Annotated in this window: 42 protein-coding genes and 1 pseudogene (1 of these 43 running past the window's edge); 18 read left to right on the top strand and 25 right to left on the bottom strand. The window is 59.8% G+C overall.

Annotated elements, in window-relative coordinates:
• Together FYJ85_RS17965 and FYJ85_RS17960 are read left to right on the top strand one after the other, a co-directional pair.
• Positions 1–677: the 3' portion of a 1-phosphofructokinase family hexose kinase gene (locus tag FYJ85_RS17965; RefSeq protein ID WP_154419952.1), read on the top strand. 253 nt of this gene lie to the left of the window's left edge; the window shows 677 of its 930 coding nt (coding positions 254–930); its start codon lies off the left edge, out of view; the stop codon is at positions 675–677.
• Between the two features lie 9 nt (positions 678–686).
• Entirely contained in the window at positions 687–1,838 is a 1,152-nt protein-coding gene (locus FYJ85_RS17960; RefSeq protein WP_154419950.1) for a sialidase family protein, read from the top strand.
• Between the two features lie 6 nt (positions 1,839–1,844).
• Here the strand turns inward: FYJ85_RS17960 and FYJ85_RS17955 are convergent, their stop codons facing one another.
• Positions 1,845–2,330, bottom strand: coding sequence for a hypothetical protein (locus tag FYJ85_RS17955; protein ID WP_106051457.1), 486 nt, complete (start codon positions 2,328–2,330; stop codon positions 1,845–1,847).
• Between the two features lie 302 nt (positions 2,331–2,632).
• Between FYJ85_RS17955 and FYJ85_RS17950 the strand changes: the two genes are divergently transcribed.
• On the top strand, positions 2,633–4,735 hold the full coding sequence (locus tag FYJ85_RS17950; protein WP_154419948.1) for an alpha-galactosidase: 2,103 nt from the start codon (positions 2,633–2,635) through the stop codon (positions 4,733–4,735).
• Between the two features lie 40 nt (positions 4,736–4,775).
• Here the strand turns inward: FYJ85_RS17950 and FYJ85_RS17945 are convergent, their stop codons facing one another.
• Positions 4,776–5,489: a YoaK family protein gene (locus FYJ85_RS17945; protein WP_158703632.1), complete on the bottom strand. Its 714-nt coding sequence runs from the start codon at positions 5,487–5,489 to the stop codon at positions 4,776–4,778.
• A 219-nt stretch (positions 5,490–5,708) separates the two neighbouring features.
• Between FYJ85_RS17945 and FYJ85_RS17940 the strand changes: the two genes are divergently transcribed.
• Complete coding sequence (locus tag FYJ85_RS17940; RefSeq protein ID WP_177994410.1) at positions 5,709–6,548, top strand: penicillin-binding transpeptidase domain-containing protein; 840 nt, start codon at positions 5,709–5,711, stop codon at positions 6,546–6,548.
• 94 nt (positions 6,549–6,642) lie between these two features.
• On the opposite strand, the gene FYJ85_RS17935 is transcribed toward FYJ85_RS17940, so the two are convergent.
• Positions 6,643–7,680 (bottom strand): LacI family DNA-binding transcriptional regulator, encoded by a 1,038-nt coding sequence (locus FYJ85_RS17935; protein WP_154419942.1) that lies wholly within the window; start codon positions 7,678–7,680, stop codon positions 6,643–6,645.
• 220 nt (positions 7,681–7,900) lie between these two features.
• On the opposite strand from FYJ85_RS17935, the gene FYJ85_RS17930 reads away from it, so the two are divergent.
• From FYJ85_RS17930 to FYJ85_RS17900, 7 genes are all read left to right on the top strand, one after another.
• Positions 7,901–8,800: a hypothetical protein gene (locus tag FYJ85_RS17930; RefSeq protein WP_154419940.1), complete on the top strand. Its 900-nt coding sequence runs from the start codon at positions 7,901–7,903 to the stop codon at positions 8,798–8,800.
• Positions 8,801–8,804: 4 nt separating this feature from the next.
• The gene (locus FYJ85_RS17925; RefSeq protein WP_154419938.1) at positions 8,805–13,292 is read left to right on the top strand and encodes a LamG-like jellyroll fold domain-containing protein; all 4,488 of its coding nucleotides are present in this window, start codon (positions 8,805–8,807) and stop codon (positions 13,290–13,292) included.
• Entirely contained in the window at positions 13,289–14,788 is a 1,500-nt protein-coding gene (locus FYJ85_RS17920; protein ID WP_158703634.1) for an ADP-ribosylglycohydrolase family protein, read from the top strand. Before FYJ85_RS17925 ends, FYJ85_RS17920 begins: the two co-directional genes overlap by 4 nt.
• A 13-nt stretch (positions 14,789–14,801) precedes the next feature.
• Positions 14,802–16,925, top strand: coding sequence for a sodium:solute symporter family protein (locus FYJ85_RS17915; RefSeq protein ID WP_106051470.1), 2,124 nt, complete (start codon positions 14,802–14,804; stop codon positions 16,923–16,925).
• Positions 16,922–17,617 (top strand): prepilin-type N-terminal cleavage/methylation domain-containing protein, encoded by a 696-nt coding sequence (locus tag FYJ85_RS24225; protein ID WP_154419936.1) that lies wholly within the window; start codon positions 16,922–16,924, stop codon positions 17,615–17,617. The genes FYJ85_RS17915 and FYJ85_RS24225 overlap by 4 nt, the downstream gene beginning before the upstream one ends.
• 78 nt (positions 17,618–17,695) lie before the next feature.
• Positions 17,696–18,382, top strand: a complete 687-nt coding sequence (locus FYJ85_RS17905; protein WP_206213287.1) for a type II secretion system protein — start codon at positions 17,696–17,698, stop codon at positions 18,380–18,382.
• Positions 18,383–18,558: 176 nt separating this feature from the next.
• Positions 18,559–19,434, top strand: coding sequence for a sugar phosphate isomerase/epimerase family protein (locus FYJ85_RS17900; protein WP_106051473.1), 876 nt, complete (start codon positions 18,559–18,561; stop codon positions 19,432–19,434).
• 50 nt (positions 19,435–19,484) lie between these two features.
• On the opposite strand, the pseudogene FYJ85_RS24480 reads toward FYJ85_RS17900, so the two are convergent.
• From FYJ85_RS24480 to nifJ, 6 genes and pseudogenes are all read right to left on the bottom strand, one after another.
• A pseudogene (locus tag FYJ85_RS24480) lies at positions 19,485–20,341 on the bottom strand (pirin family protein).
• A 184-nt stretch (positions 20,342–20,525) separates the two neighbouring features.
• On the bottom strand, positions 20,526–21,551 hold the full coding sequence (locus tag FYJ85_RS17890; protein WP_154419932.1) for a zinc ribbon domain-containing protein: 1,026 nt from the start codon (positions 21,549–21,551) through the stop codon (positions 20,526–20,528).
• A 27-nt stretch (positions 21,552–21,578) separates the two neighbouring features.
• Positions 21,579–22,547: an alpha-L-glutamate ligase-like protein gene (locus FYJ85_RS17885; protein ID WP_106051477.1), complete on the bottom strand. Its 969-nt coding sequence runs from the start codon at positions 22,545–22,547 to the stop codon at positions 21,579–21,581.
• Positions 22,544–24,076 (bottom strand): 7TM domain-containing protein, encoded by a 1,533-nt coding sequence (locus FYJ85_RS17880; RefSeq protein ID WP_154419930.1) that lies wholly within the window; start codon positions 24,074–24,076, stop codon positions 22,544–22,546. Before FYJ85_RS17880 ends, FYJ85_RS17885 begins: the two co-directional genes overlap by 4 nt.
• Before the next feature lie 9 nt (positions 24,077–24,085).
• The gene (locus FYJ85_RS17875; protein ID WP_106051481.1) at positions 24,086–24,610 is read right to left on the bottom strand and encodes an ATP-dependent zinc protease family protein; all 525 of its coding nucleotides are present in this window, start codon (positions 24,608–24,610) and stop codon (positions 24,086–24,088) included.
• A 206-nt stretch (positions 24,611–24,816) separates the two neighbouring features.
• Entirely contained in the window at positions 24,817–28,347 is a 3,531-nt protein-coding gene (gene nifJ, locus FYJ85_RS17870; protein WP_154419928.1) for a pyruvate:ferredoxin (flavodoxin) oxidoreductase, read from the bottom strand.
• Positions 28,348–28,636: 289 nt separating this feature from the next.
• On the opposite strand from nifJ, the gene FYJ85_RS17865 reads away from it, so the two are divergent.
• Together FYJ85_RS17865 and FYJ85_RS17860 are read left to right on the top strand one after the other, a co-directional pair.
• Positions 28,637–29,842, top strand: coding sequence for a Gfo/Idh/MocA family protein (locus tag FYJ85_RS17865; protein ID WP_154419926.1), 1,206 nt, complete (start codon positions 28,637–28,639; stop codon positions 29,840–29,842).
• 1 nt (position 29,843) lies between these two features.
• Complete coding sequence (locus tag FYJ85_RS17860) at positions 29,844–30,743, top strand: NAD-dependent epimerase/dehydratase family protein (protein WP_154419924.1); 900 nt, start codon at positions 29,844–29,846, stop codon at positions 30,741–30,743.
• A 44-nt stretch (positions 30,744–30,787) separates the two neighbouring features.
• Here FYJ85_RS17860 and FYJ85_RS17855 read toward each other — a convergent pair whose 3' ends face one another.
• The 5 genes from FYJ85_RS17855 to FYJ85_RS17835 are packed head-to-tail and all read right to left on the bottom strand — an operon-like array spanning position 30,788 to position 36,057.
• Positions 30,788–31,963, bottom strand: coding sequence for an FAD-dependent oxidoreductase (locus FYJ85_RS17855; protein WP_154419922.1), 1,176 nt, complete (start codon positions 31,961–31,963; stop codon positions 30,788–30,790).
• An 11-nt stretch (positions 31,964–31,974) separates the two neighbouring features.
• Entirely contained in the window at positions 31,975–32,766 is a 792-nt protein-coding gene (locus FYJ85_RS17850) for a hypothetical protein (protein WP_106051491.1), read from the bottom strand.
• A complete protein-coding gene (locus FYJ85_RS17845) occupies positions 32,753–33,529 on the bottom strand; it encodes a lysophospholipid acyltransferase family protein (protein ID WP_177995306.1) in 777 nt (258 codons plus the stop codon). Before FYJ85_RS17845 ends, FYJ85_RS17850 begins: the two co-directional genes overlap by 14 nt.
• Positions 33,530–33,576: 47 nt before the next feature.
• A complete protein-coding gene (locus tag FYJ85_RS17840) occupies positions 33,577–35,133 on the bottom strand; it encodes a 4Fe-4S binding protein (protein ID WP_106051495.1) in 1,557 nt (518 codons plus the stop codon).
• A 3-nt stretch (positions 35,134–35,136) separates the two neighbouring features.
• Positions 35,137–36,057: a DUF362 domain-containing protein gene (locus FYJ85_RS17835; protein WP_106051497.1), complete on the bottom strand. Its 921-nt coding sequence runs from the start codon at positions 36,055–36,057 to the stop codon at positions 35,137–35,139.
• Positions 36,058–36,225: 168 nt separating this feature from the next.
• Here FYJ85_RS17835 and FYJ85_RS17830 point away from each other — a divergent pair, with 168 nt between their 5' ends.
• From FYJ85_RS17830 to FYJ85_RS17820, 3 genes are read left to right on the top strand one after another with little or no spacing between them, the layout of a single operon-like run.
• Positions 36,226–38,685 carry a Na/Pi symporter gene (locus FYJ85_RS17830; protein WP_154419918.1) on the top strand — a complete coding sequence of 820 codons (2,460 nt, stop codon included), beginning with the start codon at positions 36,226–36,228 and terminating at the stop codon, positions 38,683–38,685.
• 5 nt (positions 38,686–38,690) lie between these two features.
• Positions 38,691–39,545 carry a fumarate hydratase gene (locus FYJ85_RS17825; protein ID WP_106055649.1) on the top strand — a complete coding sequence of 285 codons (855 nt, stop codon included), beginning with the start codon at positions 38,691–38,693 and terminating at the stop codon, positions 39,543–39,545.
• Positions 39,542–40,072 (top strand): Fe-S-containing hydro-lyase, encoded by a 531-nt coding sequence (locus FYJ85_RS17820; RefSeq protein ID WP_106051499.1) that lies wholly within the window; start codon positions 39,542–39,544, stop codon positions 40,070–40,072. The genes FYJ85_RS17825 and FYJ85_RS17820 overlap by 4 nt, the downstream gene beginning before the upstream one ends.
• A gap of 41 nt (positions 40,073–40,113) precedes the next feature.
• Here the strand turns inward: FYJ85_RS17820 and FYJ85_RS17815 are convergent, their stop codons facing one another.
• Genes FYJ85_RS17815 through FYJ85_RS17805 form a run of 3 tightly spaced genes read right to left on the bottom strand, consistent with a single transcriptional unit; the run spans position 40,114 to position 42,350 of the window.
• Positions 40,114–40,719, bottom strand: coding sequence for a peptidoglycan recognition protein family protein (locus tag FYJ85_RS17815; RefSeq protein ID WP_106051502.1), 606 nt, complete (start codon positions 40,717–40,719; stop codon positions 40,114–40,116).
• Entirely contained in the window at positions 40,716–41,813 is a 1,098-nt protein-coding gene (locus FYJ85_RS17810) for an adenylate/guanylate cyclase domain-containing protein (RefSeq protein WP_106051504.1), read from the bottom strand. Before FYJ85_RS17810 ends, FYJ85_RS17815 begins: the two co-directional genes overlap by 4 nt.
• A gap of 9 nt (positions 41,814–41,822) precedes the next feature.
• Positions 41,823–42,350, bottom strand: coding sequence for a V4R domain-containing protein (locus tag FYJ85_RS17805; RefSeq protein ID WP_106051506.1), 528 nt, complete (start codon positions 42,348–42,350; stop codon positions 41,823–41,825).
• A gap of 204 nt (positions 42,351–42,554) precedes the next feature.
• Between FYJ85_RS17805 and FYJ85_RS17800 the strand changes: the two genes are divergently transcribed.
• Together FYJ85_RS17800 and FYJ85_RS17795 are read left to right on the top strand one after the other, a co-directional pair.
• Positions 42,555–43,367 carry a 3'-5' exonuclease gene (locus FYJ85_RS17800; protein ID WP_154419916.1) on the top strand — a complete coding sequence of 271 codons (813 nt, stop codon included), beginning with the start codon at positions 42,555–42,557 and terminating at the stop codon, positions 43,365–43,367.
• Positions 43,345–44,187 carry a hypothetical protein gene (locus tag FYJ85_RS17795; protein WP_106051510.1) on the top strand — a complete coding sequence of 281 codons (843 nt, stop codon included), beginning with the start codon at positions 43,345–43,347 and terminating at the stop codon, positions 44,185–44,187. The genes FYJ85_RS17800 and FYJ85_RS17795 overlap by 23 nt, the downstream gene beginning before the upstream one ends.
• A 42-nt stretch (positions 44,188–44,229) precedes the next feature.
• Here the strand turns inward: FYJ85_RS17795 and FYJ85_RS17790 are convergent, their stop codons facing one another.
• The 8 genes from FYJ85_RS17790 to FYJ85_RS17755 form a co-directional block, all read right to left on the bottom strand.
• The gene (locus FYJ85_RS17790; RefSeq protein WP_177995301.1) at positions 44,230–45,672 is read right to left on the bottom strand and encodes a DUF4832 domain-containing protein; all 1,443 of its coding nucleotides are present in this window, start codon (positions 45,670–45,672) and stop codon (positions 44,230–44,232) included.
• Between the two features lie 121 nt (positions 45,673–45,793).
• On the bottom strand, positions 45,794–46,453 hold the full coding sequence (locus FYJ85_RS17785) for a prepilin-type N-terminal cleavage/methylation domain-containing protein (RefSeq protein WP_154419912.1): 660 nt from the start codon (positions 46,451–46,453) through the stop codon (positions 45,794–45,796).
• Between the two features lie 453 nt (positions 46,454–46,906).
• Positions 46,907–49,309, bottom strand: a complete 2,403-nt coding sequence (locus FYJ85_RS17780) for an endo-1,3-alpha-glucanase family glycosylhydrolase (protein WP_154419910.1) — start codon at positions 49,307–49,309, stop codon at positions 46,907–46,909.
• Positions 49,310–49,344: 35 nt separating this feature from the next.
• Positions 49,345–50,409, bottom strand: a complete 1,065-nt coding sequence (locus FYJ85_RS17775; RefSeq protein WP_177996442.1) for a substrate-binding domain-containing protein — start codon at positions 50,407–50,409, stop codon at positions 49,345–49,347.
• A gap of 1,098 nt (positions 50,410–51,507) precedes the next feature.
• The gene (locus tag FYJ85_RS17770; protein WP_154419906.1) at positions 51,508–53,469 is read right to left on the bottom strand and encodes a DNA polymerase; all 1,962 of its coding nucleotides are present in this window, start codon (positions 53,467–53,469) and stop codon (positions 51,508–51,510) included.
• 134 nt (positions 53,470–53,603) lie between these two features.
• The gene (locus FYJ85_RS17765) at positions 53,604–55,937 is read right to left on the bottom strand and encodes a phage/plasmid primase, P4 family (RefSeq protein ID WP_206213284.1); all 2,334 of its coding nucleotides are present in this window, start codon (positions 55,935–55,937) and stop codon (positions 53,604–53,606) included.
• A gap of 4 nt (positions 55,938–55,941) precedes the next feature.
• Positions 55,942–56,169 (bottom strand): helix-turn-helix domain-containing protein, encoded by a 228-nt coding sequence (locus tag FYJ85_RS17760; RefSeq protein ID WP_154419902.1) that lies wholly within the window; start codon positions 56,167–56,169, stop codon positions 55,942–55,944.
• Positions 56,170–56,728: 559 nt separating this feature from the next.
• Positions 56,729–57,337 carry a hypothetical protein gene (locus FYJ85_RS17755; protein WP_154419900.1) on the bottom strand — a complete coding sequence of 203 codons (609 nt, stop codon included), beginning with the start codon at positions 57,335–57,337 and terminating at the stop codon, positions 56,729–56,731.
• Positions 57,338–57,671: the final 334 nt, after the last annotated feature.

Below are 57,671 nucleotides of genomic sequence, written 5' to 3'. Positions count from 1 at the left end.
GAACCGGCGGTGCGACCCGCTGCTGCACGACCTGCCTCTGCCGCGAAACCGGAACCATGACGGAAGTCATCGAACCCTCTTACCCGGCCGATCCGGCCGAGGTCAAAATGCTGCTCGACTATTTCGAAGACGCGCTCGACGACTCCGGCGCGGCCGCTTTCTGCGGCACGCTGCCGACCGGAACCGATCCGGGACTCTACGCCCGCGCCGCGGCAACGGTGCTCGAACAAAAAAAGCCGCTTCTGCTCGACTCCTATCAGAACCTGCAGCCGGTTTTCGAATCCGGCGTCGAAATCTGGCTCAAGATCAACGTCGAAGAGCTTCAGGCGATGACGGGGGAGAAAACCGTTGAAGCGGGACTCGCCAACGTGTTCCGTTCCTCCGGCGTCAGGTTCGCCGCCATCACCGACGGCCCTGGAAAGGCCTATGCGTCGGACGGGAAAAAGATCTGCGTCTACACGATTCCGCACCTCGACAATGTCGTGAATCCGATCGGCTGCGGCGATACGGCCAGCGCGGTCTGGGCGAGCGAACTCCTGAACGGGAACGACCCGTTCGATTCGTTCCGGCTGGCGCTGGCGGCCGCGAGCGCGAACTGCCTTTCGGCATTTCCGGGCAGCTTTTCGCCGTCCGATGCCGACGCGATCGCCCGCCGCATCGAATTCAGCGAAGCGTGAGCTTCCGCGATGGAAATCGAGCTGAAGAGGATCGACACCTGCTTTTCGGGTGAGTTCTGTTATACGCACGCGCGGGCCGCCGTCGCGCCGGACGGTTTTGCCGTCATGACCACGCAGCCGCTGCGCCTCTCCGGCAGCGACATCTACTACGGAATGCGCGAACTCGTGAGCCGCGACGGCGGCAAAAGCTGGTCCGCGATCTGCGAAGTGCCGGAGTTGTCGCGCCGCCCGTTCCCCGGCAGGCCGGAGCTGGAGCTTGCCATGGCCGACGCCACCCCGCATTTTCACCGGGCAACCGGCCGCTTTCTGCTTGTCGGCGCAAGCATGGTTTATCAGAATGACGAGTTTGTGCCGGACCCGCGGCCGCGCCATACGGTCTGGAGCTGCATGAATCCGGCCGACGGGAAATGGAGCAGCTACCGTCTGCTCGAAATGCCGTCCGACCCGGAAGACACCTTTTTCTCCGCCGCGGCCGGGTGCGCGCAGTATCTCGAACTCGACAACGGCGAACTGCTGATTCCGTTCTACACCATGAACCGCGAAGCCGCGCGCCATCCGTGGGAGAACAGCTTCAGCGCCGCCGTCATGCGGTGCGGCTTCGACGGGGAGACCCTTCGTTACCTCGAACACGGCCCGCTGCTGTCGCACCCGGTTCCGCGCGGTTTCTGCGAGCCATCGGTCATCGGATATGCCGGACGTTTCTACCTGACGCTGCGCAACGACGAAGCCGGCTATGTGACGGTGAGCAGCGACGGGCTCCGCTACCGGCCGCCGGTGGAATGGAAATTCGACGACGGCGAACCGCTCGGCAACTACTGTACGCAGCAGCACTGGATTACGGGCGGCGGCAAGCTGCTGCTCGTCTACACCCGCCGCGCCGAAAACAACGGCCATGTGTTCCGGCACCGCGCCCCGCTCTTCGCGGCGGAGGTCGATCCGGACTCCCTGCGAATCCGGCGGGACACCGAACGGATCGCGGTTCCCGAACGAGGCGCCCGGCTCGGAAACTTCGGCTGCACGCACCTCAGCGGCACGGAGTCCTGGGTCGTCGTTTCGGAGTGGATGCAAAGCCCCGGTCCTCCCGGACCTGAAAACCTGAAACGCTGCACTGACCGCGGCAGCGACAATTCGATCTTCATCGCCCGGCTCCTGTTCCGGTAACGGCGTTCAGCCCTGCATGGCGAACTGCCAGTGGGAGTGGAACTTCTCGAGCAGAATGCGCCGCACCCACCGGTTCGGCACCAGATACGGATGACGGCGCAGGAACATCGCGTGGTCCTCGTGATTTTTCTCGAGGCAGCAGTTGACGAACCAGTCGATCACCTCGCCGACCGCGCCGGAACGCGTAATTCCGGCCGTGCAATGCACATAGAGCTGGCGGGTCCGGTCCATTCGCTTCACGAAGGCGAGAACCGCATCTCCGTCTGCCTCGCTCATAAAAACGCCCCCCGCCTCGCGGACCGGATCGGCGACATCGTCGAAACGGAGCTCAAGCAGATTCGGCGCATTCTCGTAGCCGGGAGAAAACGGCGGGATCTCGCCGCGGGACGGAGCGTTGATCGAGATGATGTTGCAGCGCTCAAAACACTCCTCTTCAACCAGGGTGCCGCGCTGAACCTCAAAATATGTCCTCGGTACCACATACACTCTCATCTCATGCCCCTCCTCTCCGGCATTGCGGGTTTGCGGGACCCGAACGCAAGGCGGCAAAAGGCCCTTGTCCGCAACCGGAATCGCGGACAGGAGCGGCCGCCGGGAACGCCCCCCCGGAAACCATATTTCTTCTCTTCTCTCTCCTATACAAAATAATCCATTTTTTTTGCATTTCAATCCATTTTTCATAAAATACTAATCTGATTCCGGGCCATTTCGGGCCATTTCCGGCAATTTCCGAAAAAAAGCTGGTAAAAACGGAGGGCGGGAGTAAATTATAGGAAAAAAGGAGAAACTCAGATATGGATGAGATCAAAAAGCTTTCCTCCGTCACGGTCGGAGACACCGAAGTCGTTTACTGGCAGAACATCAAAAGCGGTCAAGTCGAACTCGCGCTCGTACCGGCCGCCGCCCCTGCCCCGGCTTTGGACCGGTCGGAGATCGACAACGCGGAGCTGACGCCGCTCGCCGAAGTCAAAATCCGCGGCGATCACAACACCTGCGGCTTCGGCGCGGGCCGCTCGATGCGGCACAACGGCTCCACGGAGCAGTTCAGATTCCGGGAGCAGCAAATGCGCGACCACGAAGTCGAAACGATTCTCGCCGATCCGCGCGGATACGAACTTGCACACCGGCTGGCCTGGCGCGGAGACACGCCGGTCTTCACGGTGTCGGTCGAATTCCGCAACCGTTCCCGGAAACCGGTCACGCTCGACATGATCGAAAGTTTTGCGCTCGGCGGGCTCGGCCCTTACGCGTCCGACGAACAGCATGAGCGAATCCGGCTGCACCGGTTCCGTTCAAGCTGGAGCGCCGAGGCGTACCATGTCGCCGACACGGCCGAGGCGCTGCACCTCGAACGATCCTGGTCCGGCCACTCGGTCTGCAGCGAACGCTTCGGCCAGATCGGAACGATGCCGGTGCGCGGTTTTCATCCGTTCGCGGCGGTCGAGGATGCGAAAACCGGCGTTTTCTGGGGCGTGCAGCTCGCCTGGGCCGGTTCGTGGCAGATCGAATTTTCGCGCCGCCGGGCGCTGGATTTCAGTCTTTCCGGCGGTCTTGCCGACCGGGAGTTCGGCCACTGGAGCAAGACAATAGATGCCGGGGAGACCTTCACGGCTCCCGAGGCTTTTGTCGCCTGCTCGGCGCACGGCTTCGACGCGCTCTGTTCCCGGCTTCTGGCCGAGCAGGAAGCACGCCTCGACGTGCCGGAGTCCGAGGAGGATCTGCCGGTCATCTTCAACGAATGGTGCACGACGTGGGGCGATCCGACCGAGGAGAAGGTACTTGCCATCGCCGACAAGCTGCGCGGTACGCCGGTCCGTTATCTTGTGATCGATGCAGGCTGGTTCAAGAGCGACGGCTCCGAATGGTATGCGGCTCAGGGAGACTGGGAACCGAGCCCGCGCCTCTTTCCGAACGGGCTGAAGGCCGTCGCGGACAAAATCCGCGAATACGGCTTCATCCCGGGCATCTGGTTTGAATTCGAAGTCTGCGGACCGCAAAGCAAAGCGTTCAAGTTATACGAAAAGCATCATCTGACCCTCGACGGAATTCCGGTCTTTCCGGATCGCCATTTCTGGAATCTGAACGACCCGGAGGCGAAAGCCATCCTGGAGGAGAAGGTCGTGCAGATGTTGAAGCGGAACGGCTTCGGCTATATCAAGGTCGACTACAACGAAACCGTCGGCTTCGGCTGCGACCACCCGGATTCCCCGGGCGAAGGGTTGCGCCGCCAGGTGCTCGGCACCTACGGCATGTTCCGCCGGCTGCGCGAAGTGAATCCGGGGCTTGTGATCGAGAACTGTTCCTCGGGCGGCCACAGGCTTGAACCGTCGATGTTCGCGCTCAGTTCGATGTCGTCGTTTTCGGACGCGCATGAAGAGCCGGAGATTCCGGTGATCGCCGCGAGCCTGCACCGGCTCATGCTGCCGCGCCAGAACCAGATCTGGGCCGTGGTCAAGCCGCAGCACGAGTTGAAGAAGCTCGGTTATATCCTTTCGTCGGCCATGCTCGGGCGGTTCTGCCTGTCGGGCGATATTCTCGGGCTCAATGACGAACAGTGGGCTTTCGTCCGTGAAGCGATGGAGTTCTACCGGCGTCTGGTTCCGGTCCTGAAGCACGGCAGCAGCACGCTGTCCACGATGATGAGTCCGGCCTGGCGGAAACTGCGCGGCAATCAGATTCTGGTGCGCCGGAGCCGGGACGGGCGGGAGCTGGCATTGTTCGTGCATGTCTTCGACAATCCGCCGTCGCAGATCGCGTTCCGGCTGCCGGCGGGAGAATGGAAGATCATCGAGGAGTTCGCAGCTCCGGGAACCGGCACATCGTCGACTGCCGGAAACGAGTACCGGCTGGATGCTCCGGCTCCGATGAGCGGCCGCGTCATCCGTCTGCAGAATTAGCGGTGCACCCGGAATCACGACGGGTCAACGCGGAGCGGATTCAGCCCCGGAGTTTCCGGAAAACGCCGCGGAGCGAGCGCCGCCAGGAAGCGACTCCGCGCCGGGTTGCGATCAGGAAAAAGACCGCGCACAGCCCGGCCGGAGCGAGCAGAAAGACATAATGTCCGAACCGGTGCAGCAGAAGCGCCCCCGAAACGGCGCCGAAAATGAAGCAGACGATCACGCCGTAATAGTGCAGCGCCTTGCGCAGCTCACCCGGAACTTTCCCGAACAGGCTGCGGAACAGGGCGTCCGTGCCGCTGCGCAGGTTGCCGGTGCACATCGTGGAGGCGAACGGCAGCCCGTGCACGCGGCGGAAGGTCTGCACCTGCAAGGCACAGACGAAGGAGATCAGCGCATTGACGAGGAAATCGAATTCGCCGTACGGAATAAAGCAGACCGGGAGCAGACATGCGAGTTCGAGCAGAATCACGGACTGGTGCCAGGAAAGCCGCCGGGACTTCGGCAGCTTCGCATGAACGATTTCCGCAGTGAAAATGCCGAAGGCATAGAACAGAATCGCCAGCAGATACCGCGTCCCCTCCCCCCATTGCCGGTGGGCCAGGTGGAAGCCGAAAAGCACCATGTTCCCGGTCACGGCATTGGCGAATACCTTTCCCCGGTACAGATAAGTGTAGATGTCGAGAAAGCCGCCGACCACGCTCAACACGCAGGCGGCGGTCAGGCGTTCCGCATCCGATGACGTACGATTCATAATCTCCATGCTGATAAAATACACGCTTTCCGGCGCCGGTTCAAGCCGGGAAGCCGGAAAACACCGCATCTTCGGCCTGACGGACGGGAGAAACTGCTTGACGTTTTCGGAAACCATGCTACAGTAAGCGCCGGTTCCCCCGGGAAGAGGGGGGGCGGCTGCTGAATTCAGTAATTTGTTTCCTCCTCCCGGGGAGTTCCGCAGGAATAAAAAATGTCAATGATGAGAAATATCCTTCTGAAAAGCTTTATCCTGTTCTGTTTGACTGTTTCCGCCATCGGCTGCCGGCAGCCGGAGCCGCTTATGCCGAAATCATCGGCTGCGGCCGGAATTCCGGCCGGATTCGTCGCTGTGTTCGGCAAAACGGGTGCGGACCAAATCGTGGTCTGCGGGAATCGCACCCTTGCGGAACACCGTTTTCCGCCGTGTTCGACCTTCAAAATCGTCTCTACGCTGATGGGGCTTGACTCCGGAGTGCTGACCGGCCCGGAGAGCCGTCTCGGTTATGACGGCACCCGGTACGAGTTCGCCGCATGGAACGGAGACCTCACGCTGCGGGAGGCGTTCCGGACTTCCTGCGTGCCGTACTACAAGAAACTGACCGGAAAGCTCGACAGACGCACCGTGCAGAAAACGCTCGACCGCCTGAATTACGGCAATTGCGACATCAGCGTATGGAACAGCAACGGGCACAATGTCTTCTGGATCGAGTCGAGTCTGCTGATCTCGCCGTTGGAACAGCTCGGCGTGTTGGAAAAGATTTTTTCCGGCCGATCCGGATTTGCGCCCGGGCATGTGGAACTCCTCAGGGAGTGCATGCGCGACGGATGCGCCGGAGACTGGACGCTCTACGGAAAAACGGGAAGCGGCCGCAACCACAACACCAACCGTCTGGAAGGCTGGTTCGTCGGTTTTGCGGAACCCGCGGACGGAAAACCGGTTTTCTTCGCCGCGCACGGCGCCGCTCCCGACCGCGACGTAAACGGACCGGAGATGCGCCAATGGCTCCGGGAACAATTTTCGCGGAGATTCCTCCCTCCGGTTGAGCCGGTCCGGTAATCAGTTCCGCTCTCCGGACGCGGGCAGCCGCGAATGCCGGCGCGCCGGTATGAGGAAAAACGCTTTGCGGGAAAAACGGGCAGGAGCGGCCGTCTCAGGAGAGCGGGCGGATCGTGTTGCCGAAGACGCGGGCCACCGGCAGGATCAGGCGGCGGGGACCGGGCTCCCCTTCCAGGCCGCGGCAGAGCGTCCGCGCCCCCTCCAGCCCGATTTCGTACGCAGGCAGGTGGAAGGAGTCGACCACCAGATCCCCCGGCACCGGGATGCCGTCCGCGCCGACCACCGACATATCTTCCGGCACACGCAGACCGGCGTTCCGGAGCTCGGAGATGCAGCCCCAGGCAGCCATGTCGTTCGACGCGACCACGCAGGTCGCCGGAACCTTGCTTTTCAGGAGCTCCGCGGTCATCCGGCGGCCGAACTCATAGTTGAATCCGTTCTCCGGCGAAGTCCAGACCGGGGCGATTCCCGCCCGGCCGAGCGTATCGGTCACGGCACGCATGCGGGCGGCTCCGGCCGAACCGCTGCGGCCCGGCTCGAGCACGGCGATGCGGCGATGTCCCGCATCGAGCGCGGCCTGAATCAGCATCGACATGCCGGCATACTCGTCGGCAACCACGCTGCCGCAGCCGGCCCCGCCCGGCACGCCGTCGGTGGTCAGGAGCACAACCGGGATTTTCTCGCGCAGCAGCTCCGTCACGTAGCTGTCGCTCTCGACGGCGCCCCAGATCAGGATGCCGTCGACCATGCGCGAACGCACCATCTTCAGATGCCGCCGTTCCGCAAGGTAGACGTCATCGACCAGAATCAGCTGCAGGCTCTTGCCGTATCCGGCCAGAGCGACCTGAGCGCCCATGATGACCGAGCCGAAGTTGTAATCGAACATCCGGCGTCCCCCTGCCCCGTAAACCTCCATCTCCGCGACATGGCGGGAGAGGAATGCGATGGTGTTCGAACGTTTCGCATTCAACCGCTGGGAGTGGATATCCGGATAGTACTGCAGCTCCTCGCAGATTTTCAGAATCCGCTCCCGCTGCTTCTTGGATATGTACGGAGACGGCGGGTCCTGAAACGCCCTCGAAATCGAGGCGACCGACACTCCGGCCAGCTCTGCAACCTCTTTGATGTTCATGAAATCCCTCCGTTTTCAGTAACTCGTTTCTATTATAATTCCGAAAGATTCCAATGTCAATACTTCTCTGCGTAAAAAACATGAAATCAAGGGAAAAGAACATTTTTTCCTTTTTTTTCACGTTTGACTCTTGCTTTTTTCTTCGACTTGGCACATAATTTATAGTAAGTAGTTACTATGATCTTTTCCGCAACCTGAATCGTAGAGAAGGAACAGTAATATGAGAAAACTCCTTGCCCTTGCCGTCCTGATTCTGACCACCTGCTGCGCGTTGGCGGAAAACCCGCGCGTTTTCACCTCCGGCGGTGAACTGGTCAAGCTCGAAGCGCTCTCCGGAGACCTTGTGCTGAAGGGGAAAATGGAGTCGGAACAGCCGGTATTCTGGTTCCACCTGATCTTCAAAAACGCCGCCGGGAAGGAACTCTTCCGCATGCGTCTCGGCGACAATCAGCTGATCGTGCCGGACAACCACGGCATCGCGCAGCTGGCGGAACCGCTTGCGGCCGGAGAGACCTTCACGCTGAAAATCCATATCGCCCGAAACGCCTGGTATGCGGCAGCACTGAACGATTACCTGCAGGCGAGCTTCACCACCGAACCGGAAAACGGCCCCTGCACGGTCGAACTCGATCCGTTCCAGTGCAAAGTCATCCTCGATGAAGTGAAATGGACGGCAGACCCGGAAGCAAAGATCGAGGCCGTGATCCGCACCTACGGAAAACATATGTGGGACCAGGTCCTCGGCAAAACGCCGGAAGGCGACTGGGAGCTGCGCTGCCGCTTCCGCCCGACCCGGCGCAATCAGGAGAACAACCATTACGGCTTTCAGATTTACGGCGACAAAAACCAGCCCCGGCTCATGCTCGTCATCTGGGACTCCCTCTATCAGATGATCCAGGGCGACAATTCAAAGGGGCTCGGCAATTTCGAAAAGTCGCTGAACGGCGAATGGCATGATTTCAAGCTGACCTGCACCGACGGCAACTTCTTCGAAACCTTCATCGACGGCAAGCGGGGCGACAGCTTCGAAGCCGAACTGACTCCGGGAGGCGACGTCCGCGTCTACGGGATGTGGGACCTCGAAATCAAAGACTTCGAAATCGTCAACATGGAAGAGTAAGATCATGAAAAAGAATCTGCCGGCACTTGCCGCACTCTTTGCATCGGCACTCGTTTTCGGGGGCACTCCCGACCTCACCGTCAGCGGCGACGGCACAGCCGACGGGCGCGATGCCTCCGGCAACGCCGTCGCGGCCAAAGCGGAACAGCTCGAATTCGTACCGGGGCTCCGCGGCCAGGCCATCCGCTTCAAGCCGGGCTCGAAGCTCCTATTCGAACATCCCGGACTGCTCGGAGACACCGGAACCGTCTCGATGTGGGTCCGCGCCGACTGGAACGGCTGGGAAGAGACCAGCCTGAACCGCTTTCTGCTCTCGGCCCTGAATGCGGATGGGAAACAGGTTTTCCCGTTCTGGTTCTGGAACTGGCTCCGGCTCGACCTGCCGCGGGACGACGGCAGCGTCAAATCGGTCGAAGCCAAGCTGATCCGCGGAAACATCACGAAAAACGACTGGGTCCATATCACCGCCGTCTGGAACCGGCGCAACTGGTGCGCGATCTATCTGAACGGGAGCCGGAACCGGTACGAACAGAACATGGAACGGGTCCCGGGCGTCTCCGCCGGAGAGATCCGGAGCGTATCGATCGGTTCGGACGCTTTCGGCGCGCCGGAAACCACATTCCTCGGAACCATCGACGAAGTGAAGTTCTATAAAAAACCCCTGAGCGACAAGGAGGTCGAAGCCGAATACCGTGCGTTCGCTCCCTTCGACCTCTACCTCGACCGGGCACTGTATCATGCGCCGCGGGAGATCGAGCTCGAACTTTTTCGCCCCGAATCGGGCCGGGAGAGCAGTGTCGATTTGTCGCTCGTCGATAAAAACGGAAAAATCCTTGCGCAGAAAGCATTTCCGAAGCTCCCGGCAGACTCCCGCCAGACGCTGAAGCTGCCGGTTCCGGAGCTGCCGCCGGGCGAATACCGCCTTGAGGCAAAGCTCGGAACCGGGCTGACCCGCGCCTTCCGCATCACGCTGGCCGACGACGAAACGCCGGTGAATGCCGCTCCGGGCGAACTCAAAACCGGGAAACCGGTATTCGAGAAAACCTTCCGGACCGTCGCCGATTCGGCGGCGACCCGCGGCAGCGCAAAAGCGGCGGACGGCTATCTCGAAGCCGGTTCGAAGAAAGACGATCACATCTCCTGCATCCTGCCGATTCCGCCCGAGTACCGCAACGGCAAGCCGCTGCTGCTCGAAATCGAGTGGCCGGACGACAAAGAGCGCATGTTCTCCATTTATCTCTACCCCGAAGCCGGCAGCAAGTCCGAAATCCGCGACCGGCTCGGCGGAGGCGTCGCGGCCGGCGGCATCTACCCGAACTCCAACAGAATGCAGCGCCTGCGCTACCTGATCTACGGCTCTACGCCGACCATGCTGCTCGAGCTGAGAACGCAGGCGGACAACACGCCCGCCGCCATCTCCGCGCTGCGGCTGCTTCCGCTGCCGGAAGGCCTGCCTCGTCTGGAACTGAATCTCCCGGACGGAATGCCGGGGCGTCAGATCGGCCATCTCGATGAGGACCAGAGCTTTGACTACAATCTCGACTGGGACAACACGCGCCCGAAACTGCCCTGCACGGCGGCCGTGCCGAAAATCGTCCGGATGCTCCGAGAATACTACGCCTACACCGGTCAGAACTCATTTTCGCTGCCGCTGCTGCGCTACAATTTTGCTGTCTATCAGACGACGGCGTTTCCGCAGACCAACGGCGTGTTCCCGTTCGAAAACGGCGAAGTGCCGTATATCGTCGAAACGCTTGCGAAGGACGGCATCGGTTTCAACGCAATCATCAACCTGTCGGAGCCGCCGGCGCTCTTTCATGCGCCGGACCGGACCGCCGAATTCGGTCGTACCGGCGTCTTCACCCGGAACAACCGCGGCAGCATCGTTTCCATGAAACGCTGCAACCCGGTCCATCCGCTGGTCCGGAACGAAGTCGAAAAGCTGGTCGAGGATTTTGCGCGCCGGTTCGGGAAACTGCCGGGCGTGCAGGCGATCGAATACTGGGTCGAATGGCCGACCATCGCCTTCTCGGACCTGACCAGCGGCTACGACGACTACACCGTCGCGCTGTTCAGCAGGGAGACCGGCGTCAAAGTGCCGGAATTCGACGAACAGAAGTATCAGAGGCGCTATGAGTTCCTGACCGCGCCGCCGCAGCGCGACGCCTGGGTGAAGTGGCGCGCCGCCAAAACGACCGAAATGATCCGGCGCCTGCGCAGCGCCGTCGACCGCCATGCGCCGGAATTGCCGCTCCACCTGGTTCTCCGCGGCGTGCCGCAGACCGGCAGCCTCGAGCTCGACACGACTTCCGGGCTTGATCCGGAGCGCAGCTACCTTGAGGAGCCCGGCATCGATTTCGCCGCAGTCCGGCAGATTCCGGGCGTGGTCCTCGTGCCGATGCGCGATTCGCTGATGCGCCTCTGGCAGCAGCACTGGAACAATGCGAGAACGACAGGCGACGAAACACTCTTCGACCCGGCCATGCAGCAGCCGTTCCGCTGTCAGAAACAGAACTATGTGAATGATTATTTCCGCTATTTCGAGAGCTTCAGCAACTCGCCGATTCCGGAGAAATACCCGTCGCACTTCCAGAATTCGGACCTGAAGCCGCACGGCCGTTTCTTCCTGAAGGAGCTCGCATTCAATGTCGGCGCCGGAGACGCCCAGCGCATCTCGTTCGGCGCCCAGCCGCTGGCCTCGCTCGGACGCGAGGAGGAGATGCGGGAATTCGCCCGCGCCTTCCGGGCGCTGCCGGACCGCCCGTTCCGGGATGTTGCCGGGGCGACCGACCCCGTAACCGTCCGTTATCTGCCGACGAAGAACGGGACCTATCTCTATCTGGTCAGCCTGATCCACGTCGATACGGAAGTCGCGCTGGAGATTCCGGGCGCCCGGACGATGCGCGATCTGTCAACCGGCCGGGAGACGCCGGTCTCCCCCGTCACGCTCAAACCGTTCGAGCTGCGCTCGTTCCTGATTCCGGGCGAAGCCGTTCCGGTATGGAAATCGACCGCAGTTCCCGACGCGTACCGGCGGGAGACCGAAGCCGCCTTCGCCGAACTGGCGGACGGCGTCGCCGGGCTCGCCGCCGAAACCGGCGACGCGGAACAGCTCGCCGAACGGGTGGAGCGCTGCCGCGTACTGCTGAAGGCGGGCCGTTACGCGGAGTTCCACCGGCTCTATCACTCGAAGCTCTTTTACAATGCGGCCGGCACCATCGCGGCGCTCGCGGCCGGTTATCCGCAGCAGCAGCGGAAGATGCTCGAAGCATCGCACATCGCAGTCAACTGCGGATCAGCCGATTTCTTCCGCGCCCCGGACGGCAGGCTCTTCTTCCCGGACCGCCGGTTCGGCGGAAAACTCCCGTACGGCTTCGACGAAAAGTGCACTACCGCAACGCGGAACACAAATGCGATGCCCGCCGGCGGAGAACTCAACCCGCTCTTCAGCACCGAGGCATACGACCTCGACGGCTACCGTTTTCAGGTGAAGCCGGGCAAATACACGGTGAGGCTGCTTTTCCGGGTCGGCTTCGAGCCGGGACGCAAGGACGGACTCTTCCGGTTCGCGGTCCTGGTCAACGGCAAGACGGCGGTTCCGGACTACGACCTCTTCAAGTCCGAGTCGCCGGAACGCGGCTACGCTGAGCTCGTCATCCCGGATGTGGAGCCTGAGAAAGGGGAAATCCGGATCGAGTTCCGGACCGTCGGCGGCAGCGACCCGACCGCGCGGCTGCTGAATGCGATCGAAGTCGTTCCCGAAAACGCGGATCTGCTCAGCTTCGTTCCGGCGGCCGATGCCGCGGCGGCCGCCCCGAAAACGGATAAAGAGTATGTCATCCTCGTGAAGGGAAACAGCATTTCACGCCACGGCTGGAACGAGGAGACGCGCGAAAAGCTCGGCTGGGCGCGCGAGTGCGGCATGGCAGCGACCTCCGAAGCGAACGACTATGTTCACCGCTTCGCCCGCATGGTGCAGCAGACGATGCCGGGGAAGAAGGTCCGGGTCGTATTCGGAACCGGCGGCCGCCCGGACCTCGCCGTCGCCTCCGTCGAACAGGAGAAGGCGCTGCGCCCGGACCTGATTCTCGTGCAGAACGGCGAGCATTCGGCGTTCGGCGAAACGGCGAAGCGCTTCCCGGCCGACTATGAGAAGCTGCTGAAAGCGCTCCGGGAATTCCCGGGGCCGCCGCGCATCATCACGATCGGCATCTGGAATCCGCGCTACCGCGAGGAGTTTAAAAACTGCACCGCCCCCGATTACGATGAATGCGCCCGGGAGGTCGAGGCTGCGCAGCGGCGCATTTCGGAGCAGCTCGGCATTGCATTCGTCCCGGTTTCGCCGTTCGAAAACGACCCGGCCAACACCGGCGACGGCGCGACGGCCGGCGTCCGCTGGCATCCGAACGACAACGGCATGAAATGCTACGCCGACGCCGTATTCAAGGCGTTCCGGCAGGACAACGGCAAACCGAAGGAGCCAACCAGATGAGTCTCGACCTGCGTGAAAGAATCTCCGGCTGCTGGGCCGGCAAATGCCTCGGCGGCGCGATCGGCATGCCGTTCGAAGGCGTTCCCTATCGTCCGAACCTGACGCCGGAGTCGATCCGGCTGCGCCAGGACGTCCCGAACGACGACCTTGAAATGCAGTTGATCTGGCTGACCGGGCTCCGGGAGCGCGGGCTCGACCTGGATGCCGCCGCCTTCAGCCACCTCTGGCGCCGCCACATTCCGGCCGGGTGCGACGAATACAGCATCGCGATCCGCAATTTGCGGCACGGTGTGAACCCGCCCGTCTCGGGCTGGCTCGACAACTGCTTTGCGGACGGCATGGGCGCGACGATCCGTTCGGAAATCTGGGCCGCCGTCTTCGCCGGGCGCCCGGACGCAGCCATGCACTTCGCCGAACTCGACGCCTCGGTGGACCACTGGGGGGACGGCGTATGGGGTGAAATCTTCATGGCGGCGGCCGAGTGCCGCGCCTTCACAACCGGGGAACTCATCCCGTCGCTCGAATTCGGACGGGCGCAGCTGCCGGACGATTGCCGCCTCGCCCGGACGCTCGACGCCGTTTTCGAACTCCACCGCGCCGGAGTCGAAGCCGGCGAAGCCGGAAGCCGCATCCGCGAAACCTTCTACCACTACAACTTCACGGACTGTGTGACTAACCTCGCCTTCATCTGCCACGCCCTGCTCTGGGGAAACGGGGAATTCCTGCCGAGCGTACTGTCAGCCGTGAATCTCGGGCGCGACGCCGACTGCACCGGCGCCAGCGTCGGCGCGTTTCTCGGCATTCTCCTCGGGCGCGGCGGCCTTCCGGCCGATCTGCTCGAACGGCTGAACGACCGCCTGAGCCTGAGTCCGTATGTCGAGCGGGTCCCCGGCGTGCCGCAAACGCTGACGGAGACGGTGGACGAAACTCTCCGGCTTCACGAAACCCTCCGCCCGAAGCTTCCGGCCGTCCCCTACCCGGCCTATGCGCCCTACCGGCCCGATGGCTCCGAACCGGCGATCTGCCGCTCCCGATGGCTCGTCGCCGACCCGGCGGAATGCGATACCGAAGCGCTCGAACGGGAGCTTCGGAAGTCCGGCCGCTGTCCGGAACGGCTGAAGCACCGGATCATCGAAACCGGGCAGCTTCAGTTCGACCTCTCGCCGTTCGCCCGCGATGCAAACACGCTCGAGCTCTTCACCTTTCTCCAGGTCCGCGGCACGCCGCCCGATCCGGTCATGGTATCGGCGACCGCCGACGTCGGGCTGACCTTGTGGTTCGACGGCGAGATGCAGTGCAACCATCATTCGCGGCTGCCGTCGCTGCCGTCGTTCCACCGTGCCGAGGGTGGAGCTGCCTTCACGCGACATTTCCGCGATGGGGAGCGCCGGCTTGTGCGGCTCCGGCTGCAGTACTGTCTGCCGCCCTTGCGGGCCTGTCTCATGTTCGGCGACCCCGCCAACAATCACCTCGACGAAATCACACTCGAAATCTGAGGAAATACAGACGATGGACCTCTCCTGGATCGACTGGCTGATCATTCTCGTGCCGCTCGGCGCGGTGTTCTGGATCGGCTATCAGGCGCAGCGCTGCGTAAAAGGCGTGGCGGACTTCCTCTCCGCCGGACGCGCGGCCGGGCGCTATCTGCTCTCGGTCGCCGACGGCGCCGCCGGCATGGGCCTCATCAGCCTCGTCGCGACGTTTGAAATGACCTACAAAAGCGGCTCCGCGATCAGCTTCTGGTGGGCGCTGCTGATTCCGGTCGGCCTGGCCATGAACCTGACCGGATTCGTCATCTACCGCTACCGCGAAACCCGGGCGATGACGCTGGCGCAGTTCTTCGAAATGCGCTATTCGAAGGCGTTCCGCGTCTTCGCCGGATTCCTCGCCTTTCTGGCCGGAGTGCTGAACTACGCGATCTTCCCGGCGGTCAGCGCGCGCTGCATCCAGTATTTCCTGCGGCTGCCGGAGACGGTCTCCATTCTCGGCGCCGACTGGTCGGTTTTCGGGCTGCTGATGGCTTTCTTTCTGACCATCGCGGTCATTCTCGTCACCATGGGCGGCCAGCTGTCGACCATGGTGACCGACTGCGTACAGGGCATCTTCAGCTACTGGGTTTACGCGCTTCTGGTCGCGGTGATCCTCACAACCTTCAGCATGAGCCAGTTCCGCGACGTCATGCTCGCCCGTCCGCCCGGCGAATCGTTCATCAACCCGTTCGACACCGGCAAGCTGACCGACTTCAACATCCTCTTCGTCTTCATCTCGATCTTCGCGGCGATTTACAGCCGGATGGCGTGGCAGGGCAACTCCGGCTACAACTCGGCCGGAGCGTCGCCGCACGAGCAGAAGATGGGCGGCGTGCTCGGCTACTGGCGTGCAGGCTTCGTCACGGTCATGGTGCCGCTGCTGGTCTACGGCGCCTACACCTTTCTGAACCACCCGGATTTCGCCGCACAGGCGGGGCTGGTCAACGCGGAGCTGGCGGAGAGGATCCAGTTCGACTCCGCCGCGACGACCGAAACGCTCCGCTCCCAGCTGCGTGTTCCGCTGACGCTCCGTTATCTGCTGCCGACCGGTGCGACGGGGGCGTTCTGCGCGCTCATGCTGTTCCTCATGATCAGCACCGACACGACCTACCTGCACAGCTGGGGGTCGATTCTCGTACAGGATGTGCTGCTGCCGTTCAAAAAGCGGCCTCTGTCGCCGCGCGCCCACATCTGGCTGCTGCGCGGAGCCATCGCGGGGGTTGCGCTTTTCGCCTGGTGCTTCAGCTATTTCTTCAACCAGATCGACTACATTCTGATGTTCTTCGCGGTCACCGGGACGATCTACCTCGGCGGCGCGGGATCGGTCATCATCGGCGGACTCTACTGGAGACGCGCGACGACGGCGGGGGCCTGGTGCGCGATGTGTTCCGGCGTCGTGATGGGAACGCTCTCGTTCCTCCTGACCAAATTCTGGGAGGACCCGATCTACCCGTATCTCTCGGATCATCATCCGGATCTGCTCAAGCAGTTCGCGTTGATTCTCGAGGGAGCCGGATCGGCGCTGCCGTTCGTAAACTGGGAGATGTCGCCGCACCGCTTCCCGATCTCGGGACAGGAGATGTTCTTCGCTAGCATCCTGCTCGCCATCGGCTCCTACATTCTCGTCTCGCTGCTGACCTGCCGCAAACCGTTCGACCTCGACCGGATGCTGCACCGCGACAGCGGCGCCGCCGCTCCCCCTGCCCCGAAGGAGAAGAAATTCCGCTGGAGCCGGCTTGCCGGAATCACCGCCGAATACAGCCGGTCCGACCGGATTCTCGCCTGGTCGGTCGTGATCTGGACCGGCTATACGTTTTTCATCTTTCTCTTTCAGCTCATTGCGAACACCTGTTTCGGCTTCTGGAGCGACGAAACCTGGTTCGCCTGGTTCGAATATTATACGATCTGGCTGAATCTGCTCATCGGGGCGGTCACCACGGTCTGGTTCACCTGGGGCGGAATCCGCGACCTTGTCCGGCTCTTCCGCCAGTTGAAATCGCTGGACCGCACCGCCGATGCCGAAGATGACGGCAGGGTCGCGGAGCATGCCGATACGGAAACGGAATCCCGAAAAAAAATGCAATCAAAGGAGGCTGCGGAATGAAACGGTTCTTCACACTCATCGAACTCCTGGTCGTCATCGCGATCATCGCGATCCTGGCGGCCATGTTGCTCCCGGCGCTGCAGCAGGCGCGCGAGCGCGGCAAAGCGATCAAATGCACGAGCAACCTGAAACAGCTCGGAACCGCGACCGCCTTCTACACCCAGCAGAATCTCGACATCCTGCCGAGCTGCTTCGACGGCGGCGACGGCATGGCGCCGTTCTGGTTCAACAAACTTCAGGACGCCATGCAGCCGAACGCCGCAACCAACCGGGATGCATTGACCGGTGTTTTCGATCACCCCGGCTCGGTCAATCTCCGCAATCCGGACAACACCTACGACAGCAACAAACTGCCCTACAGCTACAATGTCTACGCCGGCTACTACGACACGCTCGGAGACGGCGGCAGCTTCCGGCTCCTGAAAAAACTGACCAAGGTCACCCGGCTGCGGCAGCCGAGCAGGCTCCTGGTCATCACCGACTCGGACGGTTCGCTGTTCTACGACTTCATGCTCGACCCGACCTGGACCGACATGACCATGCCCGGCACACCGCATACCGGGTTCGGCAACGCCTCCTATGCCGACGGCCATGTGAAGGCCTACCGTTACAATGAACTCATGCCTTACAACAGCGAGGAGCACAAATATCTCTGGAGCGGCGACGGGACGCTTGACGCAAACATCATCTGACGGATTTTTTCTGAATGCCGCCCGACGCCGGCGGCATTCCCCGGTATCATAATGCAAATCAAGGGAGGAGGCTGCGGAATGAAACGGTTCTTCACACTCATCGAACTCCTGGTCGTCATTACGATCATCGCGATCCTGGCGGCCATGCTGCTCCCGGCGCTGCAGCAGGCGCGCGAACGCGGCAAAGCGATCAAATGCACGAGCAACCTGAAACAGCTCGGAACCGCGACCGCCTTCTACACCCAGCAGAATCTCGACATCCTGCCGAGCTGCTTCGACGGCGGCGACGGTACGGCACCGTTCTGGTATGACAAAATCCAGCAGACGCTCCAGTCGAACAGCACGGCTGTGATATCGGGCGTCTTCGACCACCCCGGCGCAGCCGACCTCCGCAATGAGGACAATACTTACAACAGCAACAACCTGCCTTACAGCTACAATGTCTACGCCGGCTATTACGACACGCTCGGAGACGGCGGCAGCTTCCGGCTCCTGAAAAAACTGACCAAGGTCACCCGGCTGCGGCAACCGAGCAGGCTCCTGGTCATCACCGACTCGGACGGTTCGCTGTTCTATGACTTCATGCTCGACCCGACCTGGACCGACATGACCATGCCCGGCACGCCCCATGCCGGTTCCGGCAACGCCTCCTATGCCGACGGCCACGCGAAATCCTACCGTTACAATGAACTCATGCCTTACAACAGCGAGGAGCACAAATATCTCTGGAGCGGCGACGGGAGCTTTGAAGCAAGCATCATTTGACGGATTTTTTCAGAACGGCGCTTGGCATCGGCGCAAAACAGTGGTATCCTATAAAAGCTGCGGCAAAGTATCACCCGCCGCGCAAACGCCATGAATGACGTGTCCGAGCGGCTCTCCGCAGACCGGAGCGGGGAGACGAGAGAGAAGCAACGTTTCGGGAAACAGAGGAGAAAAACATGTACCGGTATGCCGTTTCCGTCAATGCATCGCTGATCCGCCTCCCCGAATGGCGCAAGGCTTTGTCCGAAAGCCGATTCCACAGAATCGAGCTCTCCTGCGGCCAATATCTCGAACCGCAGGAAACGAAAGAGCTCGTCGAACTGGTCCGCAACGCCGATGAACTCGCCGGAGTCGAAACCGCGTCGGTCCACCTGCCGTTCTGTCCGTTTGAAAAGTTCCCGTATCCGGCCGGAGAGAAGGAGCGGGAAGCCGTCGCGGAATACCTGGCCGAATTCATCCGGCTCACCGCGCCGCTCGCGGCGAAAAACTACACCTTCCACACCAGCATCGAACCGGTCCGGCCGGAAGAGCGCGGCATGCTGCTCGAGCAGACCAGGCCGGTCATCGCATCGCTGGTCCGCGCCGCGGCGGCGGCCGGCGCATCGCTCAATGTGGAGCTCCTGCCGCGAACCTGCATCGGCAATTGCGTCGAAGAGCTTCAGGCGCTGACCGACGGCATGCCGGAGGCGGCCGGAATCTGCTTTGACGTGAATCATCTGACCGGCGACGGCGGCCTGAAGCGCGTGCCGGAATTCATCGACCGGCTGCGCGGGCGGCTCCGTTCGTTCCACCTCTCCGACTACGATGGCGTCGATGAGGCCCATTGGCTGCCGGGACTCGGGCTGCTGGACTGGCCCTCGGTCATGGCGGCGATCCGCCGGGTTCCGGGCAATCCGCTGCTGATCTTCGAAACGGCCGTCCTGAAACCGTGTTCGGGCCGCCCGCGCGAGATTACGCCGAAGCAGCACTTCCGCAACCTCGAAAGCGCTGCGTTCTACCTCGAAAACTGCGGGGAGCTCGACAGGCGCATCGCAACAGCCGCGATTCCGTGAAAAGAAAAAGCGTACAGGGCCTTCCCCGAGGCTCACGCCCGGCATCCGGCTTATTCATTTCCGTGCGCCGTGTCGCAGCCGCGTGCAAAGGTGCCGTCGTCGAGCTCGCGGAAGGCCTGCGCCAGCTCTTCGCGCGTATTCATGACGATCGGCCCCGCCCAGGCGACCGGTTCGCCGAGCGGCTTGCCGGAGAACAGCAGAAAACGCGCTCCCTTTTCACCTGCCGTCACGCAAATCCGCTCTCCCCGGCCAAACAGGACGGCGCGGCGATTTTCATGGGAGACGCCGTCGATCCGCAGCGACCCGAGCACGATATAGAGAAAAACAGTGTTTTCCGGCGGTGTTTCGAGCGTCCACTCCCGGCCGGACTCAAGCTCGATGTCGAGGTAGGTCGTTTTGACGAAATCGCCCTGCATCGAAGCCCGGACGCCTTTGTATTCGCCGGAGACGACCGCGATCCGAGCCCCATCTTCGGCGACTTTCGCAATCGCCTCCGCCCTGATGTCATTGTAGGCGGGGGCGGTCATCTTGTCCTTCTTCGGCAAGTTGATCCAGAGCTGAGCGCCGAGCATGTGCTGCGACGGTTTCGGCATCTCCCGGTGGATGATTCCGCCGCCGGCGGTCATCCACTGGCAGCTGCCGTCGGAAATGCAGCCCTGGTTGCCGAGGCTGTCGCCGTGCTCGATATTGCCTGAAATCAGATAGGTGACCGTTTCGATGCCGCGATGCGGATGCCACGGAAAACCGCGGTATAGTCGTCCGGATTCCGTGAATCGAAAGCGTCCAGCATCAGAAACGGATCGAAATCCTTCACGTCATCATGCCCGATCACCCGGGTCAGCTTCACTCCGGCGCCGTCTTCTGTACGGATGCCGGTCACCACTCTTGCGACTTTTCTGGTATTCATAGCTTCTCCTCCTGAAAATAAGCCCTGCCCTTCCCCCTTCCGGAGAACGGATGCGGAAAACCGGCTCCTCCACCGGTTATGAATCAAGATATTGCTTTTTTCGGAATAAGCAAACACAAATTCCGTTTTTCATGCAAAACAGATGAAAAACGGAATGAATGCGGAAGTGATTCCGGCTGCCCGGTCAGAGTTTTTGCGCCGAGAGGCAACGCAGCAGCCCGGTCTGCCCGGCCCGGCAGTGGTCTCCGGACACGCCGAGCAGAATCCCGACCGCCCGGTCGAAATCCAGATATTTCTTATCCGGATTCAACGCCTCCGCAATCCGTTCCCCGGCATACGATTCCAGCTGGCGGTAAAACGCTTCGCCGTAGGCGGTCGAAAGATCGAAGCCCGGCCAGGAGGCATTCGAAGAGTTCCGCTTCGCGTCCCAGAGTTCAATCGCATGGCGCCAGCCGGTGACCGCCTGTCCGTACTTCGCCAGCGCGGCCTCCAGATCGCCGCTGTCCGCCGGGAATGCGGCCCGGTTCGCCTGAAGCAGCTTCAGCTGCGCCTCCAGCCGGTTGGCCGAGGCTTCGAGCCGATCCTTGTCGATCCCCCGGCTCGACATCGTTTCAATCTCCGAACCGGCATTCAGCAGGGAAATCAGATTTTCCCGGAACAGCTCGTCGATGATCAGCATCCTCCCGCGTCCGCCGCCGTTCATCAGGAGGACGGCTATGACGAACAACGCGAAAACGGCAGCCGCAATCGGCAGCAGGAAGCGGCCGCTGCTCCCCTTGCCGCCGCCGAAATCGAAGGAAAAAGGAGAGCTGCTTTTCCGGTCAGGAGACGCTTCCGGCATCCGGTCGGCATCCAGCCCGGACGCGGGCTCCTCCTCTTCCCGGTCATAGGTTTTCATCCCCGAAAACGGCGGCGGAGGCGGAGGCGGCGTTTTCGGCGCCAGCCCCTGCCGTTCGAGCAGCGAATACAGATCCCCTCCCATGCCCGGAGCCGGCACCTTCGGAGGCGGCGGCGCCGGTTTCGGCGGCGGAGGCGGAACGAAATCCGACCTCTCCGGATGCGGTTTGACCGGCACCGGCCGGAGGACCTTGCGCTCCGGCAGTGCGGAAACGACAAAGTCCTTTCCGCAATTCGTACAGCCGACGGTCTTGCCGAGATAGTTGTCGCCGATCTCAAACCGCTGTCCGCAAAACGTACATTGCGTTCTCATCTCCGTCACCCTTTATTTTGTATCGCCTCAACCGAATTGTTCCCGTGCAAACGCGATTTTCTCCGCCCGGGTCGCGTGCGCGCCGGGAGGCAGCGACTCGATCAGCCGGAGGCGCGAAAGCAGCCCGTGCCCGTTCGCGATCTGGATCGCCAGCCCGGGACGCGCATTGAGCTCAAGCAGCAGCGGCCCGCGCCTGCGGTCCGTCGCAATATCGGCGCCGAAATAACCGAGCGGCGTCATTTCGGCACAACGGGCGGCAAGCTCGAGGTGTTCCTCCCACTGCGGAACGACGAGCTCCGAAAAAGCCGCGCCGGTATCGGGATGGTACGTGACCTCCTTATTGTGCGAGGCCGCGAACTCCGGCCGTCCGTCCCGGATGCGCAGCCCCACGCCGACCGCCCCCTGGTGCAGGTTCGCCCGCCCGTCCGACTCGCGCGTCGCCAGCCGGATCATCGACATGACCGGGTAGCCGCAGAAGACGATGAGCCGCACATCCGGCACGCCCTGAAAACTGAAACGGCTGTAAACATCCGAAAAATCGATGCAGCGCTCGAACAGGGCATAATCCACCTGTCCGCCCAGGCTGTAAAGGCCGGAGAGAATATTCGAAATGTGCTCGTAAATGAACTCATAACTGCACACCTCGCCGTTCGGTTTGTAAAAATTCACGCCGTCGTGCCGTTTGATGACGAGAATGCCGCGGCCGCCGCTGCCGTGTCCCGGCTTGATCACGAAGTCCGGCACACCCGCAATCATGTCGCGGAAACCTCTGACCTCATACTGGTGCCGGATGCTGCCGATCAGCTCCGCCGTCGCCACATGGTGACGAATCGCCAGCTGCTTCGTGCGCAGCTTGTCGTCCACATCCGGGTAATCCGCCCGGCGGTTGTAGCGCATGATGTAGGCGTAATTGCGCTGGTTCATGCCGAGCACGCCGGCGCGATGCAGGCTCGCCGGGGAAACCAGCCGGGGCAGTCTGACGGCGGGCAGTTTCATGGCTTCACCAGCGGTTCGAAGCGCGCGAGCTCCGTCAGCCGGTAGCCTGTGTAGGTGCCGAGCAGCAGAATCACGCCGAGAATAATCAGATTCAGCTCCGCAAACGTGTAGAGCACATACTGCAGATAACCGCTCGACAGAACCAGATAACAGACCGCGGCGGCGCCGATGCTGGCGGCGAGCTGCTTGAGCGTATTCTTCGCTCCGTCCTCTTCCCAGGTCGTCGAAGCGCGCTCGATGGTCCAGGCGATGATGATGATCGGGAAGAAAGTCGCATCAACGAACTCGGGCAGGTTGATCAGGTTCGCTCCTACGCTGATCAGCTGCATCAGCAGAATCACCACGACCACCACCGCCGAAATGCGCGGCACCATCAGCAGATTCAGACGCGACAGCCAGGCGCGGATTCCGAGCCCGACCGTCAGAATCAGCGCGAAATTCACAAGTCCCGGCAGCAGCCGCATTTCGAGGAACGCCATAGCGATCAGCACCGGCATGAAGGTTCCCATCGTCGTGATGCCGACGATGTTGCGCGTGATGACGATGAGCAGAATCGCCAGCGGCAGCAGCGCAAGGCGTTTGAACAGGTTCTGTTCCGAGGCCGGCAGTGAAAAAAGCGAAAAACCCGAAAGCGAACGGTCATCGATGATCTTCGCCCGAATCCGGTTCAGCTGCTCCGCTCCGGCCGGAACCCGGGTCACGGAGAAGCGGATCGATGAATTCTTCGCCCCGGTCACCTCCAGCAGGGATTTGTCGCTGCGCTGCAGAACCAGAAATTCACCGGGAGCTTCAAGAGCCCCTGTGTTCGGCCGGTAGATATGCCAGCGGTCCCCGTACCAGACGTCGAGGTAAACCGACGGCTGCTGCTGATAGCGCTTCTGGTCGAGCAGAATGCCGCGCAGGGCGCGGGCCGGGATGCCGCGCCCGGCCAGCACCGCGATCGCGGCATCGACCGTCACATCGGAACCCGAGTTCGGAGCCAGCGCCCGCTTTTCAGCCGGCGACAGGGCGCCGAGCCGGAGCAGCAGGGCCGGAACCAGTTTGGCGGCAGGCAGTTTACGTTCCGGGTCGATTCGGTCCAGAATTGCGGCGGCAGCGATCTTCACCGTATCCGCAACCAGTGTTTCCCCGGCGTTTTCCGGCGGAGAAAGAGGCGGCAGCTCCCGCTGCGGCGCCGGCACCAGGCGGTAGCGGCACGATACGCGGCGCGTTTCAACCGGGGCCGGCAGCGTCAGCACCATGCGCGGAAAACCGTCCTGCTCCTGCAGCTGAAACCGGGTGCGGCTGTCGGGGTCGAGCCCGAACGCCCATCCCGCATCGGGCTCCGGCACGGCGAGAGAGATCCGCACCGGTTCATCTCCGGACGGCTCCAGCGTGATATTGCCGTCGACCTGATAAAAGAAAGCGGCGCGGTCGCTGAGGCTGAAACCGAAAAAGTTGATCTTCACAAACGAAACCGCCACCGCTGCGACGGCCAGAAGAATCACCAGGATGTAGAGCATCCGGCGCGGATTGCGGGAATCGGCCATGTATCCTCCTTACAGCACGTTGCGGCGGGACGGATCGACCGCCGCAATGCCGTTGATGATGTTGCGGCCGACCAGAACCGGATATTCGAACTTGCTGCGGTCGGTCAGCGTGAATTCGCGCTCGAGCGTCAGATGGCCCATGCGGAAGGTCAGCATGACGGAAATCCGTTCAAGCGACTCTCCGCCGTGCTGCTTGATGCGGACCGTCCGCGCCACCGGCAGTTCGTACTCCTTCGACTCCCCGCCGGAACGGGCAAAGACCCGGAAGGAGACCCATTTTCTGCCGTCGCGCTCGAAGGTCCGGACATCCCGCGCATCGATCGAGCTCGTCGTCGCGCCTGTGTCGATCCGCGCCTCGAAGGGAACGGTGAAATCCGGCAGGTAGACCACTTCGGTCTCCCCGATGATTCCGAGCGGAAGATCGGTCACGACCTTGTTCTCCGGCGGGGGAGGCTCCGGCATCTCCGCCCGGCGGCAGCAGCCGGCCATCCCCAGAATCACAACACACGGCAGAAGCGTACCGACCAGCCTCATAATCCTCACGAACCTCCCTGAGCAATCCCTCCGGAACTCCGTTCCGGAATACTGATAATGATATCAGTTAAAATAGTCTGAATCCGCCCCTTTGTCAACCGCGGCGGCAACTTAATTCGATGACAAAACGGCAATCTTCCGACCTGTATGAGAAAAAAGCCCGCTCCCGGAAATCCGGGGAACGGGCTTTCGGAACACCGTCCGGCTTACTTCATGAGTTCGCCGAGGTTCTTGTAGAAGGTCATGCGGCGCTTCGCGTCGGCTTCCGCCTTCGTGAACAGCTCTTCGGCATCGGCCGGAGAGGTCTTGAAGAGGGCCTTGTAACGGTTCTCGCTGCGGATGAACTCCTGGAAGCTCGCGGTGGCTTCCTTGGTCTCCCACTTGAACGGCTGCTCCTCCGCCGGGTTGTAGCGGTAGAGCGGCCAGTAGCCGGCCTCGACCGCGCGCTTCGCTTCGGTCTGGCTCTTCGACATGTTGATGCCGTGAGCGATACACGGAGCATAGGCCAGAATGATCGACGGGCCGTTGTGCGCTTCGGCCTCGCGGATCGCGGTCAGCGCCTGCTGACGGTTCGCGCCCATCGAGATCGAGGCGACATAGACATTGCCGTAGCTCATGCACATGAAGCCGAGGTTCTTCTTGGTCAGGCGCTTGCCGCTGTTCGCGAAGAGCGCCACAGCACCGATCGGAGTCGACTTCGAAGCCTGGCCGCCGGTGTTCGAGTAAACCTCGGTGTCGAGCACGAGGATGTTCACGTTGCGGTTCTGCGCAACGACATGGTCGAGGCCGCCGAAACCGATGTCGTAGGCCCAGCCGTCGCCGCCGAGGATCCAGACCGACTTGTCGACGAAGTAATCCTTCAGCTCGAGCATCTTGGCGTAGATTTCCCGCTTTTCGCCTTCGGATTTTTCAACGGCGACCTTCAGCAGCTCGCCGAGCTTTTCCTGATTGGCCATCGCTTCGTCGGAGGTGTTCTCCCAGTTCGCGACCGCGTAATCAAGCGCCGATTTCATATCGTCGCAGCAGACGCCGAGTTCCTGGATCTTTTTGATGCAGTCCATCAGCTGTTTGCGGTTCGTATCGACCGCGAGGCGCATGCCGAAGCCGTATTCCGCGTTGTCCTCGAAGAGCGAGTTCGCCCAGGCCGGACCGCGGCCCTTCTTGTCCTTGCAGTACGGCAGCGACGGGAACGAGCCGCCGTAGATCGACGAACAGCCGGTCGCGTTCGCGACGATCATGCGGTTGCCGAAGAGCTGGCTGACCAGCTTGACGTACGGAGTTTCGCCGCAGCCCGCGCAGGCGCCGCTGAACTCGAAGTACGGCATCAGGAACTGCGAACCCTTGACGGTCTTCGCATCGGTGCCGCCCATGACATTGTCCGGCAGCGAGAGGAAGAATTCGACGTTCTCGTCCTGGCCGGCGGCACGCTCTTCCGGCGTGTGGGTCAGGTGGATCGCCTTCTCCTTGACCGGGCAGGTCTCGACGCAGACGCCGCAACCGGTGCAGTCTTCGATGAAGACCTGCAGACGGTACTTGAGACCGAGCTCCTTCTTGACCGGCGGCTTCGCGTCGACGGTATTGAAGGAGGCCGGCGCTCCGGCGAGATTCGCCGGCTCGATCAGCTTCGAACGGATCGCGGCATGCGGGCACGCCATCACGCACTGGTTGCACTGGATGCAGGCGGCCGAATCCCACTTCGGAACCGACGGAGCGATTCCGCGCTTCTCGAACTTCGAGGTCGCGGTCGGCATCGAACCGTCATAGGACATCGCGGAGACCGGGATGTCGTCGCCCTTCTGGTGCAGGATCGGCTTCATGAGCGTATTCGCGAACGTGCCCATATCTTCGGTGATGAGCGCCTTCGGCTCGTAGGCCGCGACGCCGTCCAGCGAAGCCGGAACTTCGACTTCCTTCAGCATGGCGAGCGCCTGATCGACGCAGGCCTGGTTTTCCTTGACGACATCGTCGCCCTTCTTCTTGAACTTCTTCTCGATTCCGGACTTGATGTAGCCGATCGCCTCGTCGGCCGGAATGATGTTGGCCAGCTTGAAGAAGCAGGTCTGCATGATGGTCGAAACGTACTTCGGGCTGCCGACTTCGAGCGCGAGCTTCAGCGCGTCGATCGTGTAGACCTTCACATGCTTCCTGACGATGACTTCCTGCATTTCGCGGGTGAAGCTCTCGAAGACCTTGTCGGCCGGGAGTTCGCTGTTGATCAGGAACGTGCCGCCGTCAACGATGCCGGCGAGCATGTCGTAACGGCCGATGTAAGCCGGATTGTGGCAGGCAACGAAGTTCGGCGCCGTGATCGTGTATTCGCTGGTGATCGGCTTGTCGCCGAAACGCAGGTGCGAAACCGTGATGCCGCCGGACTTCTTCGAGTCGTAGACGAAGTAGGCCTGCACGTACTTGTTGGTGTGGTCGCCGATGATCTTGACCGAGTTCTTGTTCGAGCCGACGGTGCCGTCGCCGCCGAGGCCCCAGAACATGCAGGCCGTGGTGCCGGCCGGCTCGGTGACGATCTCTTCATCGATCGGCAGCGAAAGACCGGTCACGTCGTCATTGATGCCGACGGTGAAATTGTGGGTGTTCTTGCCGTCCATGTGCTTGTAGATCGCATTGACCATCGACGGGGTGAACTCTTTGCTGGCCAGTCCGTAACGACCGCCGATAACGGTGACATCCTTCCCGGCGAGAGCGGCCTTGACGTCGAGGAAAAGCGGCTCGCCGAGGCTGCCGGGCTCCTTGCAGCGGTCGAGGACCGCAACCTTCTTGACGGTCGCCGGCAGCGCCTTGACGAGCACATCGGCAGCGAACGGGCGATAGAGACGAACCTTCAGGAGACCGAGCTTCCGGCCCTTCGCATTCAGGTAGCCGATCGCCTCTTCGATGGTCTCGCAGGCGGAACCCATCGCGACGATGACCTTGTCGGCGTCGGCGGCGCCGACGTAATCAAACAGGTGATACTTGCGGCCGGTGACTTCGCCGACCTTGTCCATATACTTCTGGACGATGGCCGGGAGCGCCTCGTACTGCTTGTTGGTCGTCTCGCGGCCCTGGAAGTAGACGTCCGGATTCTGGGCGGCCATCTTCGCGTACGGAGCATCCGGGCGCAGCGCGCGGTTGCGGAAACGCTCGACGTACTTCATGTCGAGCATCGACTTCATGTCGGAGTAATCGAGCAGCTCGACCTTCTGGAACTCATGGGAGGTGCGGAAGCCGTCGAAGAACGCGAGGAACGGGATTTCGCTCTCGAGCGTCGCAAGGTGGGCGACGAGCGCGAGGTCGTGGGTCTCCTGGATCGACGCGGCGGAGGTCATCGCGTAACCGGTCGCGCGGCAGCTCATCACGTCGGAATGGTCGCCGAAGATCGACAGCGACTGGGCCGCGAGGGCGCGGGCCGAAACGTGGAAGACGGTCGGGAGCATCTCGCCGGCGATCTTGTACATGTTCGGAATCATCAGCAGCAGCCCCTGGCTGGCCGTGTAGGTCGTGGTCAGCGCACCGGCCGAAAGAGAACCGTGCACCGCACCGGCGGCACCGGCTTCGGACTGCATTTCAACAACTTCAAGCTTCTGGCCGAACATGTTCTTCTGGCCCTGGCTGGCCCAGATGTCGGCGTACTCGCCCATCGTCGAGGAAGGGGTGATCGGGTAGATCGCCGCCACCTCGCTGAACGCGTAGGCAACGTACGACGCCGCGTAATTCCCGTCGATGGTTTGCATTTTTTTAGCCATGATTCCTCCGTTATTGATTAGATGAGTAAAAGTTGGCTTCTTTTACTGAAAAAGACCGTTATGACACCTCAGTTCCACAAATAATATCACAATTTACACCCGATCGGCGATTTTTTCAACCCGTTTCGGTTGAATTTCCGCAAGGAATCATCCGGCGAATGCCGTTTTGCCGAAAAATCCATAACGAATCATGAAAATTCCATTTGGCGATTGCGCATCCCGGGTTATATTATAAGAAGAATAAAAGGAACCGGCATTGCCATTTTCAGGCCCGGAGAAAGCGATATTTATGAAAGAACTCAGAATCGGACTTATCGGCTGCGCGGGGCGCGGCACACTCGCCGATCACGCCAATTTGCCCGGCAAAGCGCGCGTCGTCGCCGGCGCGGACCGCTACCCGGAACAGCGGCAGATGTTCCTCGACCGCTACCGCGAAAAATACCGCACGGAGCCGGCCGTCTACACCGACTACCGCGAAATGATCGACAAAGAGCAGCTCGACGGCGTCGTCATCGCCAGTCCGGACTTCCTGCACGAAGAGCATGCCGTCTATGCGCTCGGACACAGGGTTCCGGTCTATCTCGAAAAACCGATCGCAATCGCGATCGACAGCGCCGACCGCATCCTCGAGGCAGCTTATGCCGGCCGAACCAAGCTCGTCATCGGCCACAACATGCGTTACATGGCGTTCGTCCGCAAGATGAAGGAGATCATCGACGCCGGAACGATCGGAGAAGTCAGGGCGGTCTGGTGCCGTCACTTCGTCAGCTACGGCGGCGACGCCTATTTCCGCGACTGGCACGCCAGAAAGGCGTACAGCAACAGCCTGCTGCTGCAGAAGGGCGCGCACGATATCGACGTGATCCACTTCCTGGCCGGATCGCGCACGGTGCGGGTCAACGGCATGGGCAATCTCTCCGTCTACGACAAGCTGCCGCGCCGGCCGGCGGGAGAGGAACGGATCCGAGAGGGCATTGCGTCGGTCTGGAAGACGGACCACTGGCCTCCGCTCGAGCAGAAGGAGCTCTACCCGGTCATCGAGGTGGAGGATGTCAACATGATCAACATGCAGCTCGCCAACGGCGTCATGGCCAGCTACGAGCAGTGCTTCTACACGCCGGACACCTGCCGGAACTACACGGTCATCGGCACACGGGGGCGGCTCGAAAATTACGGAGACTACTCGCCGAAGAGCGACATCCAGATCTGGACCCGCCGCACCGACAACTTCCGGCTCGAAGGCGACATCACCTGCCGCGTCGATGCGTCGGACGGCTCACACGGCGGCGCCGACCCGCTGATCATCGAAAGCTTCATCGACGCGCTGCACGGCGTCTACGACGTCTGGTCGACGCCGCAGGCCGCGCGTTACAGCGTCGCGGCAGGCTGCTGCGGCGCGGATTCGATCCGTTCCGGCGGCATGCCGGAGAACGTTCCGGCGCTGCCGGACTATCTGGAAAACTGGGATTTCGCCCGGGCAGAGGAGAAAAAGTAACATGCGCGTACTCGTCACCGGCGGCGCCGGCTTCATCGGCAGCCACATCGTCGAACATTTTCAGGGGAAGGCCGAAGTGAGGGTGCTCGACTCGCTGCGCTCCGGTTACCGCCGGAACCTCGACGGCTTCGACGTCGAATTCATCGAGGGGGACATCCGGAACCGCGAACTCGTGCGGCAGGCGATGCAGGACGTCGATTACGTCTTTCACCTCGCCGCGCTCGTCAGCGTGCCGGAGTCGATGGAGAAAATCACGGAGTGCATGGACATCAACGGCACCGGCATGATCGTCGTCCTGGAAGAGGCCGCCCGCGCCGGCGTCAGAAAGCTCTGTTTCTCGACCTCGGCGGCCGTCTACGGCGACAATCCCGAGCTGCCGAAACGCGAAAGCATGACGCCGGAGCCGAAGAGCCCGTATGCGATCACAAAGCTCGACGGCGAATACTACTGCCGGATGTTCACCGAAACCGGAAAACTGCAGACCGCCTGCCTGCGCTACTTCAACGTGTTCGGGCCGCGCCAGGACCCGAAGAGCGCCTATGCCGCCGCAGTGCCGATTTTCATCGACAAGGCCCGGAAGAACGAACCGCTGACGATTTTCGGCGACGGCGGCCAGACCCGCGACTTCATCTTCGTGAAGGACATCGTCGCGGCGAACGCGTTCCTCGCCATGAGCGCTCATACCGGCGTCTACAACATTGCGAACGGCGGCAAAATCACCATCAACGACCTTGCGAAAGAGATCATCCGGCTGACCGGCTCGAAATCCGAAATCGTACACCTGCCGGAACGGGCGGGAGACATCAGGCATTCGACCGCCTCGCCCGAGAAGATCCGCGCCGCCGGCTTCACCCCCTCGTGGAGCTTCGCCGATGCGCTCGCCGAAACCATCAGCCGTTAGCGGAAACGAATTCCCGGGGCGGGAGAATTTCCGCCCCGCTTTTCTTACGGATACAGTTCGGCGATACGGGTCGGGTTTCCGGCTTTCCGCATCGCCTGCTGCACCTCCGCATACGGCAGTTCCGCGGCAGTCGTCCGCCGTTCCGCGGCAAGCGCCGCCGCGGCTCCGGCGGCCTCTCCGGTCAGCGCCGCCACGGGAATCACCCGGGTCACCTCCCACGCATCGCCCTCCGACGAAATGCAGCGGCCCGCCGCCAGCACATTGCTCAGCGTTTTCGGCAGCAGCGAACGGTACGGTAATTCCCAGACCTTGCCGCAGCATCTCCAGTCGGCGCAGACCCCGACCGAATCCTCGAACGCCCGCCACTCCATACCCGGCTGCAAGGTGAACGCCCCGTCAATCCGCCGGGTGTGGCGCAAATCCGGCATGGCCGGCAGCTTGAGCGGGAAACGGCCGAAACGGTCGGCCGCCCCCGAAGCATAGGCTTCCGCAAGCTGCCGCCGGTATCTCTCCCGCCCGGCCATGACGAAATCACTGACCATCCGCCCGCTGACGCCGGGCTCCGTAAAATCCGGGTCGGTCGAACCGCCGACGATCGAAGCGCGGATTCCGGGCGCGAGCACAGCTCCGCTCTCCTGCTTTGAATACTCCAGCGTCCAGCTTGCCAGCGCATTCGCCGCAACCGGGCAATCCGCCCCGGCAAAAAAAGCGACATCCGCATCACCGGACGCATCGACGAACACAGCCGCCTCGAGGCGTCCGATGCCGGACTTGTTCGCCACCCGCACCGCCGTCACCCGGTCGCCCGCCGTCTCCGCATCGATCAGCTGCGTGTCGAGCCACAGGTCGCAGCCGGACGCCTGAAGCAGTTCGTCGATCCCGAGCACCATCGAAGCCGGAGAAAAAACAACCCGGTAACGCTTTTCTTCCGCCAGGTTTCTGCCGCTGCTCCAACCGGGCGGAATTTCGCCGGGTCCGTATTTGAGACCGGTTTTCAGGAGTTCTTCGGAGATGCCGAAGGTCACCTGCGTTCCGTTGCCGTCGCAGAGAGGCAGATAGATGAAAATGATTCCGGCCGTGGCGAGACCGCCCCAGAGCACCGTTTTCTCAATCAGCGCGGTCTTCGCCCCGCGACGGGCCGCCGCAAGCGCCGCCGCCACACCGGCAACGCCGCCGCCGGCAACCACAACATCGTAACGTTTCGTGAAATCATTCCGCATCGTATCCGTTCCTATTTTACGTCCAGAGCGAACAATACGCCGACAATCAGCAGCAGCAGCTCGGTCAGGCTGCCGGCCAGCGTGATGAAATCCGACGTAACCCCGCCGTAATTCCGGCGGAAGTAGCCCGCAAACCCGGTCGCGCAGAAATAAACCACGGCGCCCGCCGCAATCACCCCGAACGGAAAGAACGGCAGCATGATCAGATAGAGGATGCCGAACGCCCACCAGCCGGCCCGGCGGTTTTCATGCGGCACCGGCAGCAGCGGCACGCCGCTCTCGCGGTCCGGGTCGGCGGCCAGCATCCCCTGCACCGTAAAAGCGCCGGCCAGGATCACGAGAATCCAGAGCTTCGCGCCGTAGAAAGCCAGCGTGAACAGCAATGCGGCCTTGGCCACCTCCAGCAGCGAAACGAAGACGGCGGCCAGAGGATTGCCGATCGCGTTCCAGTCCCCGGTCATCCTCGGCAGCGCGTCGACCACCGGGACCCCGTGCTGCTTCAGCAGAAAACACGACGTCAGCAGCCCGAGGCCGCGCCCGGAATCCTTCAAATCAAGGAACGCCGTGCAGAGAACCGCGAAAATGATGCTCCCCGCCACCGGCTTGAAAACGACCGAGCAGAAGACCGCCGCCAGCGCCAGCAGGATGCCGACCGCCGCCCCCGCCAGCGGAAATCCGACCAGCTTCGAAGTCGCATCCGTCCTGCCGCCGAGCCGGGCGCGCAAAGCCGCCGGCAGCGGAAAATCGATCAGCATCTCCCAGGCGCCGAATGCGCCGCGCAGATATTTTTCAGGTTTCATCATGACCTTTGATCCTTTTGTATTCGGCACACATGAGTTCATGGACCCGGGCGGCCAGCTCCTTGCGGTTTTCACCGGGAACCGGTTCCACGACCGGCAGAATATAAACATCGGCCTTCACATGCGACAGGCCGAGAATCCGCCAGATGTGCGGAAAAAGCGCAGCGTGCCCGAACCAGGCCAGCGGATAGGCGTTCGGGTCCCCGCTGCTGAAAAACGTCAGCAGCGGCTGAATGCGGCACCCGGCCTCGACCGCCGCCTCGAACGGCGTCGACTTGAACGGCAGCAGCCCGTGCTCGCCGTCCGTGCTCGTTCCCTCCGGATAGACGAGCAGATTGATCTTGTGCTCGAGCGTCGCAATCATTTCATCGGCGGCCTCCTTCGATTTCTGACGCGACGTGCGGTTGATCCAGATCGGGCGGCTCTGCGCGACGAACGGGCCGAGCACCGGCCATTTCCGCATCTCCATCTTCGGCGCGAACCGGATCGGGAAAATCGCCGCATGGGTCAGAATATCCAGATACCCCTGATGATTGCTGACGATCAGCCCGCCCGGAAACTGCTGCGGATCGCCGTGGACCTCAATCTCGAAATTGAAAATCCTCGCCGAGCCGCGCGCCCACTCCCGCGCATGCCGGGCCGAACATGCGACGGCATCCCAGCCGGAGCGCCCCTTCTGATCCCGGTGCACCCGGATGCTCGATACGATAAACCACCAGACGACTTTCCAGAACCGCACGATTCTGCGAATATAATGCTTCACCATTCCCGACCGATCTCCCACCGGAATCATTCCGGCTACTCTTTCCATTCTCAGAACGGAAACTCTTCCGTTTCCGGCTGTTCCGTCTCCGTTTTCTCCAGAACCCTGTGCGGATCGGCGGCGCGGGTCTGCTCCGCGACGCCGTGCACCATAACCGCCTTCCCCTCCGCCCCCGACACCGGGCAGATGTACTGACAGCAGCCGCAGCCGATGCAGAGCTCCTCCACCACCTGAGGAATCGTCAGGTGATCTCTGTACGGCACCATCTGGAGCGCACCGGTCGGACAGTGTTCGGCACAGGCCCCGCAGCTTGTGCCGTCGGTCACGACCACGCAACGCTCCCGGTAATACCGCACCTCGCCGATCCGGCAATGGTGCTTCTCGTCGGCGGTCAATTTTTTCAGCGCGCCGGTCGGACAGAGATTCGAACAGTTGCGGCATTCGAACTCGCATTTGCCGACTTCAAAGGAAAGCACCGGCTGCCCCATCCCGGCCAGTCCGTATTCGAGGAAGGCCGGTTTCAGGGTGTGTCCGGTACAGTTTGCGATACACAGTCCGCAGCCCGTGCAGCGGCGCAGGAATTCATCGCGGCTGCCGGCTCCGGGCGGCATCACCGGCGGCACGCCGCCGGCGGCTTTCCCCGATGAGGCGCTGTGCCGGATCAGCCGCCCGGCCGGCAGCGCCAGAGCGGCGGAAATTCCGGCCGCGGCCAGAAAAGCCCGGCGTCCCCGGTCGACCTCCTGCTTCGGTTCCTCCGGCGGAACCTCCTTCTCCGGACGGCGGCCGAAACGGATCGCCCCGAAACGGCAGACTGCGCCGCAGTTCATGCACGCCACGCAGCGCTCGGTATCGAGCCTCCGGTTCCGGACGTCGATACAGCCGGCCTTGCAGACCTTCACGCATTGGCCGCACCGCATGCACTTGTCGGGATCGAGTCCGAGCGGAAAAAACGCCCGGCGCGCCAGGAGCCCGAGCACCGCCCCGACCGGACAGAGCGTATTGCAGAAAATCCTCCCCCGGTATGCCGCCGCGCCCAGAACCGCCAGCAGCAGCCCTCCGGCCAGCGCGGCCGGCAGCAGCGGGACCTCCGGGCGCGGTTCCAGCGGAACGACCGAATCGACCCGCCCGTACAGACTGTTGTTGCCCTCGATGAAAAGCGCCTGCCCGACGCCGGCCGCGTTCCGTCCGAAAAGCGAATACGGATCGAGAAGGCCGAGCGGCACGATCCAGCCGCCGAGCGCGAGCAGGACCGCAATCAGCAGCACCAGACAGCGTGTGCGTTTCAGGTTCGGCTGGAGCTTATACCGGAAGCGGTTGAAGCTGACCAGCCTGCCGAGGCGCGCAAAAATATCCTGCATCACGCCGAGCGGACAGCAGAAAGAGCAGTAGAACCGGCCCGCCAGCAGCGCGGAAGCGGCAACGACCGCAAACAGAACCAGCGACACAACCGAAAACCGCGTGAGCGCGCGGAGAAACGACGGCAGGAACTCCCCTTTCGCCGCTTCGCCGCACCAGACGGCAAGCGATGAAAATCCGGCGAGGAAACCCGCCAGAACGAGCAGCGAGACGACAATTCGCAGATACTTCAGCAGCCGGAACTTCAGCATGGTTCAGAGCACCACCCTCCGGATATCGAGTTTGCCGAGCTCGGTCGTGCCGAGTCCGAGCTTCTGCCCGGCCGGGATATGCCCGATCGTCGAAAGCGGGAAGTCGATCATGCGCGCCGAAGCCGTATCGACGGCGACGATGTCGCGCGACAGGAGCAGACTGCGCAGATTCCGCACCACCGAATTCGCGTTGCCGCGCGGACCGCCGGTCGTCATGACCCGGAACGCGTCGACCACGTTCAGGTCCGGCCGCCGGATCAGGCTCGCATCGGCGATGCACTGCTGCAGGTTGTTGGCGTGCATATGGCGCCGGTCCCAGACGAGCCCCATGAAATTCTTCATGGCGCAGGTCAGCTTCGCGCCGCCGTGGTGCTTGAGGACCGGAACGTTGAAAAATACGTCGCTGTCGAGAATCAGCCGATGCACCTTCGCCTTCTTCATGTTGACGGCGCCGGGAATATCGACCTCGCGGTAATCCTCCTCCACCGCGCCGGAGACCATCTTGCCGCCGGCGGCCTCGACCGCCGCCCTGATTCCGCTTTTCGAATAGCTGGCGACCCAGTTGTCGCAGGTGTGGTCGAAGACGGAAACCTCCTTCGCTCCGGCCTCCAGGCAGCGGCTGACCATGCGACCGACCAGCTCCGGATTCGTGTTCGCGCCGCTTTCGGGCGGACGGTCCCAGCCGATGTTCGGTTTGATGACCACGCTCTGACCGGGCTTGACGAAAGCGGACATGCCGCCGAAGAGGGCGATTCCGGCGTCGAACATTTCAGCCGGCGAATCTCCCCGCAGGGCGACCAGATCCGGTGTTTTCCCCTCCGCCGGAGGCTGCTGTTCCGCGGCGGCCGCATTTCCGAGCCGCCCGGCGATTCCGACCGTCAGCGCAAGCGCGGCGGTCCCCTTCAGAAAATCCCGACGATCCATCCCGTGCCTCCTCATAACTGGTTGATTCCGGTTGTCTGCATTTCTGTAAATTATAGCACTTCTCCGTGAATTTACAAGAAAAGAAGGGGCGAAAACTTGAGAATTGACCGATCCGGAAGTATAGTATGCGACCGTGCTGTTTCGGAAAACAACCAATAGGATACATTCATGGCACCACTCTCCCGGATCGGAACGCCTCTCTGTCTCGCCCTGATTGCCGGATTTCTGATCGTGCTGACCGGTTGCGGAGAAACCGGCAGCCGGACCGTCGACCAGATCAGGGTCGTCGACGGCGCCGAACAATGCGCCCTGCCCGGAAAGGCGTTCGCCAGGCCGGTCAAGATCGAACTGCTCGGCCCGCAGGAACCCGGGCTGCTCGGCGGCAAAGGCAGCCGTTCGCCCGCGGCCGGAAGCGTCGTGCTCTTCGAACCCGCCGACGGCTCCGACCTGAAGGTCGAGCCGGAAGTCGTCAAGACCGACGAGGGCGGCGGCGCGGTCGTGACCGTCACCGCCGGAAAAACCACAGGCGACCAGTATCTGCGGATCATTCCGAAGGATGCCCCCGACAGAAGCGTCACGCTCCGTTTCATCACCGGCATGCAGATCGACGGCGACAACGAGCAGTACCGGACCGGATCGGTCAGCGCCGAGCCGCTCTCGGTGAAGCTTGTGAAGCCGGACGGGTCTCCCGCTCAGGGCGTCGCAGTCAACTTCGACCTGCTGGCCACCGCCGAAGGCGCCAGAACCAATGCGAAAATCCTGACGCCGACGGCGGTGACCAACGCCGACGGCATCGCCGAAACCGAGGTGAAACTCGGCGACCGCAGCGGCGTCTACAACATCGGAATCAGCGTGGTCAGCCCGGAAGAGGGCTTCCTGATCCAGAACAAGACGGTCAAGCTGCTCGGCTTCAACATCATCTCGGTCGTCATCGCCGTGCTCGGCGGACTCGCGCTCTTCGTCTTCGGCATGGAACTCATGGGCGACGGCATTCAGAAGATCGCCGGCGAGAACATGAAGAAGGTCCTGCAGTTCTTCGCCCGCAACGGCATCGTCGCCGTGCTGGCCGGAACGCTGGTCACGGCGGTCATCCAGTCGTCGAGCGCCACGACGGTCATGGTCATCGGCTTCATCAACGCCGGGCTGCTGAATCTGTCGCAGGCGATCGGCATCATCTTCGGCGCGAACATCGGCACGACCGTCACGGCGCAGATCATTTCGTTCAATCTCTCCGGGCTGGCGCTGCCGGCGATCACGATCGGTTTCGTCATCACGCTTTCCAAAAAACGGACGGTCAAGGGGTGGGGAGAGAGCATCCTCGGTTTCGGGCTGCTGTTCTTCGGCATGATGATGATGTCCGGCGAGCTCAAAATGCTCGCGGACTTCCCGGATTTCCGGAACGCGTTCCAGTGGTTCGACTGCCGCCCGGCCGCTTTCGGCGGCTGGATGCCGATCGGCGCGGTGCTCGGAGCGATCCTGATCGGGCTGGTCGCCACCGTGCTGATCCAGTCGAGCTCGGCCGCGATGGGCATCGTGCTCGCGCTGGCGGCGGGCGGACTCATCAACTTCTGGACCGCCGTACCGCTCCTCATCGGCACCAATATCGGCACGACCATCACCGCCATGCTCGCGGCGATCACGGCGAACCGCGTCGCCAAGCAGGCGGCCGTCGCCCACACACTGTTCAATCTTTTCGGCGCGGTCCTCATGCTCGTGCTGTTCTACGTGCCGTACGGACCGCAGCGGATTCCGGTATTCCTCTATTTCATCAATGCGATCACGCCGGGCAATGTTTTCGCGCCGGACCCGCAGAATATCGAACGCCATATCGCCATGGCGCACACCTTCTTCAACGTCGCGGTCGTCCTGCTGCTGCTGCCGTTCATCAACCAGTTCGCGCGGCTCTGCAACTGGCTGCTGCCGATCCCGGCCAACGAGAAAATCCGGATCCAGCCGCTCGAGCCGAACCTGCTGTCGACGCCGTCCGTTGCGCTGAAGCAGTCCGTCAGCGTGATCCGCATGATGGTCGAAGACTCCTGGAAAATGGTCGACCAGGCCGTCAACATGCACTTCATCGCCGGAGTCTCCGACGCCGACAGGTATAAAGCGCTCGCCGAGGCCGAGGAGCGGATCGACGCCATGCAGACGGAAGTGACCGCCTACCTCGTCCAGATCACCCGGCGGCAGCTGACCGAGCCGCAGTCCGAGCTCGTCCCGCTGCTCATGCACTGCACGAATGACGCGGAGCGCATCGCCGACCACACCGAGCTCATCCTCCAGCTGACCGACCGGCTGCTGAAAACCGGCAAGAAGGTCTCCCTCTCCGGCAAGAAAGATCTCCGCAAACTCTGGAACGTCCTCGACGATCAGGCCCGCAACACGATCTCGGCGCTCGGCAGCACGAGTCCCGAACAGATCAAGTTCGCCATGAAGGACGAGCGACGGCTCCAGAAAATGGCCGCCAAGCTCGAAGCCGCCCATACCGAACGGCTCCGGAAAGGCAAGTGCCAGCTGGCCAATGCCGTCATCTTCATCGAAATGCTCGGAGAAATGACCAAAATCGGCGAACGCCTGTCGAACATCGCGGAACGCACTCCGGAAATCCAGAAACACTATATCGAGCTTTGATCATCATGAACGACTGCAGAATCATTCCGTTTGAAACGATCGCTTCGGCGGTCGCGGAACTCTGCGGCAAGGCCGCCTGCGACCTGCCGCCCGACGTCCTCGACCGGCTGAAAGTCATGGAGAAACAGGAGACGGGCGAACTCGCCGCCGATTTCTTCCGCCAGTATTTCGAAAATGCGCGAATCGCCGGGGCGGAACGCATGGCGCTCTGTCAGGACACCGGCTTCGCAGTCTACTTCATCGAGCTCGGCGACCGCGTCCGGCTCGACCGCGGCACGCTCAGCGAGGCGGTGGCGGCCGGAACCGCCCGCGGTTACGAGACGCATTTCCTGCGCAAATCGATCGTCGACGATCCGCTGTTCGACCGCAGGAATACGAAAAACAACACGCCGCCGGTGATCCACCTTGAGCTCGTGCCGGGCGACGGGCTCCGCATCGTCCTCGCGCCGAAGGGAGGCGGTTCCGAAAACATGTCCGCCATCCGGATGCTGAAACCCTCCGACGGCCGGAAGGGCGTGGTGGAGTTCGCGGTCGAGACCGTGCGGAACGCAGGCGGCAATCCGTGTCCGCCGACCGTGGTCGGCATGGGCATCGGCGGAACTTTCGAGAAAGCCGCGTATCTCGCCAAAAAAGCGCTGCTGCGCAAAACCGGCGAGCCGCACCCGGACCCGCGCTATGCCGAACTCGAAGCGGAGATTCTCGAGAAGATCAACGCGACCGGCGTCGGCCCGCAGGGGCTCGGCGGAGTCGTGACGAGCCTTGCGGTCCACATCGAATATTTTCCGTGCCATATCGCCAGCCTGCCGGTCGCGATCAACCTGAACTGCCATGCGGCGCGCCATGCGGAGGTGACTTTATGAACACGATCAGAATAACGACTCCGCTCACCGGAGAGGTAGCGAGAGGGCTGAAAGCCGGTGACCGGGTGCTGCTCTCCGGCGTGATCTGGACCGGCCGCGACCAGGCGCACAAGCGTCTCGTCGCTCTTCTCGACGAAGGGAAGCCGCTTCCGGTGGAGCTGAAGGACCAGGTCATCTACTTCGTCGGCCCCTGCCCCGCCCCGCCCGGACGCCCGATCGGCAGCGCCGGGCCGACCACCAGCTACCGGATGGACGCCTATTCGCCGCGGCTGCTGGAAGCGTGCGGACTTCGCGGCATGATCGGCAAAGGCGCGCGCACCTCCCCCGTGGTCGAAGCCATGCGGCGCTGCGGCGCTGTCTACTTCGCGGCGACCGGCGGCGCCGGCGCCCTGATCGCCCAATGCATCAAGCGGTGCGAGCTGATCGCCTTCCCGGATCTCGGTCCCGAGGCGATTTACCGCCTCGAAGTCGAGGACTTCCCGCTCGTCGTCGCTACCGACGCAAGCGGAGCGACCCTCTACAGCTGACCGCCGGAACCCGCGGCATTCTCCCCGCGGCCGGGCACTCCTCAGCGCATCGCGTCGCCGACCTGCCGCCGGAAGGATTCCCAGCGTTTTTCGTCGAGAATCCGGTGCGGGCAGTTCTTGCCGCTCCAGTCCTGATGCTTGCGCAGCGCCGACAGCGGCAGGTTGAATTTGCGCAGCAGACAGGCGGCGAGCTTCACGCCGTTGGCCTCCGCCCGGCGGTAGAGCTGTTCGTCCTTTCCTGTGCAGCGGCTGCGGCAGATTTCAATGCCGATGCTGGCGCGGTTGCCTTTCCCCTGCCCGTCTCCGGCATGCCAGCCGTTCACGTCGAGCGGCAGAATCTGGATCGCCTCGCTCTCGTCGACGGCGAAATGATACGAGACATAGCTGTTGTCCCGGCGGTTGTTCAGATAGGTCCGTTCATTGACCGCGGGCCCGACGTTCCAGGTGTTGTGAATCGTGATATATTCGACCTTCGGCATCGGGTTGCCGTATTTGTACTTCAGGTTGTAACTGTTCTTTTCCAGCAGGTCTTCGCGGATCTTGAGCCCCTTGTAAAAGGTGACCTGCCGCCATTCCAGCATCCGGCAGCCGCAAAGCGCGAACATCATGACGGCGCAGCAGACGCCGTACAGGGCAAAACGTCTCATTCCTCCATTTCCTTCCGGCGCGGGCCGGTCACGAAATACATTTTCATGCCGCCCTTGCCTTTCACGTTGAGTTCACCGCGCTCGAAAAGCGCATAATGTTCCCCGATTTCGGCGCGGGCCGCCTCGGAGATGTTGATTTTCATCGGTTCGGAATTCTGTTCCATGCGGCAGGCCGTGTTGATCGTATCCCCGAACACGTCGTAGATGTATTTTTTGATGCCGACGACGCCGCCGACCACCCGGCCGGAGTGGATGCCGATCCGCACCTGCCAGCGCAGTTCCCTGCCGGCGTTGCGTTCCTCCAGGAACCGGATCATGCCGAGCGCCGCATCGACGATGTTGCGGGCGTGCCGGCCGGTGCCGGAATTCATGCCGCTCACGGCGAGATAGGCGTCTCCGATGGTCTTGATCCGTTCGCAGCCGTTCCGCTCGACGATCAGGTCGAACCCGGTGAAGATCTCGTTCAGCTCATCGATCAGCACCTTCGGGTCGAGCTCGGCGGAGAGGTTCGTGAAGCCGACGATATCGGCAAACGCCACGGTCACATGCTCGAACATCTCGGGCGAGGTCTTTCCGGTGCGTTTCAGGTCCTCGGCGACGCGAACCGGCAGGATATTCAGCAGCAGCCGGTCGGATTTCTCCTTTTCGCGCTTGATGGCGCGGTACGCTTCGGAGAGTTCCTCATTCTGCTTTTCGATCTTCTCGAACGCCTCCTTGAGCTGCCGGGTCATGCTGTTGAACGCGGTGGAGAAATCCCCCATGAAATCGACCTTCTGCTCGAAATCCCCTCCGGCGATCCGCTGGGTTTTCCAGGTCAGATGGCGCAGATTGCCCTGAAGAGTCTTCAACTGCTGGAGCGCCTCAAGCTTCCCCTTTCCGATCGTGAAATCGAGGTTGCCGCGCGCAACGGAAGAGATTCCGGCCGAAAGTGTTCCATATTCCGCAATCAGGCTGTTCACATAACCGGCGAGCTGCCGGAGTTCGTCCTGCGGATGATCCGGCGGCAGCTCGACCGGAGCGGCCGGCCGCCCGTTGAGCAGCGAATAGACCGCTTCGCTCAGCCGGTCCAGATACGTTTCGTTCACTTCCAGCATGGGTGCGGCTCAGCGGTTCGATTTCGCTTCAAAGCGGCAGATCCGGTCTCCGAGGCACCAGCAGTCGACCTCCCGGACATTGAACGGCCGTCCGAAAAATTCACCGAGGATTCCGCTCAGGAACCCTTCGTCGTACGTGCAGATCGTCTCATCCGAAATCGGCAGCCCGGAGCAGTCGAGGTCTTCGGCCACGGTGATCGTGAACTCCCCGTTTTCCGGCTCGGTCCGCTCGAAGCGCAGAATCCCGATCCGGTATTCGCGCAGATCCTCCTGAAGACGCACGGTCAGTTCGTCGAAGTCGCGGCATCCCTTCAGGTTATGGCGGAAAAACTCTTCGCCCGCCTTCTTGCCCGCCTCGAAAAAAATACGGTCTGCTTCCGCCACGCCGTACTCCCGGATCAGCACGTCGCGCAGCGTGAACTGCATCAGCCGGTAGACGGCCACATTCATCGTCATGCCGAGATTCGGACGGCCCTCGCCGATGTCGCCGAGCATCGACCAGTCGAACATCAGCTCCCTGCGTTCTTCCTTGAACATGTAATCCTCCCCGGATTGTAAGCAGACTTGTTTCCGGCAGGCAACTCCCCGACGCCCGCACGGGGATAACAATAGCATAAAAGGGGAAAATTGTCAATCCCGGCCCGGCATTCCCGCCGGAAAATCGGAAAATCCGATTGCATTGCATGTAAAACCGTGATATATTCTCACTTAATAATGAAAGTTAACAGGAGTCCCTCTGCCATGTCAAATGAATTGAAGCTCGAACGGCCGCTGGTCGTATTCGATATCGAAAGCACCGGAATCATGCCTCAGCGCGACCGCATCGTCGAAATCGCCGTGCTGAAAGTGTTCCCGGACGGTCGCACCCAGAATACCGTGCGGCGGCTGAATCCGGAAATGCCGATTCCGCCCGGGGCGACCGCGGTTCACGGCATCACCGACGACGATGTGAAGGAGTGCCCGGTCTTTTCGCTCATCGCCGAAAAGCTCTTCAACTACATCAACGGCTGCGACCTCTGCGGCTACAACATCACCGGCTTCGACATTCCGATGCTCGAAGCGGAGTTCAAGCGCGCCGGCTTCGAATTCAAGGTGGATGACCGCAAGGTCGTCGACGTCTACAACATCTTCTGCAAACTCTACCCGCGCACGCTCTCGGCGGCCTATGAATTTTTCTGCGGCAAGGAGCTTGAAGGAGCCCACGGCGCGGCGGCCGATACTGCGGCGACCTTCGAGGTGCTGCTCGGCCAGTTCGCCAAACACCCGGAGCTGCCGCGCGATCCGGGCGGCCTCGCCGAATTCGGCGACCTGCTCGGCGCCGATGCGGTCGACCGGACCCGCCGGTTCAAATGGAGCGGCGACGAAGTCGTTGTCAATTTCGGCAAAAATGCAGGACGCACGCTGAAGGAGCTTGCGGCGAATGATCCGGGCTTTTTGCGCTGGATCGTGCGCAGTGATTTCTCCGAAGAGGTCAAGTCGATCGCAAACGACGCGCTTCTCGGCAAATTCCCGGTCAGGAAAACGACGCAGAATGAGTCGCAATCCGAGTCTTGAAAGCCTGATCTCCCTCCTGGACGATGAGGATGAGCACGTGGCGGTCAGCGCCATGGCCGAGCTTCTGGACCGTGAGCAGGAGCTCGGGGAAGTGCTCGCCGAACTGCAGGAAAGCGACGACGCGCTCGCACGGCGGCGCGCCCATCAGCTTCAGGCCGCCATCACGCTCCGGCGGCGGCGGCGGGAGTTCGCGGCAAAGCTCGACGCGCCGAAAGTCGATCTCATCGACGGACTGATCGACGTGCATCTGCAATGGTACGACAACGATTCGCGGCCGGGGCTGGTTCGGCTCTGGGAGGACTTCCGCACCGAAGCGCGGCGCTTTCCGCAGCGGACGCTCGAAAACCTCTCGTATTTCATGCGGAAATCCGGCTTCTCGGCCATGGCGGAAACCACGCTGCACCCGGAATATTACTGCATCGGCCCCGTGCTTGAAAACGGAGTCGGCGCCGGTTCGCTTCTGGCCGGGATCATCCTCGAAATCGCCGATCCGGCCTTCCGGATCAAGCTGGTCCGGGTCATGGGGGAATTCGCGCTCTACGACGGCGACGGGCGGCTTCTGCTGCCGGGCCGCAACTTTCAGGTCTGCGCGGCCCCCGGCATCGAGCATTGCGACTTCTGGGACCGGCGCATGCTGCTACGCTTCGCCTCGACCACCCTGTTCGCCGCGGCGGTCAACAGCGACAGCTTCCGCTATATCCTGACCATTGCGCAGGCGCTCTCCGGCACCGAAGGGGATGAATCGCTCGACTATATGCCCTACCCCTACTACCCGGCCGACGACGAGCCGGAAGAGCCGGAAAATTCCGAAGCGAATTGAGGCGCCGCCGAAAACGGCGCCCTTTCCCCGGCAAGTTCGCCCTCAGCGAGGCTCCTTCAGTATTTCAACCGATCCGACCGGAATCCTGTTCCGGGAGTCGCCGCCGTCATACGGCAGCGCGATTTCGGGATTTCCGTCCCGTCTGCCGACCGAGACCGACAGCGTATACCGCCCCGGCTTCACTGCCGGAGCGCGGGCATCGAGAGTGAGGCGGGAGACGTGCTTCGTCAGGGGCGTCCGGCCGGCGGGACCGACCGGCAGCCGGCGAAAATTCAAAGTTTCGTCGACAAGTACGCCGGCGATTCCGCCGCGTTCGTCCGTCAGCGTATAGGCCGGAAACAGATCCCGGTAAGGCGGAGCGACTCCGGCGTTTCCGGCCCGGATCGATATTTCGAACGGGACGCCGGGAACGATCCCGGCGGGAAACGTCAGCTCCGGAATCACAATCCGGTATCCGAGGCGGCGGTTGACGGCGCGGATCGTTTCGACATTTTCCCGCCATTCGATCTCCGGCCACCAGTGGATCGACAGATAACTGGCGTGGTACTCCTCCACGGAACGCAGCAGCGTTTCCCCGTTCCAGGAGCCGCTCTTCCGCGTGTTTCCGTAGTGCTCATGCTCGAGCACGACCGGCAGCTCCGGCCAGAATGCCCGGGCGAGTTCCGCATGGAAATACGCCTTTTCGCCGGGCTGGACCAGAATCGAGTCGTCGCGGAGGGAGATCCCGCGCTCCCGGCAATAACGCATCAGCGGAAAATCGTCTCCGGGCGTCTCCGGGCCGATGACATCGTCCGAAATCACCAGCTGCGTATCCGGGAAATACTCTTTGTGCAGGTCGATGTGAATCCGCGCAAGCCGTTCATTCTCTTCCGGCTTCAGGCGCTGTGTCATCAGCGTATGCCCTTCGCCCCAGAGCCCGAAGGTGCCGACATCGATGAAGGCGACGTCGGGATTGCCGTTGTACCGCTCTCCGGCCGCCCGCAGAAAGTTGCGCAGCTTCGCAAGGTAAACCGGGTCGTCAAACACGGGGTCCGCCGCGGCGCCGTCCGGAGCGGGGCCGCCGGGAAATGTGTAACGCACCATCTTCGCCCCGGCCTGCTCCACCCAGCGCGGCGTCGCATACTCCAGCCAGTTTTCGGAGGTCGTGAAGCGGAAAGCCACCTTCTTGCCGCGGGAAATCCAGCGCTGGGCGGGCGTATCGACAAGCGACCAGCGGAAATCCCCCTCCGACGGCTCGAGGAAGGCCCAGGGAAGCCGCAGATAGACGACGGAACACCCCTCGAACCACTCCAGCGTATCCGACGGCTCGAGCTTCGACCCGTAATGCTCCGTCAGATTCGAATAGAAATGCATGGTCCAGCCCATTCCCGGATTCAGCAGCGCCCTGCCGTGATCCCGCAGCGCCACCGTCACCGGCTCCGCGGCGGACGGCAGAAGCGGGCAGCAGATCAGGGCAAGCAGGGCGATCGCGCGGACTGTCTTCATATTTTTCCTTTCCGGCCGGCTGAAACCGGCCAATTGTCCGCACGTATTATGCCGCGCCAAGCCCGGGCTGTCAAGCGTGAAACGGGAAAAAGGCGAAAAAAGTCCGTACATCTCCGGATGTTCAATCTGAGCCCATCAGTCTCCATATTTCACTGCGACGGGTGTAATCGCTCCAAAAAGCCCGGCCGCCGGTGAGCGGCAGATTCCCCTGGTGGTCGTAGAAGCTGCTGACGCTGCCGTTGGCCTTGAGCCGGTTCAGCCAGATCCGCACACCATCCACATGGTTTTCGAGCCCGGGATCGTCTGCGACCAGGGCCGTGTAGTTCGATGCCTTGCCCGCAGCCTTGACGATTTTTTCGAGCTTCTGGTAAAACCAGTTGTCATTCTGCTTCCAGCCGGCCCAGTAATAGAGGCCTTCAAAACCGATGGTCCGGTAGGAGGGTTCCCACTTCGTCCACTTCCGATCGTTCGGACAGCGTGCGATCTTCTGGGCATCGCTGCCGACCACGGGACAATCGCCGTCCCACTGGGCGTAGCAGCCGACAATCTTGCCGAGTGCGCCGCCGCTCCAGTCCCACGAAAGAGGCTGTGTCACGAAGTAGCCGTCGTAGTCCGCGGCATACATGCCGACATAGACGCCGATCTGTTTGAGATTGTTCAGGCACTGCGTATTTTTGGCAGCCGAACGCGCCTTATTCAGAGCCGGAAGCAACATGGCGGCAAGAATGGCGATGATGGCAATAACGACCAGAAGTTCGATCAAAGTGAACGGTTTGCGCATAATACCGGGTATGTGAAATGAAACAGCATTGCCGCCCGGCAAAAAAAGCGCGGCAGGCGCCGCGCAGCGGATGTGAACGCAGCGGAGAGAAGGCCCTCTGCTGCAGCCCGCGAAGCGGGCGGTGAGTTGGCCGCCGCGGGCGGTAAGGACGCAACCAGCGGGAAATGAAAGCCCGGCACAGAGTAAGAAATGGGGGTGCGGGGGAAATGTATTTCCCCCCGCGAATCCCGCGACAATGCAGACAGACGAGTCCAGGAAACAAAAACGGAACAATTCAGCCGCCAGAGGCCGAATAAATTCATTCAACAAAAGGAGTTATATCATGACAGACCGTATACGGAAACTTCACATACCCGGTATTATGCGCAATCGCGGTTATATTGTGACATATTGTCCGATCAGGTTGAAGGCACTCTTGCTCATATCAATGTTTTGACGGTATTAAATCCCCTCTTATTTCCGCTGGTTCAGCAGTTGGAATTCCTTCGGCGAGCGAACCGCGCCTTCCAGTGAAAATCCGGCAAGCTCTCCCTGATAACCGTTGTTCAGTTCGAGCGCATTGCCGATCCGCGCCAGCGAGTTGATCGGGATCGTGCATGCTTCGGCGTCGCACTCGCCGATTTTCACGCCGTCAAGATAGAGCTGCATCCTTTTCCCTGTGTAGACGGCGGCCAGATGCGACCAGCGCTCCGGCGGAAGAAGCTTCTTCCCGGCCAGCATCGGAGCATTGCCGCGGCGAAGCTGCGGACGCAGCTCCGCATCGAGAGAGAGTTCGATGCCGCAGCGGTCGGAGAAGAGCGTCATCGGGGAGCCCTTCCTGCCGGGCCGCAGCAGGAATTCAAGCGTGAACGGTCCGTACGGCATCGTGCGGGACGCCAATGCGATATTGTCGTCCTTTCCGTCGAAGGCGAGCAGATTCCGTTCCGCGCCGTCCGGTCCCGGTGCTTTTTTCCACGCCGGCGACGCCTCCGGAACCACGTCGAAAGAGAAACCGCCCCGGCAGCCGAGCCGCGCCGGAACCGTCCAGCCGGAAGAGGAAACGAGCAGATTCCCCTCCCCTTCCGTGAAGTCGTAGCGGACGCGGAAGATGTCGCGTTCCGGAAATTCCATATTCCGCACTTCCGCCTTTTTGAGCCGCGAAATCCGGCGGCTCCAGATCGGCCAGTTCTCATCGAAGTCCGATCCGGTCACAACAACGGGCTGGAGGCTCTTCCCCTCGATGCCGGGCCGGACATCAACGGCCGGATTGCTGAAGCCGATCCGGTCCGAAACATCGGTCAGCCGGACCAGATAGACATCGGCCGGGGAACGTGCCGGCTCCGGCAGCGGAACGGCGATCTCGCAGACCGGTTTCTTCAGATGGCTGATCTCCCCCTCCGCCACCGGCCAGCCGTTGCGGAGAAGCTCGTATTTGCCGGCGAACGTCCAGCCGCTGATCCGGATATGCGCAACGCTCCGGCCGTCCGTCTTCCGCAGTTCGAGCGAAACTGCGGGAACGGTCAGGTCGTCCTGGCGGACGCGGACGGTACGCACGCTCTCAACCCGCCCCGGACGGCGGACGATCGGATAGAGCTCCTTGAACTCCGGCTTCTCTCCGGCGGCATAGACGGCGCCCTGAACCCGGATCACGCTCCAGTCCCTCTGCTCCGCATGATTCAGCCGGAGCGTCCTGACGCCCATTTCCTTCCGGGTCAGGGAGATTTCCGGGAACTCGTGCAGGAGCTTCCCCGCCGCATCGAGCAGCCGGACCCGGGCTTTGGCGTCCGGAGTCGTGTAGGAGAAATTCATGACCTCGATGGTCAGGTCGTCCCCGGCGACCGTCTCCTCGTGATAGCTGTAAATCACCCTCGGCGGACGGGCCGGCGGAACGGTTCCGCGCCATTTGTCCAGATACTCGCGGTTGATCAGCAGCAGCGCGTCTCGGTTGATCGCGGAGGGCTCGAACTGCGTATGCTCAATATAATCGTTCCAGGTCGTGATGCAGACCCAGTCGGCATCGTTCGCCAGCGCCGCCTCCCAGTTGTGCCGAAGCGTGCCGGTATTCAGAAACGGCCGGTAAAAGGCGGAGCTGAAACCGATGTAACCGACCGCGATGCCGCCGACCAGCATGCCGTCCGGACGCTTCTCCTTCAGCGCGGCGCGGCCGTTGGCGAGCCGCTCCTTCATCTGTTCCGGGAAAAATCCGTTGCAGCCGAAGTCGTAGAGCGATTCAAACCCGTCCAGCACCTCCCGGAGCCGGGCCGGATCGTTCCACATGGAAGTCTCGTGCATCGGCTGAGCGATATAGTAAGCGTCGAGTCCGCGCTTCGCCAGCTCCTGCCGCAGGGCGAGCCACTCCTCCGTCTTCTTGCCGGCGATGTTGTACACGAAAATCACCATTTTCCCGTCGATCCGGCAGGCGTTCGGGTGATCTTTGTAGGTTCGGATAAACCCGCCGAGATGCTTGAGCAGATAGTCGTCCGGGTAATTCAGCCTGTCGATGCAGAGCGCGATCTTGAACGTGGTTCCCTCCGCATCGCGGAAGAAACGCGACAGGGCCGACACATAGGCAGCCGGATCGACCACGTCGATGCAGAAACCGTCGAAACCGTAGGCGCGGGCCGCATCGATTTGTTTCCGGGCGCCGAAAAAGATGCCGGAATCCCACTGCAGATCCCTGCCGAGCAGTGTGCGGTCGTTGAACGGATGCAGCATCCACTCCGGCGAAAGCGCAGCCTTGTCGTAACCGTCGCTCTGGTTGAAGCCCCAGCCGACGTAGTGCGCCCAGCACATTTTTTCCTGCCGCGCGTCTCCGCCGGCATACGACGATGCCCCGGGCAGCAGCAGAAAAAGAAGCAGCAGACGAAACAGATTCATGAACGTTATCCTCCTATTTTACGATGGGGTTGTCATCAGATGGATTCCCGCAAAACCAGCCGCGGCTCAATCGTAAACCGGCGCGGTTCGGACGGTTCCGGCGAAAGCGCAGCTTCGAGCAGCCGCGCCGCATATTCCCCGAACAGTTCGTAATGGATTTCGATGCAGGAAAGCGGCGGATACAGATAGGGTGCAAGATCCGACTCGCCGCCGAAGGCCAGCACCGCGATATCGTCCGGAACCGCCAGCCCCTGCTCCCGCACCGCCCGGAGCGCCGCAACACCGCCCATCATCGAAGCGCAGAAAACGGCGGTGAATTCCGGTTTCTTCCGGCCGATCAGTTCCGACAACGCCCGGTAGCAGTTTTCCCTTCCGTCCTCAAACGCATGGATATGCGTATCGAGAAACCACTCTCCGCCGCATGGAATCCCGAACCGCTCCGCCGCGGCAGAGAATCCGCGGTAACGTTCCGCCATGGTGGTTTCGTCCGGCTGGTCCTTGACGAAGAGAATCCGGCGGTGTCCGCGTTCGAACAGGGTTTCGGCAGCCAGCTCCCCGACCCGGAAATCGTTGATGCAGACATTGTTGATTCCGGGATGACGCAAATGCTGCAGCAGCACCGCCACCGGGCGTTCCGGTTTCAGAAGCGCCCTGATCAGCTCCTCGCTGATGAATTCGGCGGTCGGAATCAGCACCATCGCGTCGGCTTCTCCCATGATCCGAGTGAAATCGACCTCATCGCTTTTGCGGAAGCAGTACTGATTGAATTTCCAGTTTCGCTTCTTTCCGGCCTCATAGACGCTCTGGACCATTCCGTCGAGGTCACTCGATGGAAAATCCGGCCGAACCATGCTGATCCGGGCCGAAACCCGTTCGAAGCGTTCCGCGATCCGGTAGCGCAATTTGCCCATCGGGCGAACGATAACTCCCTCGTCCGCCAGGACCTTCAACGCCCGCATCGCGGTCCCGTGCGAAATATTCAGCGTCTCCATCAATTCGCTCGCTACCGGCAGGACTTCCCCCGGCGACAGCGTGTTCACCAGCTCGCGGATCTGCGAAGCTGCCTGAAAATGTTTGGTCTCTGTCAATAATTTCGGCATTATTCCACCTTTATCTAGTCGGACTAAATGTAGTTTGCGCAATTCCCGCCGCATAATCGAACGGGAAATGAAATCTAGTCAGACTAAATATATTATACCAAACCGAAAAGAAAATGTCAAGAGGGAAGCTGAATTTTTCTCAAAAAACAATCGGCCGGATAATCAGGAAAAGCCGATTTGCCAGAATCCGTCAAGCGCCAATCACGACCCGCAGGACCCAGTCTCCGGGCAATCTCGATCGAAGTGCCTTGCACATTTCAGCCTCCCCTTGAAATGTGCCGGTAAATTCCGATACAGCCTGAAACCGAAAGAAATCCAAACGGGGAATGAAAAATTTTCGAACGGTACTCAGTGGCACCTCAAAGGGCGTTTTCGGGCATAAAAATGGTACCCGGGAGAGGACCGGGTACACCATTCGGCCTTTTGAGAGCTCAAATCAACGTCAAAAATCTCGTTCACCCTGCCGTTTGTGTACCAAATGTGTACCACGTGGTACCACAAACTCGTTATAATCTATCCCTGCTTAAGTCCAATTCAACCCTGAGCATTCAACTTTTTCCCTCTTTTCTTTAGCTAATCGAACGTCTCCATTCATTCAATAAAAGGAAAAATGATGTGTACCCAATGACAATTACGGAAAAATAGACTTTTATACACCAGCTGAATTGTTCATGTTATTTCAACTTGGTATATTATCGTTTCTCTGTATATTCAAGTTTTGATTTTGGCAATGATCGTATCATTTTCAGTTAATCGAATATGTCCACTCTGTCGATTAAGAAGTGAATGGGTATTTGATGTCAACATGAAGAAACAGATTGGCCTGTTATTGCATAGGATGGAACACTTTGCAGTAGAGTGAAGTAATTCAGGAAGAGTTCCGTGCCATGCAGAGTGTTCAAAAAGAATAATTGTGGGTAAAGAGCCTTTCAAATCACTTGAGGGGCTCTTGTAATGCTGACGAATTGAAAAACTTTACAGATTACAGGAATTGGTATCTGTGCAATCTTCGGTATTGGATTCCCCGCTTAAAGGTCAGAAAAAATTCCCCCATGTTTCACATTCTGCTGAAATCATGAATACATGGGGGAACGGAGATTACTTCAGCTCGGCAAGATTGGTTCCGATGACTCCTTCGGCGTCAAGGACCAATCCTTCAGCCCATTGGGGAACCGTTCTCCATATTTGAATCATTTTTTCCATAGCTTGCTCGGCCTGAACTTCAGGAACACAGGCAATCACCTCGTCGTGAATGTGAAGGACAATCGGAATACCAGCTTTCTCGCATTCCAGAATCACCCTGACCAGCAGATCACGGGCTATAGCCTGAACGACATTTTCAGTCAGCTTCCCACCGTACAAAGAGGTGCTGTTACGGTATTGTATCGATTGTTGTTCGATGATTCTTGATTCACATTCTCCGGAAGTGTTGTAAAAGGTGATTTCTTGGAATTCAGAGGGACGTATTTCGCAGTCACGATAGATCAGCTCACGTCTGGAAGCGAGTTGCAACCATGTTGCTTCGCTATTGGAAGAGATCTCAAGCATTCCGATCCGAACATGCTGTTGTTTGCAGATGCTTTCCCTGAATGCTTTTTCCAGCCGATTCCAAAATGTGGAGATGTTGTTGTATTTTGCTCGATAAGAGTGGACGATCTTATAGGCAAGGGCGGCAAGCTCGCGCTCTGAACGGCACAATTCGCTGCTGGCGATGAAACTTTTCAATTGTTCCGCGAAACGCTCCACTCCCATATTGTATCCCAAACCGAGGATGGCTGTTTTACCGATCTTGCGCAATAAGCCCTTTCGCTGTTCAGCAGGAGTGCTGTCACGGGGATGTCCGGCAGGTTCATGGAAAACATCGGTGGCAAATTCGGAATAAATATCTTTCCCTGCGGCAAAGGCGGTGTTCAGTGTTTCTTCGCCAGTCAGCCACGCAAGCACACGCGCTTCGATCTGTGCCGCATCCACGGCGACAAAAACGTATCCTGCCGGTGCATGAATGGCTTGCCTGATCTTCCGTGCCGTATCATTGAGGATTTGAACCGGCGAGCGTCCGGGAACAGGAAGATTCTGCAAGTTAAGACCGTTGCCTCCTGCAAAACGTCCGGTTTGCGCATGATGATACTTGAGAAACACCGGCAATGTACCGCCCGTCAGATTTGCCGTACCGATGAGGTAATTGATACGTGACTGCAATTGTGCTTTTGATTTCACCAGCAACCTTGCTTTGACAAGTTCACGGACAAGCGGGTCGGGATCGGAGAGCATGTTCTGCATTTCAGGGTCATTCTTTGAAATAGCCGGGATCATTCCGTTTTTACCCGGTTTCATCGCAAGAGCACGATTGGTTTCAGCCAATGCACCGGAAAGCAGTTGAGCAAACTGACGATCACTCGAAACTTCTTCGGGATGTATTTCCCCCAATTCATTGATCAGTTGGGTACAAAGTTCATGGCGGGCCAGTTGGAGCAGTTCTTTGTTGATCTTTACTGCATCACGCAGGAAACATTGTACGGTATGATTGATGATCTCCAACTCCTCCGGTAATATCTTTGGAACAATATGGCCATAGAGTTCACGAGTGATGACGACATCGTTGATCGCATAGGTACGGAGTTCCGCAAACTCTGCTGCTGTGAGCTCACGTTTACCTTTGGAGAACTCAAGGTCGAGCTTTGCGGGCAAATGACAGCGTTCCGCAAGCTCTTTTAAGCTTACTTTCACATCGACACCGTAAAGATACTTTGCCATCAGCATGGTATCGTAAATACATGGGGGAATGATGTTGAACTTGTATTTAAGGATAGCGGCATCAAACATGGCATTGTGCATGATGATACAGACATTTTCCAGATTGTTGCCGTAAACACTTTGCAACTCATGAAGCAACACATCGGCATCACGGCGGAACTCTCTTTTACCGTCAGGATAGTACACTGCCAGTCCATGAATCTTAAACTGGGGTGAAAGAATGTACTCCTGATAAGAGGTGGAGTTATTGAGATTGTAACTGTCGGAATAATAGGTCTCGAAATCAAGGGGCAGTAATGGAAGCATAATAAATAGAGCCTTTAGTATAAAAAATTTTAAATTTTATAATTCCCTATTAAGATAGAATAACCTAATATTATGTATTTTGCAGATTAGGTTATTCTACACTTAATAGCAGTTTGAAATTTTTATTTTTTTCTTTATTCTCCGTCTCGCTCTGAAACCAGACGGATACCACGCCAGCCGATTGCCTTGCGTGGCGGCACAGAAATGTATTCCTCCCGTAATTCCGGGAAACAGCGTGCAAGCTCTTCGGCAAATTTCATGGCAGATACCGGTCGCCGTCCTTCATCCTGACAGACAGCCTTGAATGCCCGGTAGAGGTCACACTTGAAAACATAATCCTCCTTTGCACGCTCCACATGGCTCTTGATGAAGGCACGTTCCGTAATGCAACTGTCGAAATGCTCCATCTTGATCTTTTTGCAAACCTCCGGTTCGGGAAATGTTCTATGATTACTCAATTCTGCAAGCCCCTGTAAAGCAAAATTGAATATGCCGGAGGGTTCTTCCCGGATCAGTTCGTCACGCAGATGCGGATTTTCTGTTTTTGTTCCTCGGAACCGCTGCATAAAGGGAATGATGCGCAACCGATCCTGTAATGCCTGTGTGCGATCGGTAAAATGAGGCAGTGAATTGGTGGCAAATATGCTTCTTGCTGTCACTTTTGCCGTATACGGTGTTTTGAACTTTTCCTCTACCGGAATCGAACCGCCGTCAGCGGCATCTTTCATCATGCCTTCAATATTGTGCGGTGCGGTAGTACCGTCATCGGTCGGCATGTCGCCAATGATGTTCAACAGTGACTTTGTAAGATCGATGCACCGGAAACGGTCAGTAAATCTTGCCAGCGGTACACAACAGCAGTTCTCAACACCGACCAGATTGCGCAATACTTCAATGAATACACTCTTGCCGCAACCGCCTTCGCCATAGAGAAAGAAGATCACATTGCGCGACGTGTCGGGAATCAATGACAGCCCCATCAGACATTGCAGCATGTGGCGGATTTCCGGATCAGGCAGTGCCTCTTCCAGATATTTTTTGAATTTGGGGCAATCGGCATCGGCTTTGTATTCCACAGGCAGAATAAGCTGGTCAAAAATTTCCGGAGTATTGGCTTTAAACGAAGATGCCGGAGATTTCCCGTCTCTGATCTCCTGAATGATCTGATCTGCGAACCAGTAGCCGTTTTGCAGATGGATGATCTGCGGCAGAGACGCTCCCGTATCACGATCACAGGGGATTTCTGCTCTGCTGCTGATGTAGAAAAGTTCTGTCGAGGTGAAATTCAGTTTGACCGATTTCAGCATGTTGGGGGTTGCATTTTCCGGAGCTTTTTTACGCAGGAGACTCATGATCTTTGCATCCATATCCTCATCGGCACATCGGGTGTAAAGACCACGCTTGTATTCGTAGAAGCTCCCCCTGTAATAAGCGAGAAGTTTTCTACCCTTATCATCGAGCCACTCTCTGGCGATCTCGTCCGCAATGTCTTTGGTGACCACCAGACGACCGCCAAGTGCTCCGTTGGCTTTGCTGGTGATACTGCGTTTATCCGGTTCTGCTATCTTGCTTTGCGAGGCAATGGATTCAAACAAGTTGGCAGGGTTCAACTGCATGATATAGTCATCAAGCCCGGTCTTTTTATTCTTCGGCAGTGCCGGAAGGATGATCTCTTTTAACGTGCATCCGTGCGGTTGGAGTGCGGTTGCAAGCTGACGGGTTGACGATTGAAACATGCGGTTGTTACGCGCATCGCTGTCCCAGATGACGTAAACAGGACGCTCTTTATTAAGATATTCCACCAATTCAGGCAGAAGTTCTTTCGTACCGGAAAGCGACCAGCCGAAGTTGCCCGTAAGTCCAATGGTCGGCATGCCGTGATTAGTTGCACACCATGCTTTCTTTTCTCCTTCGGTCAGGATCAGCGGTGCTTTGGGATCATGTGCCAACTGTTTGTGAACTGTTGCAAGAATAAAAGCGTGCTGTCCCGCATTTTTGCGGCTCAGGTACTTTGCGGGCTTCTCGCCGGAGGTTTGTGCCGGATATCGCATTCGGATTCGGAAATACGGCATTCCATCCGCTCCGATGAGTTCTTCTCCATTCTTGGGATTATAGAAAGGCAACAGCCATCCGACTGCTTTGCCATCCAAACAGCTCGGTTCATAATCAAGATACTCATGGAACTCTGCTTCCGAAGTAATCAATTTGCCGCCAAAGGAACAAAATTCATTCCAGTCGATTCCGGAATTCTGTAAGTCTCTTCGGGCCCACTCTTCTGTTTCATCGACAGTTGGTGCAGTCGGTGTGAAATGGTCCATTCCGGTTTGAACGGTACTGATTTTGATTTCGTTGCAAGTTAATGAATTAGGGTGTATATTACTGATAGATGAAACATACTCAAAATCATCGATCATATAGCCGGGGAATACCGCCCCGGTTACTTTTTTATCTGTTTTCACATTTTCCATTTTCTTACTCTCCGAGATAGTTTTGTTTGATAAATTCATTTACATCTGAAAGCCGGAATCTCTTTTGACCGCCGACTTGATAAGTAGGCAGGCCGTTTTTCCGCAGTTTCATCAATGTTGAAATGCTGATGCCGAGGTAGTCGCATACTTCCTGCCGGGTAATGTACGGTTCTCCATACAGTTCTCTCTTTGCCCAGTCGGGGCAAACCATTCTTGAGTTTCTTTGGGGCATAATGCCTCCTTAAATAAAATATTAACCGGTATCCCCGCGCACGATTCCTCGGAACCATGCTGTTAACGGTTCGTGTATCCGGATTAAATCAGGATAAAGCTGTTGTTGCAAAGAACGTGAACGCCAATATCTGTGTACGGTGCCACGCAAGAACAATGTCTTGTTTTGATAGGAAGAATACTTCTGTTTCTTCGATAAAACTTAATATAAGCAGCGATGCGTGAAATGTCAAGGGGATGCAAAAACGGGATGTTCCGGTACTAAAGGCGAACCGTTGTGGCTAATGAGAGATGAGCATGATTTGCATTTCGCCAAGAGTATGCTATCTGGAATAATGGCGTTTCAATCAGTCGGCAAGTGAAGTAGAAATTTCCCAACGCGTTGGAATTTTCATCATTTTGTTATTTGATCTGAATAGGACCAAATATTTCCTGTTGTTTCCGGACAAAAAACATCCCGCTTCTCCGGGTTGGAGAAAAACGGGATGCTTCGGATAACTTCCTGTTGTCAATGCGGGCTTGGTCGGACCATCTGATCTTCTTGGAGGCAGGATTGCAGTTTAGGCAGCCGGATTGTCTGCCGGAGCTGTTCTTCTGATGTCGGGCAACAACGGTTTGATCCTGTTATCCGCTTTGGCGGCATCGGCGATCTGCTTGGCAGTATCCTTGTCTGCTGCATTTTCCACTTCTTTTATTTTCTGATCAATCAACTCGCAAATTTCCGGATCGTTGCACTTGTTCCGCGCATCTTTGAGCGGAACAATCAATTTTGAAGTGGATCGGCGCAGGGTTTCTCTGGCTTCTTCATCGGCTTCACGCAATGCCTGCACTTCAGAAATGAGATCATGAATGCACTCCTTGAGAAATGCCGGTTTCAAAGCGTCGTCAATTGTGTTCATATCAACCAACGTGTTGACAACAGTGGAAGCCCAACAGGAGAGTTCGATCATACGCAGATTTTCATCCTCTGGAATTTCTTCCAGCAGGACGAGCGTACATTTGGAGCCGAAGCGATCACTCCCTGCCAACACGCATGAGACAGGATCAGACGCAGTAAAATCGAATTTTCTCTCCACCTTCACCGTTTCAATGATTTCAGATTGCTTGCCGATTCCCAGCAAAACGGGTGTTTTGCACGAACGTACCAGAATTGTTTTAACAGTTTTCATAGTTAATACCTTTAATTTTTATTTTTGAAGATCAATTCTACTCCCGATCTTCTTTGGGCGGATCGATTGAAGCCCGATCGTGCTTTTAATTGTTCTACCACCTCCTTCCGATTAAATTCTCTTTTGTTCTTCACTTATTAATCAGCGGTGAAAAAAATTTTCTGACATAAAAAACAGCTGATATGGAAAAAAATTGATAAAAAAGCGCACACCTGTCCTAACAATTTTCAAAATGGCGTAATTTTCTGATTACGCCCCCTCATTTTCATCTATTTCACACCAATTCTCAAAAGTAGCCCCCCTTTGTTGTAAATCAGCTGTCCTAAAAAGCGAA

It is taken from the genome of Victivallis lenta (assembly GCF_009695545.1).
GTDB classification, from domain to species: domain Bacteria; phylum Verrucomicrobiota; class Lentisphaeria; order Victivallales; family Victivallaceae; genus Victivallis; species Victivallis lenta.
This window is presented reverse-complemented; position numbering and strand designations above follow the sequence as displayed.

Excerpts from the sequence above, each read along its gene's own strand:
- FYJ85_RS17920 (WP_158703634.1), top strand. The coding sequence starts at position 13,289 with ATGAGTCTCGACCTGCGTGAAAGAATCTCCGGCTGCTGGGCCGGCAAA.
- FYJ85_RS17815 (WP_106051502.1), bottom strand. The coding sequence starts at position 40,719 with ATGAGACGTTTTGCCCTGTACGGCGTCTGCTGCGCCGTCATGATGTTC.
- FYJ85_RS17800 (WP_154419916.1), top strand. The coding sequence starts at position 42,555 with ATGTCAAATGAATTGAAGCTCGAACGGCCGCTGGTCGTATTCGATATC.
- FYJ85_RS17860 (WP_154419924.1), top strand. The coding sequence starts at position 29,844 with ATGCGCGTACTCGTCACCGGCGGCGCCGGCTTCATCGGCAGCCACATC.
- FYJ85_RS17820 (WP_106051499.1), top strand. The coding sequence starts at position 39,542 with ATGAACACGATCAGAATAACGACTCCGCTCACCGGAGAGGTAGCGAGA.
- FYJ85_RS17905 (WP_206213287.1), top strand. The coding sequence starts at position 17,696 with ATGAAACGGTTCTTCACACTCATCGAACTCCTGGTCGTCATTACGATC.
- FYJ85_RS17945 (WP_158703632.1), bottom strand. The coding sequence starts at position 5,489 with ATGAATCGTACGTCATCGGATGCGGAACGCCTGACCGCCGCCTGCGTG.
- FYJ85_RS17915 (WP_106051470.1), top strand. The coding sequence starts at position 14,802 with ATGGACCTCTCCTGGATCGACTGGCTGATCATTCTCGTGCCGCTCGGC.
- FYJ85_RS17810 (WP_106051504.1), bottom strand. The coding sequence starts at position 41,813 with ATGCTGGAAGTGAACGAAACGTATCTGGACCGGCTGAGCGAAGCGGTC.
- FYJ85_RS17855 (WP_154419922.1), bottom strand. The coding sequence starts at position 31,963 with ATGCGGAATGATTTCACGAAACGTTACGATGTTGTGGTTGCCGGCGGC.
- FYJ85_RS17960 (WP_154419950.1), top strand. The coding sequence starts at position 687 with ATGGAAATCGAGCTGAAGAGGATCGACACCTGCTTTTCGGGTGAGTTC.
- FYJ85_RS17940 (WP_177994410.1), top strand. The coding sequence starts at position 5,709 with ATGATGAGAAATATCCTTCTGAAAAGCTTTATCCTGTTCTGTTTGACT.
- FYJ85_RS17785 (WP_154419912.1), bottom strand. The coding sequence starts at position 46,453 with ATGCGCAAACCGTTCACTTTGATCGAACTTCTGGTCGTTATTGCCATC.
- FYJ85_RS17770 (WP_154419906.1), bottom strand. The coding sequence starts at position 53,469 with ATGCTTCCATTACTGCCCCTTGATTTCGAGACCTATTATTCCGACAGT.
- FYJ85_RS17760 (WP_154419902.1), bottom strand. The coding sequence starts at position 56,169 with ATGCCCCAAAGAAACTCAAGAATGGTTTGCCCCGACTGGGCAAAGAGA.
- FYJ85_RS17890 (WP_154419932.1), bottom strand. The coding sequence starts at position 21,551 with ATGAGAACGCAATGTACGTTTTGCGGACAGCGGTTTGAGATCGGCGAC.
- FYJ85_RS17790 (WP_177995301.1), bottom strand. The coding sequence starts at position 45,672 with ATGAAGACAGTCCGCGCGATCGCCCTGCTTGCCCTGATCTGCTGCCCG.
- FYJ85_RS17885 (WP_106051477.1), bottom strand. The coding sequence starts at position 22,547 with ATGAAACTGCCCGCCGTCAGACTGCCCCGGCTGGTTTCCCCGGCGAGC.
- FYJ85_RS17900 (WP_106051473.1), top strand. The coding sequence starts at position 18,559 with ATGTACCGGTATGCCGTTTCCGTCAATGCATCGCTGATCCGCCTCCCC.
- FYJ85_RS17930 (WP_154419940.1), top strand. The coding sequence starts at position 7,901 with ATGAGAAAACTCCTTGCCCTTGCCGTCCTGATTCTGACCACCTGCTGC.
- FYJ85_RS17840 (WP_106051495.1), bottom strand. The coding sequence starts at position 35,133 with ATGCTGAAGTTCCGGCTGCTGAAGTATCTGCGAATTGTCGTCTCGCTG.
- FYJ85_RS17935 (WP_154419942.1), bottom strand. The coding sequence starts at position 7,680 with ATGAACATCAAAGAGGTTGCAGAGCTGGCCGGAGTGTCGGTCGCCTCG.
- FYJ85_RS17845 (WP_177995306.1), bottom strand. The coding sequence starts at position 33,529 with ATGGTGAAGCATTATATTCGCAGAATCGTGCGGTTCTGGAAAGTCGTC.
- FYJ85_RS17805 (WP_106051506.1), bottom strand. The coding sequence starts at position 42,350 with ATGTTCAAGGAAGAACGCAGGGAGCTGATGTTCGACTGGTCGATGCTC.
- FYJ85_RS17875 (WP_106051481.1), bottom strand. The coding sequence starts at position 24,610 with ATGAGGCTGGTCGGTACGCTTCTGCCGTGTGTTGTGATTCTGGGGATG.
- FYJ85_RS17925 (WP_154419938.1), top strand. The coding sequence starts at position 8,805 with ATGAAAAAGAATCTGCCGGCACTTGCCGCACTCTTTGCATCGGCACTC.
- FYJ85_RS17795 (WP_106051510.1), top strand. The coding sequence starts at position 43,345 with ATGAGTCGCAATCCGAGTCTTGAAAGCCTGATCTCCCTCCTGGACGAT.
- FYJ85_RS17950 (WP_154419948.1), top strand. The coding sequence starts at position 2,633 with ATGGATGAGATCAAAAAGCTTTCCTCCGTCACGGTCGGAGACACCGAA.
- FYJ85_RS24225 (WP_154419936.1), top strand. The coding sequence starts at position 16,922 with ATGAAACGGTTCTTCACACTCATCGAACTCCTGGTCGTCATCGCGATC.
- FYJ85_RS17775 (WP_177996442.1), bottom strand. The coding sequence starts at position 50,409 with ATGCCGAAATTATTGACAGAGACCAAACATTTTCAGGCAGCTTCGCAG.
- FYJ85_RS17955 (WP_106051457.1), bottom strand. The coding sequence starts at position 2,330 with ATGAGAGTGTATGTGGTACCGAGGACATATTTTGAGGTTCAGCGCGGC.
- FYJ85_RS17835 (WP_106051497.1), bottom strand. The coding sequence starts at position 36,057 with ATGGATCGTCGGGATTTTCTGAAGGGGACCGCCGCGCTTGCGCTGACG.
- FYJ85_RS17880 (WP_154419930.1), bottom strand. The coding sequence starts at position 24,076 with ATGGCCGATTCCCGCAATCCGCGCCGGATGCTCTACATCCTGGTGATT.
- FYJ85_RS17755 (WP_154419900.1), bottom strand. The coding sequence starts at position 57,337 with ATGAAAACTGTTAAAACAATTCTGGTACGTTCGTGCAAAACACCCGTT.
- FYJ85_RS17830 (WP_154419918.1), top strand. The coding sequence starts at position 36,226 with ATGGCACCACTCTCCCGGATCGGAACGCCTCTCTGTCTCGCCCTGATT.
- FYJ85_RS17765 (WP_206213284.1), bottom strand. The coding sequence starts at position 55,937 with ATGGAAAATGTGAAAACAGATAAAAAAGTAACCGGGGCGGTATTCCCC.
- FYJ85_RS17780 (WP_154419910.1), bottom strand. The coding sequence starts at position 49,309 with ATGAATCTGTTTCGTCTGCTGCTTCTTTTTCTGCTGCTGCCCGGGGCA.
- FYJ85_RS17850 (WP_106051491.1), bottom strand. The coding sequence starts at position 32,766 with ATGATGAAACCTGAAAAATATCTGCGCGGCGCATTCGGCGCCTGGGAG.
- nifJ (WP_154419928.1), bottom strand. The coding sequence starts at position 28,347 with ATGGCTAAAAAAATGCAAACCATCGACGGGAATTACGCGGCGTCGTAC.
- FYJ85_RS17825 (WP_106055649.1), top strand. The coding sequence starts at position 38,691 with ATGAACGACTGCAGAATCATTCCGTTTGAAACGATCGCTTCGGCGGTC.
- FYJ85_RS17865 (WP_154419926.1), top strand. The coding sequence starts at position 28,637 with ATGAAAGAACTCAGAATCGGACTTATCGGCTGCGCGGGGCGCGGCACA.